Source organism: Frankia sp. CcI49 (assembly GCF_001983215.1).
In the GTDB taxonomy this organism is placed as follows: domain Bacteria; phylum Actinomycetota; class Actinomycetes; order Frankiales; family Frankiaceae; genus Parafrankia; species Parafrankia irregularis.
Genome location: NZ_MOWP01000025.1, coordinates 57672 through 115342, shown reverse-complemented (window position 1 = coordinate 115342; position 57671 = coordinate 57672). Strand labels below are relative to the sequence as shown.

Genomic DNA, 57671 nt, shown 5'->3' with positions numbered 1-57671 from the left:
GACTTTCGGGGTCCATGGCGCCGATGCTGCCACTGTTGCCGAGATCGGTGAGTGATCATTCGAGCCGATGCGGTCGGGGGGCCGTGGGCACGAGTCAGCGAGGGACGAGACTCAGCGGTAGAGAGTCCATACCGCGTGATCGGCGCCCGAGCGCAGGCTGTCGAGCCGGACCGCGAACTGGGCCGCGGCGCTCGGGCGGCTGGCGAGCATCGGGACCACGCTCGTGACGAGCTTCAGCTCCCGCACCGCCCGCAGCGCCGGGAATCCGTCCCAGGCGGTCACGTCGAAGCCGTAGGCGCGGGCGAGCTCCGCCGAGGCGGCGGGCGGGCGCCCGAACCGCAACGGGCCCAACGCCACCGGCACCAGATCCCACTCGGCCGGCCCGTGGCAGGTCGCGTCGAAGTCGCAGATCACGATTTCGCCGGAGGCCGAGTGGATCAGATTGCCCAGGTGCGCGTCCCCGTGGATGACGGACCGCGGTAACTCGTACCTGACGGCGCCGAGCGCCTCCTCCACCCGGCTGACGAGGCCTTCGAGGAACGTCCGGTCCCGGGGCGCGAGGCCCTCCGCGTCGTCCAGGCGCCGGCGGACGTCGTCCAGCGGATCCCAGGCCGGCAGCGGCGGCTCGGGTGGTTCCAGCGCGTGCAGGCGGCGCAGGATCGTGGCCAGCGCGTGGGCGGAGCGCACCGCACCCTGATCGGCGTCGACCCGATCGGCGTCGACCCGATCGGCGCCACGCGGACCGGCATCGACCGGATTGGCGTCGCCCGCGCCGGCGTCGCACCAGATCGTGGCCACGTAGTCGTCCACCCGGACCGGTGCGGGCACGCCGGGCAGCAGCCGCACGACGGGCATCCCGTGGTCGGCCAGCCAGCGTGCGACCTGGACGACCTTCTCGACCCGGTGGTGCATCGCGCTGGAGGTGGCGATCCGCACGATCGCCCCGGCGTGCGGCAGCCGGTAGACCGCGTTGACGGTCAGCTTGATCGGTTCGGCGTCACGGTCATCGATCCCGACACTGGCGCAGACGCGGTGCAGCGCCTGCCGGGAGCGCGCCGCGGTGAAGCGACCATCGGACCGCTCCGGACGCTGCATCGGTGCCGCGGGCGTGGTGGGGTCAGATGTCCGCGATGGGTCAGACGTCCGGTGTGGGGGCTGCCGGGACCACACCGGGCTCCGGCCGTTGCCTGGCCGCCGAGCGCTGCCAGTCCCGGATCAGGGCGGCCAGCTCCCGTACCTGGCGCACCTCGCCGTGTGGGGCGGTGGCCGCCAGCAGCTGATCCGCCCGGCTGGAGACCGAGGCGACCGTGCGACCCCAGGAGATCCGGATCGCCTCGGTCGCGAGCTCGCAGACGCCGTCGAGCTCGAGCCTGCCCTGGCGGGCCAGCGCCAGCGCCAGGTCGAACCGGATGACCGAGCGGAAGCCGGGGGCGTCCATGCTGTCCAGGCTGGGCAGCGCGATATCGGCGTGTTCCTGGGCCGCGCGCGGCCGCCCCAGCAGGCAGAGCGCCGTCGTGGCGTTGTAGGAGACCTCCACCGGGTGGAAGGTGTCGAAGCTGGGCCCTGGGCGGCCCCAGCGCTCCGCCGGGATCGTGTCCGCGAGGTCGTAGGCCTGCTCCAGACTGGCCGCGGCGCCGCGCAGGTCGCCCATGGCCGCGAGCGCACGCGCCTCCTGGCAGACCAGGCGGGCCCGCACCGGCCCGGGCCCGACGTGGCGCAGGCCGTCCCGGGCCAGGCGCAGCGCCTCGTTCGGGCGCCCCCCGTAGAACTCGTTCACGGCACCGACCTCACGGGAGGAGCCGCACAGCGGGCCGTCGCCCGCCTCGACACCGGCCAGGTAGCCCTCGCTGGCGAGGGCGCGGGCGGAGGCGACATCGCCCTGTTTGAAGGCGGCGTCGGCGCCCAGCACCGCGACCCGGCCGGCGAGCACGAGCAGCTGGTGGGAGTCCTCCGTCGCCATCGAGCGCCGGCCGAGGCGTTCCAGGCCGCGCCGCAGCCGGGCTGTCCGGGCCCGAACGTGGGCGGGCGGTACGACCTCGTGGGTGTCCATGAGCTCGCCCAGGGCGTCGTTCGCGCGCTCGAGGGCAAGCTGTACGGGGCTGGCCGCGAGCACGTCCGCCACCTCCATGATCGGGCTCTGGGTCAGCAGCGCGCTCACGATGGCCGCGCCCGCGCCCAGGTGAAGCTGTCTGCGGTCCGGGTTGGTGCCGTCACCCGCCGGGGGGCCGGCGGCGAGATCCTCGGGGGCCTGGCGGCCGGGGGGCTGGGCCGGGTAGTCCTCGGGCCTGTCGTCGGGGGGAGTTCGGGCCGGGGGAATGAAGATCTCGTCGTGTGCCGGCGCTGCCGGCGGCGGGGGTCCGTCCGACTGCGGCATGACCTTGTCCTTCCTGTGTGCCACGAGGCGCCTTCGTGACCTTGCTCCGTCAAGCTAGGTGACAGAAACGGCTGCCCGCCGGCTCACCGATGGACGGCCACCGGGTAGACCACGTTGATCGCCTGCTCGCGTCGCCGCGCTGTTGCCGGCGGCCGCTCCCCGTGCCGTTGCTGACGCCCGTGCGGACGCCATCGCCGGACGGCGGGTGCGAGTGTCGCGTGCACGGCTCGATGCTACGGGTCGCAGGTGTCCGACAGTGACGGGCTTGTGTCACAGCAATGTGGCCTGTCGGGGGTTGTGTCAATGGTGTTGGAGTGGAGTTTTTGGGTGATCTCCTGGTGATCCCCTGCCCGCTCCGAGCCGTTCGCCCTCTGCGGCATATGTAACGTTTGACCAGGTCGTTGGTCTCTATATCGCCAGTCTGCGGGTGGTAAAACTCCCGATTCGAGGGTGGATGGGTTGGATGGATGTGGGTCGTCCAGGGATGCCGCTGCGGCGGGCCCGGCCCCGGTCTGGCGGCCGGGCGAGGCGAGCTGCACATGTGGCGCCGTTGCCGGCGATCGGGGGAGCCGGGTCGGTAGCCTCAGTCCCGTGGTCGTCGAACTGTCCGCGCGGTGCCACCGGGGGCTCCGTGGTCGCTGATTCGGCGAGTCTCGCTGGCGGCGACGCGCTGGTGGCCCCACGGCGGGCGCTGCCAACGAGTGACATCGAGCTGGCCCGTGAGCTTGAGGGCCTCGCGCATCGGGCGTGGCCGCCGCTGCGGGAACGGAACTTCGCGGGCTGGGTTCTGCGCGAGTCCGCCGGTTCGTCGCGCCGGGGGAACTCGGTGTGGGCCCGCGGCGATGTTCCCGACCTCGCGGATGGTCTTCGTGTGGTCCGATCCTTCTACGAGGCCGCGGGCCTGCCGGCCACGTTCCAGGTAACCCCGGTTGCTCGCCCCGCCGGCCTGCTGGACGCACTCGACGACGCCGGCTACGACGATGCCGGGCCCACCGATGTCTGCGTCGCACCGCTCACCGGCCTGCTTGTGACCAGGCCCGATCCGGCGGGTGCCCGTCTCGAGATCACCTGTGCCGATCGTCCCGACGCGCGATGGATCGGGGTGGCCGGCCAGGTGCTCACGACCTTCGCCGCGCAGCTCACCGGCTCACTCGCCGTTCTGACGGCGATGAGGCTGCCGCAGCGCTACCTCACGCTGCTCCTTGACGGCAACCCGGTCGGCGTCGGGCGCGGCGTGCTCGACCGCGGCTGGCTGGGCATCTACAGCATGGCGACGCTGCCCGTCGCGCGGGGCCTCGGCGTCGCGGGGCGAGTGCTCGCGGAGCTCGCACGCTGGGCTCGCGAGGGTGGGGCCGACCAGGCGTACCTGCAGGTGGAGCGGGACAGCGCTGACGCCCGGGGGCTCTACACCCGGCGCGGCTTCCGCCCGGTCTACGAGTACAGCTACCGGCGGCTGCCCGTACCGGCCGCGGCCGGGCACGGCGTCGGATCAGCCGTCGGCTCCGGCACGGGGTCAGGTGCTGGATCGGCTGCTGGCTCGGGTGGCGAAGCATGAGCGAGCCACTCACGGAACTGTTCGCCGCCGGCGGGCCGACCCGGGTGATGGGCATCGTCAACGTCACCCCCGACTCCTTCTCGGACGGTGGGGCCTATCCGGACCCCACCGACGCGGTGCGTGCCGGCCAGCTCATGGTCGAGCAGGGCGCCGATCTCGTGGACGTCGGCGGCGAGTCGACCCGCCCGGGTGCGCCCCGGGTGGTCGCCAGTGAGGAGCTGCGGCGGGTGCTTCCAGTGGTCGCCACGCTGGCCGCCGCCGGTGTTCCGGTGAGCATCGACACGAGCCGGGCGTCGGTGGCCGCCGCCGCCGTGGACTCCGGCGCGGTGCTGGTGAACGACGTCTCCTGCGGGATGAACGCCGAGCTGTTGCGCATCGTCGCGGACCGGGGCGTGCACTACGTCCTCATGCACTCGCGCGGGTCCAGCGCGCAGATGGGCGAGCTCGCCGTCTACGACGATGTCGTCACCGACGTGGTGAGCGAGCTCGCCGCCCGGCTGGAGGTCGTGCTGGCCGCCGGCATCGCCGAGGACAGGGTGATCATCGATCCCGGCATCGGGTTCGCCAAGACCGCGGCCCACAACTGGGCACTGCTGGCGGATCTCGGACCGCTGGCCGCCCTCGGCCGGCCCCTGCTGGTCGGCACCTCCCGCAAGACCTTCCTCGGCGCGGTGCTGCACGAGCCGGGCAAACCGGTGCGCCCGCCGGTGGAACGTGACGACGCCACCCAGGCCACGACCGTTCTGCTGGCCGCCGCGGGGGTCTGGGCGGTGCGGGTGCACGCGGTCCGGCCCGCGGTGGACGGCATTCGGGTGGAACGGGCATGGCGTAGCGCCGCCGCCGCCGCGGCGACGGCGGCAGCGAGTGTCGGCCGACCGGCGGCGCCGTTCCATTGAGCCTTTTCCGTCTTCAACGAGGACTGTGGGGGTCACGATGACGGGTCAGCCAGCCGGCGGGCCGCCGGGACGCGACCGCTCCGGCGGCGGCGTCCACCACGACCGGATCACGCTGGCCGGTCTGCGGGTGCACGGCCGCCACGGGGTGCTCCCCGCGGAACGCGAGCTCGGGCAGTTCTTCGTCATCGACGCCACCCTCTGGCTGGACACCGGGCCGGCGGCGGCGACCGACGACCTCTCGCTGACCGTGCACTACGGCGAGCTGGCCGAGGCGCTGGCCGGAATCGTCGCGGGAGAGCCGGTCGACCTGCTGGAGACCCTGGCGCACCGGCTGGTCCAGGCCTGCCTGGCCCAGCCGCTGGTCAGCGCGGCCGAGGTCACCGTGCACAAGCCCGCGGCACCGATCTCGGTTCCCTTCGCGGACGTCGCCGTGACCGTCGCGCGCTCCCGGCACGACCAGGAGCTGCACGGCCAGGAGTCGCAGGACCGGGAGCTGCGCGACCGAGAGCTGCACGCCCAGGAGGGCAGGCACATCCAGGAGCACACACACGGGCACGCGGTGGTGGCGATCGGTTCCAACATCGGTGACCGGCTCGGCTTCCTGCGCGGCGCGGTGCGGGAGCTCGACGCCAGGCTCGGTGTGCTCGCGGTGTCGCCCGTGTACGAGACCGACCCGGTCGGCGGCCCCGAGCAGGACGACTACCTCAACGCGGTCGTGCTGGTCGCGGCCGCCCCGCCCGGGGAGCTGCTCGCTGCGGCGCGGGCCGCCGAACAGGCCGCCGCCCGGGAACGCACCGTCCGCTGGGGGCCGCGGACCCTCGACGTGGACATCATCGCCTGCGGCGACCTCCGCAGCGACGACCCCGACATCCTGCTGCCGCACCCGCGTGCGCAGGACCGCCTGTTCGTCTGCGTTCCCTGGCTGGACGTCGACCCTGGCGCCACCCTGGTCGGGCACGGCCGGGTGGCCGATCTCGTGGCGGCGCTGAGCGCGGTTCCCGGCGCCGTCGCGCCCCGACGGACATCCCACGGCCTGCTCACACCCCACGACCTGCCGGGACCGGAGCGGTGAGGCCGACCCGGGTGTGGGACCTCCTCTCAGTCGCGGTCGTCGTCGGCGCGGCGGTCTACCTGCTGTTGTGGTGGCGCTACCAGTCGCTGCCGCAGATCCCGCCGACGACGTCGCTGTCCGTCCTGCTGGTCGGGCTGATCGAGCTGCAGACCGCGTCGCTGACGAAACGGCGCCTCGCCGGGCGCCCGGGGACCCGCCCGATCCTGCCGCTGACCGTCGCCCGGCTCGCCGCCCTGGCCAAGGCGACCTCGGTCGTCGCCGCGGCGCTGATCGGAGGCTGGACGGCCCTGCTCGCCTACACCGCCCCGCGCACGGGTGACTTCGGAACGGCCGGCGGGGACGCTCTCGCCGCGGGTCTCGGCCTGGCGGCCACGGCCGTTCTCCTGGCTGGTGGGCTCGTCCTCGAACGTGCCTGCCGGATCCGCGACCGCTGACGGCAGGCTACCCTTTGGTCGGGTGTGCCCTCGTTGGTCATGATGCCTCGTTGACCGTGACGTCTCGTCGGTCATGGTGCGTCGTTGGTCATGGTGTGTAGCCGGAGATGCGGCTGCAGGAGGGCGGCGCCCCTGACCGGAAGGGGACGGGCGTGGTCTCTCAAGGCCAGGACACGTTCTCCGGGCGCGGCGGCACCGCCGGCGGTCCTGGCGACGGGGCCGGCCAGCCGGTGGATGTGGGGCGCCCGCGCCAGGCCGGATCGCGCCTGGTCAGCTTCGGCAACCTCCGGACCGCTCCGGTCAGGGAGCCCCCGGGCGGTGCGCGCCCGGGGCGGGCGGGCTTCGATCCGGCCGAGCTGGTCACCGAACCGGCGCCGGGCGCCTACCACCCAGGCCAGGACGAGGACGAGCCCACCGTGCGGCCGGGTTCCGCCGCACGGCCTGGTCCTACCCCGCGTCCGGGTCCTGCTCCGAGACCCGGTCCTACCCCGCGGCCCGGTCCTACCCCGCGGCCCGGTCCTGCTCCGAGTCCCGGCTCCACTGCGCGGCCGGGTCCTGCCGGGCGGCCCGGTCCCACTCCGCGGCCCGGTCCCACTCCGCGGCCCGGTCCCACTCCGCGGCCCGGCCCCGCCGGGCCATCCCAGGGGCCACCCCGAGCGGCCGGGCTGGAAAGTGTCAGCACCACCGGCTACCACGATCGTGTGGCCGATGAGCCGCCTCCGGGATGGCCGTACCCGGGCCAGCCGGAACGGCCCCGGTCCCGCCGACCCGTCGTGGACCAGCCACGCCCCATGGACCAGCCACGCCCCATGGGCCGTGATCGCTCCATGGACCGTGATCGTCCCGTGGACCGGCCTCGTCCCGCGGCTCGGGCCCGACCCCGGCGGGCGCTGACCGTTTTCAAGGCCGTGCTGGTCTGCGTGGTGCTCGTGGTCGGTGTCTCGATCGGCCGGGCGCTGGCTCAGCCCGGGGACCAGGGTGTTCCCTCCAAGCTGGCCGACTGGGCTCGGGACAACCATCTCTCCGTCGTGGTGGACAAGGTCAAAGAGCTTCGTTGACCAGCTGGGACCCTCCAGTAGCGCCTGCGGTTACCGTCATCAGGGTGTCCCCGTCGACAGGCCGGGTTTCGGGCCCGCCCGGAGCGCTGGCCGCCTGGCTTCGCGAACTGCCGGACGAGGCCCTGGTCTGGCTGTTCAGGCTTCGGCCGGATCTTGCCACGCCCCCGCCGCCCGACTTCGACATTCTGGCTGCCCGGCTGGAGATCCGTGGCAGCGTGAGCCGTGCGCTGGAACGGATGGACACGTTCACGCTCGAGGTCGTCGAGGCGCTGACGGTGCTGCCCAGCCCGGTGTCCTTCCGTGCTCTGACCGAGTTCTGCGGCGGCCTCGACCTGCGGGAGACGATCGACAGTCTGCGGGAACGCGCTGTCGTGTGGGGCCCGGACGAGGCGATCCGGCTGGTCGGGGTGGCCGTGGACCTGCTCGGCGGGCGGCCGCTCGGGCTGGGCCACCCGGCGCGCAGGTGCCTGGCCGCCTACCGGCTGCCGCAGCTCGCGCGGCTCGCCGGCGCGGTCGGCCTGCCCGAGGCGGTCTCGGCCGGGGCGAACGGCCGGAACCTGGGGCAGTCCGTGGAACAGAGCCGGCGAGACGCCCTGATCGAAATGATCTCCGCGGTCCTGGCTGATCCCGCTCGGGTGTCCGCGCTGCTAGACCAGTGCTCCCCGCGGGCCCGCCACGTCGCCGAACGGCTGGCGGGCGGCCCTGCGCTCGGCGCCACGAACGATGCCGAGCGGCTGCTCGACGTCGGCGCCGCCCGCACCCCGGTCGAGGAGCTGCTGGCCCGCGGGCTGATCGTCGGTGTCGAGCCCGGCACCGTCGAGCTTCCCAGGGAGGTCGGCCTGCTGCTGCGCGGGGACCGGCCGGCGGGGGAGCTGCATCCGGCGCCGCCCGAGGTGGGCGGCCGGGCCGTGAGCGCGGACTCCGTCGACCCGTCCGCGGCGCTGGCCGCCGACGCCCTGGTGCGTGCTGTGACGACCCTGCTGACGGCCTGGGGAAGCACACCGGTGACGCCGCTGCGCTCGGGTGGTCTCAGTGTCCGTGACCTGCGCAACAGCGCGAGGCTGATGGATCTCCCGGAGCCGCACGCGGCGGTCGTCATCGAGACGGCGGCCGCCGCCGGCCTGGTGGACGCCACGCCCGGAACCGACGTCCAGTTCGTACCGACGAACACCTACGACCGGTGGTGCACCGAGCCGGTCGCGATGCGCTGGGCCATCCTGGCCGACGGCTGGCTGCGTTCGCCGTCGGCGTCCTGGCTGGTGGGCGGGCGTGACGACCGTGGTCGCCAGTACGCGGCGATGTCGTTCGACACCCGCCGCCCCGGTGTCGCCGAGCTGCGCGCCGAGGTGCTGCGCGCCGTTCTCGCGGCACCGGACGGGATCGCGCCGACCCCCGAGGCGGTCCGCGCTCGGCTCGGCTGGCATTCGCCCCGCCGGACCGGCGCGCTGTTCGACGGCGTGGTGGACGGGACACTCGTCGAGGCGGAGCTGTTCGGGTTCACCGGGCGCGGTGCGCCGAGCACGCTCGGGCGGCTGGTCGCGACCCGTGACGCATCCCAGGACGACCTCAGCCACCTGCTCGCGGACGCGATGGCCCCGTTGCTGCCGGAGCCGGTGGAGGAGCTGCTCATCCAGGCGGATCTGACCGCCGTCGCGCCCGGCCCGCTGGTCCCCCGGGTGGCGGCCGAGCTGGCCCGGATGGCCGACATCGAGTCGGCGGGCGCGGCGACCGTCTACCGCTTCACCGAGAGCTCGCTGCGCCGGGCGCTGGACGCCGGAAGCTCCGCCGAGGACCTGCATTTCCTGCTCGGCCAGCTCGCCCGCGGTGGCGTCCCGCAGACGCTGACCTACCTCATCGACGACACGGCCCGCCGGCATGGGCGGCTGCGTTCCGGGCCGGCGGCGTCCTACCTGCGCTGCGACGATACGGCGCTGCTCACCGAGGTGGTCGCGTCGCGCCACACCCAGGCACTGGCGATGCGCCGGGTGGCACCGACGATCGTCATCTCCGCCCTGCCGGTGGCCGAGCTGCTGGACGGGCTGCGCGCGGCCGGTTTCGCCCCGGTCGCCGAGGGGCCGGACGGGCGGATCGTGCTGCCCCGCCCCGAAATCCACCGGACGCCGGCCCGCATCCGGGTCGCCACCGCCGGGCCGACCGGGAACCGGGGCAACCAGCTGCGGGACGTCGTCCGGCTGGTGCGGCGCGGTGACGAGAGCGCGCGGGCCGCTCAGGCGGCGCGGGAGCTGGCCGGTGAGGAGCTCGCGTCGGTCCGCTCCGCTCCGCTCATCCTGGTGACACTGCAGGGTGCGGTGCGCGATGGCCGGCGTGTCCTGCTCGGGTACGTCGACCAGCAGGGAACACCCAGCGACCGGATCGTCCGTCCGTCGTCGCTGGACGGCGGCTGGCTGACCGCCTGGGACGAACGCAGCGCGGCCCCCCGCCGCTTCGCACTGCATCGGATCACCCGGGTCGCGGACCTCGACGGCTCGTTCGAAGGACCGCCGAGGCCACCGGCGCCGGAGACCGGCGACTGGGTGGTTCCGCCGATTGCCGATGCTGATGCCGACGCCGACCCAGCCGACGACGAGCCGGCCTGACCTTCCCGACGGGACTGGACCGGACCGGACCGGACTGGACTGGATCGGATCGGCGCCGGCGCCGGCGGGCGGACGGGCGGGGAGTGGGTGTTGGTTGCCGCTGGTTGTACCGTCGAGTGCGGTGGATGTGACAACAGCGGAAGGCGGTGGCGGGCTTTGCCGGATGGGCCCCTGATCGTCCAGTCGGACAAGACCCTGCTCCTGGAGGTCGATCACCCGCTCGCCGGGCGGGCCCGTGCGTCGATCGCGCCCTTCGCCGAGCTGGAGCGTTCCCCCGAGCACGTGCACACCTACCGGGTCACGCCGCTCGCGCTGTGGAACGCCCGCGCGGCCGGCCATGACGCGGAGCAGGTGGTGGACGCCCTCGTCCGCTACTCGCGCTATGCCGTCCCCAACGCGGTTCTCGTCGACATCGCCGACACGATGGACCGCTACGGCCGGCTCCGGCTGGAGAAGGACCCGGTGCACGGCCTGGTGCTGCGGGCGTTGGACCGCGCGGTCCTGACCGAGGTCACCAGGGCGAAGCGGGTCGCGCCCATGCTCGGCGCGCGCATCGACGACGACACGGTTGCGGTCCATCCGTCCGAGCGCGGCCGGCTCAAGCAGGCCCTGCTGAAGGTCGGCTGGCCCGCCGAGGACCTCGCCGGGTATGTCGACGGCGAGAAGCACCCCATCGAGCTGCGCCAGGACGGCTGGGAGCTGCGCGAATACCAGAAGGGCGCGGTCGCCGGCTTCTGGGAGGGCGGCTCGGGCGTCGTGGTGCTGCCCAGCGGCGCGGGCAAGACGGTAGTCGGCGCCGCCGCGATGGCCCAGGTCGGCGCGACCACGCTGATCCTGGTCACCAACACCGTCGCGGGCCGCCAGTGGCGTAACGAGCTGCTGCGGCGGACGTCCCTGACCGAGGACGAGATCGGCGAGTACTCCGGCGAGCGCAAGGAGATCCGGCCGGTCACCATCGCCACCTACCAGGTGATGACGGCCCGGCGGAAGGGCGAGTACCTGCACCTGGAGCTGTTCGGGGCGCGCGACTGGGGTCTCATCGTGTACGACGAGGTCCATCTGCTGCCGGCGCCGGTGTTCCGGATGACGGCCGACATCCAGTCGCGCCGCCGGCTTGGGCTCACCGCGACCCTCATCCGTGAGGACGGCCGGGAGGGCGACGTGTTCTCCCTGATCGGGCCGAAGCGCTACGACGCGCCGTGGCGCGAGATCGAGGCCCAGGGCTGGATCGCGCCCGCGGAGTGCACGGAGGTCCGGGTCACGCTCACCGACGACGAGCGGATGACCTACGCGGTCGCCGAGCCGGAGGAGCGGTACCGGATGTGCTCCACCGCGCACAGCAAGAGCGCGGTGGTGCGCCGGCTCGCCGAACGGCACGCGGATGACCGGGTCCTGATCATCGGCGCCTACCTGGACCAGCTCGACGAGCTCGGGCGCCTGCTCGACGCGCCGGTCATCCAGGGCTCGACCCGCAACAAGGAGCGGGAGCGGCTCTTCGACGCGTTCCGCAGCGGCGAGATCACGACCCTTGTGGTCTCCAAGGTGGCCAACGTGTCGATCGACCTTCCCGAGGCCGGGGTGGCGATCCAGGTCAGCGGCACCTTCGGCTCCCGGCAGGAGGAGGCCCAGCGGCTCGGCCGGGTGCTCCGCCCGAAGTCGGACGGCCGGTCGGCGCACTTCTACACCGTGGTCTCGCGGGACACCCTCGACCAGGAGTACGCGGCGCACCGCCAGCGCTTCCTGGCCGAGCAGGGCTACGCCTACACGATCGTCGACGCGGACGACATCGGCTGAGGGCCGGGACCCCTCGGCGCCGCCCGCCGGCTCAGCTCTCCGGCGGGCTCAGCTCTCCGGCGGGCTCAGCTGACCGCCGGCTCAGTCTTCCGGCGGGTCGATGAGCGCTGCCGGTGTGACCGTGACCGGGAACGGCCGGGTGGCGACCAGCCTGTCGTCACCGCGCACGACACCGGCCGGGACGTAGTCGGCCCCGACCAGCTCGAAGGCCTCGATGGTCGCCGAGTCGGGGTCGACCAGCCAGCACACCGGGATCCGGAACTCGCGGTAGAGGTCGAGCTTCAGGGTTCGGTCGTAGCGGCGGGTGCTCGCGTCGGCGATCTCGACCACCGCGAAAGGTGTCTCGGCGATCCGCCGCCGCGCCGGGTCGCCGACCGCGACGACGGCGATGTCCGGCACCAGCAGGCACCGCGGGGACAGCTCCACCTGGACGCTGGTGAACACCTGCGCGCCGGAGGTCGCCGTGTCGGTGAGCAGGGTCCTGAGCCGGTCCGTCACCCGTGCGCGCAGCGGCGTCGGCCACGGCCGGGCGACCAGGAGCCCGTCCAGGATCTCGACTCGCGCGGCATCGTGGACGATCTTGTCGAGGTCGGCGACGGTGACCGGCGGCGACGGCAGCACGAGACCTGGGCGATGGGCTCGTAGCGGAGCGGGAGCTTGTACCACGCTTTTCATCGTGCCTGTTGCTCCGTCCACTGTCGAAGTCTTACGGTCGCGACCCGCGGACGCCGATCTTACTACCGTTCGGTAACTTGATGGCAGGCCGTTCAGAGGAATGCGAAAGGGGCGGCCCGGCCGAAGCCGGAACCGCCCCTTCTGCTCGTCAGAGCGCGGGAACTGGACTCAGAAGTCCATCTCGCCGCCGCCGCCCGGCATGGCCGGGGCCTTGTCCTTCTCCGGCTTGTCGGCGATGACGGCCTCGGTGGTGAGGAAGAGGCCGGCGATCGACGCGGCGTTCTGCAGCGCCGAGCGGGTGACCTTCGCCGGGTCGATGATGCCGGTGGCGACCATGTCGACGTAGTCGCCGGTGGCCGCGTTCAGGCCGTGGCCGGTCGGGAGGTTGCGCACCTTCTCGACCACGACGCCGCCCTCGAGACCGCTGTTGAACGCGATCTGCTTGATGGGCGCCTCGAGCGCGAGCCGGACGATGTTCGCCCCGGTCGCCTCGTCACCGGTGAGCTCGAGCTTCTCGAAGGCGCTGGTGGACGCCTGCAGGAGAGCGACGCCACCGCCGGCGACGATGCCCTCCTCGACCGCGGCCTTCGCGTTCGAGACGGCGTCCTCGATGCGGTGCTTCTTCTCCTTGAGCTCGACCTCGGTGGCCGCGCCGACCTTGATGACCGCGACACCGCCGGCGAGCTTCGCCAGCCGCTCCTGCAGCTTCTCGCGGTCGTAGTCCGAGTCGGACTTCTCGATCTCGTTGCGGATCTGGTTGACCCGGCCCGCGATCTGGTCCGCGTCGCCAGCACCCTCGACGATGGTGGTCTCGTCCTTGGTGATGACGACCTTGCGGGCGCGGCCCAGCAGGTCGACGGTGGTGCCCTCGAGCTTGAGGCCGACGTCCTCGGAGATGACCTGGCCGCCGGTCAGCACGGCGATGTCGGTCAGCATGGCCTTGCGGCGGTCACCGAAGCCGGGGGCCTTCACCGCGGTGCTCTTGAAGGTGCCGCGGATCTTGTTGACGACCAGGGTGGCCAGGGCCTCGCCCTCGACGTCCTCGGAGATGATCGCCAGCGGCTTGCCGGCCTGCATGAYCTTCTCCAGGATCGGGAGGAGGTCCTTGACCGCCGAGATCTTGCTGTTGGCGATGAGGATGTACGGGTCGTCGAGGACAGCTTCCATGCGGTCGGTGTCCGTGACGAAGTACGGCGAGATGTAGCCCTTGTCGAAGCGCATACCCTCGGTGAGCTCGAGCTCCAGGCCGAAGGTGTTGCTCTCCTCGACGGTGATGACGCCTTCCTTGCCGACCTTGTCCATCGCCTCGGCGATCATGCTGCCGATGGCCGGGTCACCGGCGGAGATGGAGGCGGTGGAGGCGATCTGCTCCTTGGTCTCAACGTCCTTGGCGACGCTGATGAGCTCCTCGGAGACGCGCTCGACGGCGGCCTCGATGCCCTTCTTCAGGCCCATCGGGTTCGCGCCGGCGGCGACGTTGCGCAGGCCCTCGCGGACGAGTGCCTGGGCCAGGATCGTCGCGGTGGTGGTGCCGTCACCCGCGACGTCGTTGGTCTTCTTCGCTACTTCCTTGACGAGTTCCGCGCCGATCTTCTCGTACGGGTCCTCGAGCTCGATCTCCTTGGCGATGCTGACGCCGTCGTTGGTGATCGTGGGGACGCCCCACTTCTTCTCCAGGACAACGTTGCGACCCTTGGGGCCGAGCGTGACCTTGACAGCGTCGGCCAGCTGGTTCATGCCGCGCTCCAGGCCGCGCCGTGCCTCCTCGTCGAAGGCAATGATCTTCGGCATGGTGTCTGGGTCCTCCCAGGGGGATGGCAGTTCGATGGCCTGGCCACAACGACGCCCGCGACGGACGGCCCGACCCGGCTCCCCGCCTGAACGGGAGGACGACCAGGAAGCCTCGTCGTTTCAGCCTTTGGCACTCCCGTGGGGAGAGTGCCAGGTCCTGTTTAGCACTCGCCATGGGAGAGTGCAAGCGCGTGCCGCTCCGCGTGACGGTGTGGCGCGGGCACGCCGGCGGGGCCCGGCCAGCCCGCTTCCGGGCTCTGTGTCCGGCTCGGCGCGGGGCCGCCGCCGGCTCCGCTCTGACCGTCGGCGGGCTCCGCTCGGACTGGCCGTGCGGTCAGCCCAGCAGCCCTGATCTACGGCCGACATCCACTGCCGCTGTCCGATTCCGTACGCCCAGCTTGTTACGGATGCTCCGCAGGTAGGCCTTGACGGTTTCCGGGCTGACGACCAGCCGGGTGGCGATCTCGGCATTGGAAAGGCCCTGCGCCACCAGGTCGAGCACTTCGACCTCCCGTCGGGTGAGGCTGAACGCGGTCTGGTCCGCCGTCACCGTTTCGAACAGGCTGTCTTCGAGCAGCTGCTGAATGATGGCAATCCGCTCCCGGGCCAGCGGCGTGCTGGCCTGCTTGGCGAGTTCGTCCAGGTGGACGCCGATCTCCCACAGAGCCTGGATCTCCATCTTCAGGCGGAGCAGCCCACCGAGCCGGTCTGTCTGCGTGAACTGGGCGATCAGAGCCGCCAGGCGGCTTATGAACGACAGCGCTGTTCTGGTGGTCGCGGCCCCGATCTGACCGGATCGTCGGGCCAGGTAGAACACGAACAGCACACGGCCGTCGAACCGCAGGGGAACGGCCAGCACCGAGCGCATGCCTCCGCAGGCCGTGAGGTCCACGTCATCGGCGAGAGCCGGCATCACCCATCTGCCGCCTTCGACCAGGGTGTACCGGCCAAGCGCCACGGCCCGCCCACTGACCCCCTCGTTCGGCGGGATCGTGGCAGCAGGGAGCCTGCAGCTTCTTGCGCCGTTGACGCAGCGGATGCTGATGTTCCGGGTATGCGGCTCGACGTGTCCGCCTGCCACCAGGTCCACGCCGGTCCGGGCCCGCAGCCTGGTGACGACCTGGGTCAGGAACTGGTCGCGCCGGGCACTCTGGGTGTCTCGACCATCGTCGCCGGTTCTCTCGTTGCCTGTCCTGACGGTCACCTTGTACCTGCTCCTCGGTCGATCGGACGGCTGGTCGATCGGGTGGCGCAGGGCCCCAACAACCGGGACAAGTGACCGTGCGGAGCCGCCGGATTCGCTCACGCCGTGTTCCGGACGGTGTTCGGAACCGAGATTGATCAACATCTAGAAACGGTCAAAGCATAACAATCCGCTTCTGGCGTCGCTAAAACCGTGACCTGATCTGTGCTGTGTCGTACCGGTCTGCGGGGCGGAGCGGTTCGCCGCTCGTCAACCCATGAACCTTTTTGTTGGGAAGCAAGACGAACGAGGCCAGAACCTACGTGTTTTAGGGCTTCTCCAGGTACCCCAAAAAGGGGGTATTAAAACGGGCTCAACTTCCCGAGACTACGAATCCTCCTGCGCGAGCATCTGAATCACTCTGGATGGATGGATGTGCCTGCGCGGATGCGTTGGTTGTGGAGGGAACGAACTCCGGCGGAGGTCGGGTAATCCCTCCGATGAAATGTCAGAGATATCAGTCGACTGATATCAGAAGTGTACTGAACGGATAGTCGGTGGAAGGGGTGTGTATGGCGGTGGGCGCACCGCGGTGGCCCGGCGCGGATGAGCACGGTTCCCGGCTGGAAACCCGGTCTGACGAGCCGCGGACACAGCGCGGTGGCTTGTTCGCCCTGCTGGCAGGTGCCGCCACTACCCGTCCCTGGCGAGTGCTCACGATCGCCGGCCTGCTGCTGGTACTGGCGGCGCCATGGGCCGCGGGCATCTTCGGGCACCTGGCCGTGGGCGGGTTCTACGCGCCCGAAGACCCCGCGGCCCGGGCCGAGGCGCTGCTTGACTCCGAGTTTCCCGGCGCCCCGCCGAACGTGGCTGTCCTCCTCACCGCGGCCGGAGGCATCGACGGTCCCACCCCGGCCCGGCTGGGCCAGGACCTCACCACCCAGCTCTCCGGGGAAGCCGGTGTCACCGCGGTCGTCTCCTACTGGGGCCAGGCCGGTCGCAGCGAGCTGTTCCGGTCACGGGACGGTCGGTCCGCCCTGATCCTGTTCCGGCTCACCGGCACCGAGGACGAGGTCCAGAAAAGGCTCGACCAGCTGTACGAGAAGTACGCGCACCGAGGCCCCGGCGTACAGGTGACCTTCGGTGGCGCACCCGCGACGATGCGCGACGTCACCGAACGCGGCCGGGAGGATCTCGAACGGGCGGAGCTCGTCACCGCGCCACTCGTCTTCGCCGTCCTCCTCTACGCCTTCGGCGGTGTGACCGCGGCACTGCTGCCGGTGCTGGTGGGCGGCAGCGCGGTCATCGCCAGCATCGCGCTGTTGCGTGTACTGGCCGAGATGACACCGATCTCGGTGTTCTCGCTCAACCTCACCACCGCGCTCGGCTTCGCTCTCGCCGTCGACTACAGCCTGTTCATCCTGCGCCGGTTCTGGGAGGAGCAGCGCAACGGGCGCTCTCGGGCCGACTCCCTGCGGGTCAGCCTGCAGACCGCCGGACGCACCGTCCTGTTCTCCGGGGTGACCGTCGCGCTGTCCCTGACGGGAGCACTGCTGTTCCCGCTGCCGTACCTGCGTTCCTACGCGTTCGCGGGCGTCGCCGTGGTGATCACCTCGGAGGTCGCCGCGCTGCTCCTCCTTCCCGCCGCGATCATGGTCCTGGGGGATCGGATCGACGCCCGCCGACAGCGGTGGGCCGGGGTGGAACATCCGGCCCACCGCTCGGGCAGCACGGCGGGCACCCTCGGCAGGCGGGATCGCCGGGGGCGGGCCGGTCGCCGGGCGCGGCGCGAGCCCGGGGCTGTCTGGGCCGGTATCGCGCGGATGGTGATGGCACGTCCCCTGCTGTTCGGCGGCGCGGCCGTCGCGGTGATGCTGATCCTGGCGGCACCGCTGCGGGATCTGACAGTGGCGCTCGCGGATGACACCGTCCTGCCGGCGACGTCCGAGTCGCACATCGTCAACGACGCCATGCGAGATGACTTCGCCATCTGTCTGCCGTGCCAGATCCCGCTCGTCGTGCCCGGGGTGGACGCCCGCGATCCGATTGCCGCGGCCCAGCTCAGTGGCTATGCCGTCGCGGTGTCGGCGGTGCCGGGAGTGGCCCGGGTCGACACGGCGGCCGGAAGCTTCGCCGGCGGGCATCAGGTGATGCCGGCACCGGCGGACGGTGGTTCGTTCATCGGGGTGCACGGCGGGGCGTGGCTTTCTCTGTGGCCCGATCACCCGGACGCCGTCTCCGCCGAGACGAGGGAGATGATCGGGCGGATACGCGCGGTGCCATCCCCTTTTCCGGTCTACGCCGGTGGAATCGCTCCCCACCTGCTGGAAACGCGGGACAAGGTGGTTCGCAGCCTGCCCCGTGCCGTCGGCATGGTGGTGCTGGTGACCTTCGTCCTGTTGTTCCTTTTTACCGGCAGTGTCGTTCTGCCGATCAAGGCACTGGTCCTCAACGCGCTCAATCTGGCGGCCGTGCTCGGTGTTCTCGTCCTGGTCTTCCAGGAGGGGCACGTCGGGGTGCTGACCGAAGGCCTGCAGATCTCGGGAACGACGGAGCTGACCAGCCCGGTGCTGATGTTCTGCATCGCGTTCGGGCTGAGCATGGACTACGAGATCTTCCTGCTCTCCCGGATCCGGGAGGAGTATCTGCGCACCGGGAACAACGCCCGGTCGGTCGCACGTGGTCTGGGCTCCACCGGCCCGTTGATCACGTGTGCGGCACTCGCCCTGATCGTCGTCATGATCGGCGTGGCGACCTCGGAGATCAGCATCATCAGGATGGTCGGGGTGGGTCTCGCGGTCGCCGTCATTCTCGATGTGACCGTCGTGCGCGCGATCCTGGTCCCGGCGTTCATGGCACTGGCGGGCGACTACAACTGGTGGGCCCCGCGGCCGATGCGCCTGCTCCACGAGCGGTACGGACTCCATGAAGGACACCCCGAGGAAACGGGGGAGCGGGCGGAATCAGAATTTTTGCCGCGCCCGGCTCGATGGAATTATCCGGTACGGGCTGGGAGCGGTTTTCGTGCGTTCCACGGCTGGGATCGGTACCCGTCGGTGGAAATCTCCGAAGTGTACCGAGAACCGAGTTCAAGTCGCCCCGAAGAGAGTTCGGCGAAGGTGTCTGAATTGTTTTCCGAGGAGGAGTCGTGGGCATTGTCCGGGCGCTGACGGTGGGGGAGGGTATAGCCCTCTTCCTGGGTACCCTTGATCATTCCGGGAATGTGGGTACCCGGCGGGTCTACGCGCTGACGTTACGGCAGCTACGCGACTATCTCGGCGCCGGGGCGCCGCTTGCGGTGCTTGACGAGCCGGGTGCGGCGAGTGCGCTGGCGGTCTGGTTCACGGGCCGGTGGGGGCAGCGCGCACCGGCGACGTTCAACCGCAACCTCGACACGCTGCGCTCGGCGGCCGGTTACTGGCGTGACCAGGGCTGGATCGTCACCGAGCCGACTGCCGAGGTGCGCCGCCGCGGTCGAGCCCCCGCACAGACCCGGACGCTGTCCCGCGCAGCGGTCGCGGAACTCGTCACCCGAGAGAACGTCGACCTGCGCGAACGGGTGCTGTGGTGGATGTTGTACGAGACCGCCGCCAGGGCTTCGGAGGTCCTGGCCCTCGACGTCGAGGATCTGGATCTGCGGCACCGGTGCGCGCCGGTGCATCGCCGACGCAACGCCGTGGCCGTGATCATCTGGCGGGCCGGGACCGCCCGGCTGCTGCCACAGCTGCTGATGGGCCGCGAGGCGGGGCCGGTGTTCCGCACCGACCGTGGCACCCGGCTGGCCTACCGGCGCGCCGCCGACATCTTCAACACCGCGACCGACGGAGCGACGCTGCACCAGCTTCGCCACTCGGCGCTCACCCACGCCGCCGAGGACGGGGCGAACACCTCGACACTGCTGGCCTACTCGGGGCTCACTTCGGTCGCCTCGCTTGCCCGGTACACGCGCCTGTCAGCCAGGGCGCTGGCGCAATGGCAGCTGGGCGACGAAGCCGGGCCTCAACCCGGCGGCGCCTYCCGCGGCGGCCCGGGGCGGTCCCGCGGTGACGCGCCCCGGCGTGAGGCGCCCCGGCGTGAGACGAGCACCGCCCGGGGGAATCGCTGACTGGGAAGGCACCCGAAAACGCGCTGTCCGCCTCCGAGGTGCGGCTTCGAAGGCGGACAGAGGCGGCGTGGTCTACGCGGCCGGGGTGTCGGTACCGCGCAGGATGTACAGGTCGTCACCGAAGACCGCGGTGATCTGGATCTCGCCACCGAGCGCGTCGACGTACCGGGCGATGACGTCGATGGTCGACACCTCGCCGGACTCGATCTGCGAGACCCGGCTTTTGCTGATGCCCATGCGTTCGGCGACCTCGGTCTGGGTGATACCAAGGTGCCTGCGACGCTCCGCGAGGCGATACCCGTCGATGTAGGCCTGATTGCGTCGACGGGCCTCGGCCAGTGCCTCCGCGCCGCCGGCATTGGAGATCAGCTCAGCGCGGACGTCGCTCCACTTGGGAAACTTTGTCATGACCGGCCCTCCTCGGCTTCCCGTTCCTTCGCGTACTCGACGTACAGCTCTTCCGCCAGCGGAATCGCCCTGCGGTACCAGCCAGACCAGTCGCCCGACTTGTCCCCGCCGACCAGCAGGATCGCCGAGCGCCAAGGGTCGAATACGAAGATGATCCTGATCTCGGACGTGCCGGCGGAAGGCGGTCTGAGCTCCTTCAGATTGTGGATCTCGGAGCCGGCCAGGCGGTCGACAAGCGGGCGGCCAAGGCTCGGCCCCGCGTCAGCAAGCCGGTCGATCGCGTCGGCGACGAGGGCCCTGGACCTCGGATCAAGCCCGTCGATCCAGCTCAGGCACTCACGCGTGACGCGGATCTCCCACTCACCCACATCCGGAGTTTAGTAAATCCTTGACCGTGTGCCCGCCTGGCCGCCGTGGTCCAAGCCGTGGTATCAGCGTGCGGTGGATCAGTCGTCGCCGAGGCCGGCGGCCTCGAAGGCGGACAGCGACGGCCGGATCGTCGCGGTCGGGCCACCGGTGGGCACCAGCGGGTCGAGCGTCTTGAGGCCGTCACCGGTGTTGTAGATGACGGTCTCGACGTCCGGGTCGAGGCGGCCTTCGTCCAGCAGGCGGCGCAGGCAGGCGACGGTGACGCCGCCGGCGGTCTCGCCGAAGATGCCCTCGGTGCGGGCGAGCAGGCGGATGCCGTCGACGATCTGCTCGTCGGTGACGTCCGTGATCGCGCCGCCGGTGCGGCGGGCGACGTCGAGGGCGTACGGGCCGTCCGCCGGGTTGCCGATCGACAGTGACTTGGCGATGGTGGACGGCTTCACCGGGGACACCGTGTCGACGCCGCGGGCGAACGCGGAGGCGACCGGGTTGCAACCGGCGGCCTGGGCGCCGAAGACCTTGTACGGGGTGGGCTCGACCAGGCCGAGCTTGCCCAGCTCACCGAAGGCCTTGTCGACCTTGGTGAGCAGCGACCCGGACGCGATCGGGACGACGACCTGGCCGGGGAGCCGCCAGCCGAGCTGCTCGGCGACCTCGTACCCGAGCGTCTTCGAGCCCTCGGCGTAGAACGGCCGCACGTTGACGTTGACGAACGCCCACTCGTACTCGCCGGCGAGCTCGCTGCACAGCCGGTTCACGTCGTCGTAGTTGCCCTGGATGGCGACGAGCGTGCCGCCGTAGACCGCGGTCGACACGGTCTTGCCGGCTTCCAGGTCGTGCGGGACGAGCACGATCGAGCGCAGCCCGGCGGACGCCGCGTGGGCGGCCACCGACTGGGCGAGGTTGCCGGTGGACGCGCAGGCCACGGTGGTGAAACCGAGGTCACGGGCGGCGGTGAGGGCCACCGAGACGACCCGGTCCTTGAACGAGTGCGTCGGGTTGGCGCTGTCGTCCTTCACCCACAGGGTGCGCATGCCCAGCTCGGCGGCCAGCCGCGGCGCGGGGCGCAGCGGCGTCCAGCCGGCACCCAGCGAGACCCGCCGCTCGGCGACGTGCCCGGAGGGCAGCAGCCCCACGTAGCGCCACAGGTTCTGCGGGCCGGCCTCGATCGACTCGCGGGTGACCCGGCGCAGCCGGTCCTCGTCGTAGGCGATTTCGAGTGGCGCAAAACACTCCACACAGACGTGCGTCGGCGACAGCGGATAGGTGGCTCCGCAGTGGCGACAGGACAGCGAAACAGCGGGGTTCGCGGTATCCGGGCTCGGGAGAGTGGCGCGCTCGGGCGCGAGAGTCATGCGTGAACTCCTCATCTTTCCCGGGCGCCGGCTGCGTCCCGGGTCGGAATTAGCACCTGCCGCGCAGGGTCGCGTCGGTGGTTGCCGGGGCTTCGCTGGGCCGTTCCCTCTGCCCCTCTGGATGAGCCAGATGAAGTTGTCTGTCCGTACTGTAGTCCGCGTGTGGGCGGGTGTGCACCGTAGTTTGTGGGGTCGGACGGGCGTCACGAACTGAGGGAGACGTAAGCGTGCCTGTACGGATCGTCTATACCGATCTTGACGGAACGATGGTCGGCCCGCGTGGATGCTTCTTCCGCTCCGAGGGCGGGGCCAGCACCCTGGAACCGGCCCGCGCGCTGGTGGATCTGCATGAGGCCGGTGTCGCGCTGGTCCTGGTCTCGGGGCGGACGCGGCCGCAGCTCGTGGAGGCCGCCGGGATCTTCGGCGCGGACGGGTTCATCGGGGAGCTGGGCGCCATCGTCGGGTGGACCAGCGGAACCTGGCTCGACAGCGAGATCCTGCGCGGGGCCATGCCGGATTCCTACGCGCAGGTGCCGGAGAGCCTGCTCGACGAGCTGATCCGGCTTCACCCCGGTCGCCTCGAGCTGCATTCGCCCTGGCACGCGGGCCGAGAGATCGACGTCATGCTGCGCGGCAAGATCAACGTCGCCGAGGTGGACGAATGGCTCGCCGAAACCGGTTTCGGCTGGCTGAGCATGCGTGACAACGGGCTGGTCTCGCCGGCGAACATGCCCGACCTCGGTGAGATACCTCACGTATATCACCTGGTGCCGGACGGTGTCAGCAAGGGCGAGGCGGTGGCCTACGACCTCAAGCGGCGCGGGATCGACCCGGCCGACGCCATCGCCATCGGCGACTCGGCCAGTGATCTGGAGATGGCTCGTTCGGTGGGCCGGATGCATCTGGTGGCCAACGCGGTGCGCCATCCCGACATCGCCGAACTGCTCACCAAGCACGACAACGTGGTGGTCGAGTCGGACGCGGTCGGGCTGGGCTGGGCAAGCGCCGTCCGCAGCGCCATCGACAGCCGGTAACAACTGGTAATAGTCGGTAACGACTGGTGATGAACCCGACACCCCCGTGCGGGGGTGTCGGGGCAGCCCGATAGCCCCGCCGTGCGGGGATGACACCCCGACAGGGCGCTCGATGTCCTACGCTCCGCTGTGTGCGTCACATGCCGGGCATCGGGGAGCTCGCGGCGCAGGCCGGTGCCGGCTCGTTCCAGGCCGACCTGCTGGTCGCGTCGAACCGGGGTCCGGTCTCCTTCGCGGTCGGGGATGACGGCCTGCTGATCCCTCGGCGCGGTGGCGGCGGGCTGGTCAGCGGCCTCGCCCAGGTCGTGCAGGACGCACCCGAGGACGGCGGCGAGCTGCTGTGGGTCTGTACCGCGCTCAGCGAGGCCGACCGCCGGGCGGCCCGCTCGGCGCCGGGCGGCCGCATCGACCAGGCCGGCTACGACACCGGCGGTGCCTCGGTCCGCATGCTCGACCTGGACCGGGTGCTGTTCGACCGCGCCTACAACGCGGTCGCCAACCGGACGCTCTGGTTCGTCCTGCACCTGTTGCACTCGCCGTCGACGGAACCGAGCTTCGGTGCGTCGTTCCGGCAGGACTGGGCAGCCTACGAGGACTACAACGCCGCCTTCGCCGAGGCGCTCGCCGAGCAGGCCGCGCCGGGGGCGTGCGTCCTCGTCCAGGACTATCACCTGACGCTGGTGCCGGCGCTGCTGCGCGCGATCCGGCCGGATGTGCGCATCGCCCACTTCAGCCACACACCCTGGTCGCCGCCGCAGTACTTCCGGATGCTGCCCGACTCGGTGGCGGCGGCCATCCTGCGGGGCATGCTCGGGGCCGACCGGCTCGGTTTCCTCGCCCCCGCCTGGGCGGAGGCCTTCCGGGAGTGCTGCGCGGAGATCCTGGGCGCGACAGTCGAGGGCGATGCGGTCACGGCCGGCGGGCGCACGGTCCGGACGAGTCTCTACCCGCTCGGTGTGGACGCCGCCGAGCTGCGGGACCGCGCCACCCGGCCGGATGTGCAGGAGCGGGTGGCCGAGCTGCGTGAGCTGGCCGGTGGCTGCCGGCTGGTGGTGCGGGTCGACCGCACCGAGCTGTCGAAGAACATCGTCCGCGGGCTGGACGCCTATCGCGAGCTGCTGCGCACACATCCGGAATGGCACGGGCGGGTGATGCATCTGGTCTGCGCGTACCCGTCGCGGCACGATCTGCCCGAGTACCGCGAGTACACCGCGGCCGTGCAGCGCATCGCGGCGGAGATCGAGGCCGAGTTCGGCACCGAGAGCTGGCTGCCCGTGCACCTGGAGATCAGCGACGACTTCCCGCGCTCGCTGGCCGCGATGAGCCTGGCGGACGTCCTGGTGGTCAACCCCATCCGGGACGGGATGAACCTCGTCGCGAAAGAGGGGATGGTGGTCTCGACGGAGAACGCCGTTCTCATCCTCTCCCGGGAGGCCGGCGCCTGTTCGCAGATGTCCGCCGACGCCCTGGTGGTGAACCCGTTCGACGTCACCGCCACCGCGGAGGCGATGCACACCGCGCTGACCATGGACCCGGCGCAACGGTGCGCCCGGACCGGGCGGCTCGCCGCGATCGCCGCGCAGCTGCCGCCGCGCGCGTGGTTCCGTGCGCAGCTCGACGAGATCGCCGACCAGCGCGGCTAGCTCCTCGACTCCGCCGCCGGGCCCGGTAGGTGAGGGTGCCGGGCCCGGTAGGTGAGGGCAGCAGGCAGGTCAGGGCCAGGATCAGGGCATCAGCCGGTCGGCCAGGACCTCCAGCAGCGTGACCATGCCGGCCGGGCCGTCGACGACCAGATCCGCCCGCAGGCGCAGTGCGTCCGGCACCTCGGGGCTGTCACTGCACACGGTGACGCCACCCACGCCGCTGGCCCGCAGCTCGTCGACCGCCTCGAACGCGGGCAGGTCGCCCAGGTCGTCACCGGCGACCAGCACCGACCGGGCCCCGCGCTCGGCAACCAGTGCCCGCAGCGCCCGGCCCTTGTCATGACCGGGTGGGCGCAGCTCCAGCACCCGCTTACCGGGCGCGGCCTCCAGACCGTGGTCCTGGGCCAGCCGGCTCAGGGCCGGCGTCAGCGCGGCGAGCGTGGCGTCCGGGTCGGCGGTCCGCCGGACGTGCACGACCAGGGCGTGCTGCTTGTCCTCGACGGACGTCCCGGCCGGGGCATCCTGGAGTGCCTCGGTGAGGGCACCGCGCAGGGTGCCCACCCCGGGCAGCGGCTCCGGGCTGGTGGTCTGCCCGGTCTCGGCGTCCCAGCGCTGCAGCCCGTACTGGCCGAGGACGAGCAGCCGGCCGAGGTCGGCGAACCGCGCCGCCTCGGTGAGCTGCAGGACGGCGTCCACCGGCCGGCCGGTGATGATCGCCACGGTGCCGACCCGGCGGGCGATCCGGCTCAGCGCCGCCATGGCGCCCGGGGCGGGCACGGCGTCCCCGGGCCGGGACACGATCGGTGACAGGGTGCCGTCGTAGTCGAGCGCGACCAGGGCGTTCTCCGGCGCGGTCAACAGGGCGGCCAGACCGGCGCCGCCGGCCGGGGTGCGCGGGGTCGGCGGGGATTCCACGGTGGCGGGCGCGGCCCGGCCGGTGGGCGGCGAGGTCGAGGATTCGGTCACGATCGCTCCCGGTCGCATGCGGTGGGTGGTGGCGGGCCGGCTGCCGTCAGGGCTGGTCGCCGGCAGGAAAGTCCCTGGTGATGACCAGGATGAGGGTGTCCGTCTCGATGATTCGCGTCTCGGCGCGGGGGACCATGCGATCAATCCCGGGGACGGTCTCCAGCAGGGTGCGAGCGGCCTCGGCGTCCTCGGGGTCGTAGAAGACGGTCGTGACCGGGACGTTGTACTGGCCCACGTAGTTGCCGGTCCGTTCGACCTTGAAGCCGGCGGCCTCCACCTTGTCGGCCGCGCGGTCGGCGAGTTTGGCGATCCGGGAGTTGTTCAGCACGATGACGGGCGCGAACGCGTGCGGCCCCGCCGGATCGGACCCGGGTTTCGGTGTCGCCGCGGCAGTGGTCGGTGCCGGTGGCCGGGTCGTGGCCTCATCGGTGGGCTCCGCCGGCCTGGTGGACGGGGCGGGAGCGGTGGAGGCGGCGGACTCGGCCGGCTCGGGCGGGCTCGTCCGCTCGGCGGACTCGGTCCGGATGGGGCTCGCCCCCGCGGCGGTGACGTCGTCATCGCTGTCGGACTGGGGGTTGAACAGGTTCACCAGCAGGATGCCGGCGAGCACGGCCAGCACGGACACGGCGATGGCGGCTGCCATGCGCAGGCGGTCACTACCGCGGGTTCGGTAGGGGCGGGAGCCACTGGGCACGGGGCTCTCCTCAGGCGTCGTCGGGACCGTCGCCGCCGGGCGCGCCGGCGTCGTCCAGGGCGCCGGCGCGGGCGCGCCGGCGTTCGTCAAGCAGCCGCTGCAGCCGGTTGACGAGCATCGGCTCGGCGGCCAGCGCGGCTGGTGACTTGATCAGTACATGCAGCTTCTGGTAATAGCGGGTCGACGACAGACCGAACTCGGCCTGGATGGCGGCATCCTTGGGGCCGGTGTGCACCGGCCACTTCTTCTCGAACGCCAGCATCCGGGCATCCCGCTCGCTCAGGCTGCCGCCGCCCATCGCCGGGCCGGAATCGGCAGCGTCCGATCCGGGGGCGGGGGGCACGGCGAACCTCCTTGCGGGGCGGCAGCCTCGCTGGGGAGGCAGGGACGCCGCCCACTATTTCATCCCGTGGGTCCCACATCCCGGTTCGTTCCTCCGGACACACCGGGCGCGTCGGCCCTCAGTGGCCCATAGCGTCGACGGCCCCCAGCGTCGACGGCCTGTGGCGTCGACGGCATCGGCCCAGTGCCGCTGGCCCATACCGCGCAGGCGGGGCGACTCATACCGTTGAGCGGTGCTACCGCATGAGGAGACGGCAGGCCCCGAAGAGGGGGCCGGGGGTGAGTCCCGCCGGTTCGCCCGCACGCCGGAGGACTTCGAGTGCCTGGTGTGCGGGGCGGCGGTCCGGGGTGACGGCTACACGAACCACTGTCCGGCCTGCCTGTGGTCGCGGCATGTGGACGTCCACCCCGGCGACCGCGCGGCGGCGTGCCGGGGGCTGATGCGCCCGGTCGCGGTGGAGATGCGGGCCAGGGACAGCATCCTGACCCATCACTGTGTGGACTGCGGCCATCGGCGCCGCAACCGGACCGCGCCGGCGGACGCCGAGGCCGCCCTGTTCGCGCTGGCCAGGATGGTCGCGGAGGAGGTCGGTCGACACGGGCCGGAGCCCGCCGGCCCGCAGCGCGGGGGCCAGCAGGTCAGGGGTACAGGCCCCGGGTCCGGTGCGCCTCGGCGACGCGGGCGACGCCGATGATGTGGGCCGCGGTGCGCAGACTCACCCGCCGCTCGCGGGCCAGCGCGGAGACCTCCCGGTAGGCGCGCAGCATCAGCTCGCGCAGGCGGTCGTTCACCTGGTCCTCCGACCAGAAGTACGCCTGGATGTCCTGCACCCATTCGAAGTAGGAGACGGCGACGCCGCCGCCGTTGGCGAGGATGTCCGGCACGATCACCGTGCCGTTCCCGGTGAGGATCCGGTCGGCCTCCGCCGTCACCGGTCCGTTCGCGCCCTCGACGATCAGTGGCGCCTTGACCCGGTCGGCGTTCCCGACGTTGATCACACCTTCGAGCGCCGCGGGGACCAGCATGTCGACGTCGAGCTCGAGCAGCTCGTCGTTGGTGATCGTGTCGGTGCCGGGGTAGCCGACGACCGTGTCGCCGCCGCGGGCCACGTGCCGGATCAGCGCGGTCGGGTTGAGCCCGGCGCTGTTGTGGACGCCGCCCTTGACGTCGGACACCGCGACCAGGCGGCAGCCGGCGTCGTGCAGGTACTGGGCGGCGAGCGCACCGACCTTGCCGAAGCCCTGCACGGCGACCGTGGTCTCCCTGGGCTCCTTGTCGAGCTCTCGCAGCGCGGCGAACGCCGCCAGCTGGACGCCACGGCTGGTGGCCCCGGCCCGCCCGGCGGACCCGCCGATCGACAGCGGCTTGCCGGTGACCACGCCCGCGGCGGTGTGGCCGGTGTGCGTGGAGTAGGTATCCATGATCCAGGCCATGGTCTGCTCGTCGGTGCCGACGTCCGGGGCCGGGATGTCCTTGTCCGGCCCGATCAGCGGCACCAGCTCGGCCGCGTACCGCCGGGTCATCCGCTCACGTTCCTGCCGTGAGAGCAGGCCCGGCTCGACGGCGATCCCGCCCTTCGCCCCGCCGTAGGGGATCCCCATCAGCGCGCATTTCCAGGTCATCCACATGGCGAGGGCCTTGACCTCGTCAAGATCGCAGGATGGGTGGTAGCGCAGGCCGCCCTTGGCGGGCCCGCGCGCCAGGTTGTGCTGGACCCGGTAGCCGGACAGGACGAGCAGCTGCCCGTCGTCGCGCAGCAGCGGCACCGAGACGGAGATCGATCGGCGCGGGGTGCGCAGCAGGTCGTGCATGCCGTCGTCCAGGCCCAGGTGGCGGACGGCGTCGGCAAGCTGCACGCACGCCGTGTCCCAGGCGGAGCCGGTCCCGAGGATCACAGAGCACCTCCGTGACTTCTGCTGTCGGGCAGCGTCCAGGGCGGGTGACGCTTGGCCATCGGGACGCCGAGCCGGTGATGTAACGCTAGGTAGCGAAGCGTACTCGCATGGCGATGACTTTCTCACGCCGGTACCTGCCGTGCCGGCGCGGCAGGTACTTTTCGGCAGATGCGACGTGCCTGGGTGAGTCCGTTCGGCCGGTCGCTGTTCGGCCGCCCGCTGCTCGTCCGCTGGGTACTGAGCCGTGCGGTGCTCCTCGTGCTGGCGCTGGCCGGGCAGGTGTTCGGCGCGCAGCAGAGCGTTCTCGGCGATGTGGATCTCTACCGGGACTGGGGGCACACGCTCGTCGCGCAGGGGCAGGTTCCCGGTGACGAGAAGTGGCAGTACCCGCCGGGCGCCGCGATGGTGCTGGCACTGCCGGCCGTGCCGAGGGAACTGCTGGGTGTCCCGTACGAGGTCTCGTTCTACCTGCTGATCCTCGGGCTCGACGCGGTCGTGACCTGGGCGCTGGCCCGGCGTTCGCGCCGCGCGGCGGACTGGTGGCTACTGGGCACCCTCGCGCTGGGCCCGGTCACCGTGGCCCGTTTCGACCTGGTGCCCGCCGCCGGTGCGCTCGCGGCCGTGCTCGCGCTGGGCCGCGGTGGCAGTGGCTCTGGTCCCAGCTCGGGCCCCGGCCCCGGCGGCGACCGCGACCGGTTCGGTCGCTTCGGTGGATGGGTGGCCTTCGGCGCCGCGGTGAAGGTGTGGCCGGGGCTGCTGCTCGTCGCCCTCGGCCGTCGGCACGCGGCCCCGGCGCGGTGCGGGTGGATCGCGGCCGGTGCCGCGGCCGTGGTCGCCGGGCTGTCCGCGGTGCTCCTGACCGCCGGCTGGTGGCACGGCGCGCTCGGCTTCCTGGACGCACAGCGGGCCCGGGGCCTGCAGGTCGAGGCGGTACCGGCCACACCCTTCGTGGTGGCCGCGATGTTCGGGGCCGGCTCCGGCCCGACGTACTCCTACGGGTCGCTCCAGTTCGACAGCCCGGCCGCCCGGGGTGTCGCCTCCGCGTGTTCTCTCGTCGAGATGGCTCTGATCGGTGTGGCGGCGGTGTGGTGGTGGGGACGCCGGCCGCGGGAGAAAGAGGCGCGACCCGCGGCTGCAACCGCGGCCGGGACCGCGGGCCGCGCCTTGGCGGCGGTACTCATCATCATGATCACGTCACGGGTGCTGAGCCCGCAGTATCTGGTCTGGCTGCTTGCGCTGGCCGCGGCCCAGCTCGCCTGCACCGGCCCGGCGCCGGACGGCCCCGGGCAGCCGGGCGGTTCGGTCAGCCAGCCGGACGGGCACCCTCTCGGCCGACTGCCCGGACGGCGAGGCTGGCGGCAACGGTGGTGGCAATGCTGGCGGCGGGGTGGGCTGTGGGCCGGCCGGCGGGACCTGACGGTGCTGCTCGTGGCCGCCTGCGTGCTGACGCAGATCGTCTACCCCTGGCGGTACAACGATGTCGTGCAGGGCCGGGTCGTCGGTGGGCTGCTGCTGATCGCGCGGAACCTGCTGCTTGTAGTAGCCGCGTGGTATGCGCTGCGGGCTACCGCCGGCGGGCCGCGCGCCGCTGGACCCGCGGTGCCGCCGCCGCCAGCGCGAGCAGAACCAGTGCCGCCGCGGCTACCGCGCCAGGTGCCCCGGCTCGGCCGAGCAGCCGCCAGGTTGCGGCGAGCGGGGACAACGTCGCGGCACACAGCCACACCGACGTGACCACGACCAGTGCGAGCACCGCCCTGGTCCGTCGGTCGAGCGCGGCGAGCGCGACGAGCGCTGCCAGGAACGGCACGCTGAGCGCGAGATACCACGGGTAGAGCACCGGGGAACCGAGAGCCACGGCCATCCCGCCGTAGCCCACGACGGCCAGATCATCCCGGTGTCCGCTTGCGGGCGGCCTTGACCAGGCCCGCAACAGGAGCCAGCCGACGATGAGACCAGCCGTGAGCAGGGTCAGGGCGCGGGTGGCCCGCAGCAGGCTGTCGTCCGTGACATCCAGCCCGACCAGGTGGCCCAGCGCACCGGCCGCGGTCGCGAGGATCGACGCCGGAGCCACACCCGTCTCGAGCTTGCCGGACGTCGCCAGCGCGCCGAGCCAGGTCGGCCCGAAGCCGCCCGCGGCACTGGCGGCGACCACCGCGATCGTCCCGGCGGCGACGTCCGCTCCCAGGGATCGTCGCCATCCGTCCCGGGCGTGGGCGACCACGAGCCAGGCGACCCCGAGGAAGGCGGTGGCCTTGACGCTCCCGGCGAGGCAGGCCAGGGCCACGGCCGCCGCGCCGAGCAACAGGTCATGGTGCCTGGGGGAGGGCCGCTCGCGGATGCGCATCCGGTCGACGACCAGTGCGGCCGCGAGCAGTGCCGCGGCGAGCGCGTCCAGGTGCGCTCCACCGATCAGATGGATGATCACGAACGGATTGGCCGCGAGCAGGACGAGCACGATCGAGGCGTAGGAGTCCGCGGGGCCGGGTTCCGTGCCCGTGCCGGCGGGTGAGCTCGCCGCGGTGAGCGAACCCGTCCCGGCGGTGAGTGGGCCCGGCCTGCGCCACAGGCGCAGCATCAGCAGGACGAGGGCAACAGTGGAGACCACGGCGATGATCCGCAGCACGACCGTCACGTTGGCTGGGCCGGACCCGAGAGCGTTCCCGACCGCCGCCGCGAACCGTTCCACACCCACGGCGAGCCCGCCGTAGGGAGCATGTGTCTCGCGCCACCGGGGGTCGACGGCGGCGACGAACGCCGCGCCCGCCGTTCCGGCCGCCTCCGGTGAGAGCAGATCGCCGATCCCGTGGGTCGCCGGATCCAGCCCGTACCGGGCGAGCTCGCCCTGGGCCGCGTAGGCGTAGACGTCCCGGCTGAACAACGGAGGGCCAACCGCGAACGGGGTTGCCCACGCGAGGGCGGCGACGGCGGCCGTCCGGGCCGGGAGCGCGTGACGCAGCGCGTGCCGCAGCAGGATGACCCAGGTCAGGCAGAGGGCGATCACGGCCAGCACCGCTGTGGCCGCAAGCACGCCCCTGACCGTGTCCGAGGGGGGCGCGGATGGGAGAATTCCCCACCAGGACGACGGGTCGCTGGCCTGTGGGTCCCTGGGGCCGAGCCGGGCCTCGCCGACCATGGCGATGATCGCGGCGATCGTGCCCGCCACGATCAGTCGCCGCCCTGGCGGCGTGCCTGCTCTGCGGCCGGCCGGGGCACCCGCAGTGTCGGCAGCGGTGGCGTCGGCTGCGCTGGCTGCGTCGGCGGTGCGGGTGGCGCTGGCTGCGTCGGCGGTGCCTGTGCCGGTGGCGCTGGCTGTGGTGCCGGTGGTGTCGGTGGCGCTGGCGGTGTCAGCGGCGAAGATGTCGACGCTGTGTCCGTGCGTGTTGATCAGGGTGCCGGTGGGGCCGGCCGTGTGAGCCTGGGAGGTGGCGGGTGGGCCTGCTGGCGACGCCTGATCCGCCGCTCGGGACCACCACCGGCGAAATCCCGGAATCGCCCGAGCTGGCGCGCCACAGTGGGACCGGTCGTCGCCACGACTCACTCCCGCAGACCTCCTGCCTCGCCGTGGGCCCTCGTCGCCGTAGCCGGCTGGCCGAGGCGGCAGCGGCGCTGGGCACCGCGGTGGTGCGCAGGCCCTGGCTGCTGACCGCCGTGCTCTGTCTGATCTCGGTGTGCTTCGACGTGACCGGCCCGGACACTCCMGCTCAGGAGTATCGGGTCTGGCTGTTCGAGCACGGCGGAGCGCTTCTGTGGGACGACGGTTGGTACGGCGGCCATCCCATACTCGGTTACAGTGTGCTCTTTCCCCCGCTGGGTGCCCTGCTTGGGGTCCAGACCATCGGGGTGCTGGCGTGTGTCGCCTCGACCGCGATCGTGACGAGGCTGCTGCGTGGGCCGGGGGGCCGCCGCGGGCATGATCTGGCGCTGGTGTGGTTCGCGGTCGCGACCGTGGCCAACCTGGTCGTCGGCCGGATGCCGTTCGCGCTCGGCATGGCCTTCGGTGCCCTCGCGCTGGTCGGCGCGAGGGAGCGCAGGGTCTGGCTGGTGTGGCTCGGCGCGGTGTTGTCGTCGCTGGCGTCGCCGCTTGCCGCCGGCTTCGTGCTGATGGTCGGCCTGGCTCTGCTCGGGTCGCTGCCGCGCCGGGTGCTCGCCGGGTTCCTGGGCGCGACCGCGGGGATCATCGTCGCGCTGGCCTTCCCCGACGAGGGCTACCAGCCGTTCCCGGCTGTCACGTTCATCTCCTTGCTGGCCCTGATCGGGTGCGGGCTGCTGCTGGTGCCGAAGGAGCGGCGGGCGGTCCGCAACGGTCTGCTGCTGTGGGCGGCGGCGGCGATCTTCTTCTTCTTCGTGCCCACCCAGATCGGCGGCAACATTGCCCGCCCGGCGACGATGCTCGCCGGGCCGGCCGCCGCGGTGTTCCTGGCCGGCCGCCCGCGGGCGCTGGCCGTGGTGGCGATTCCGCTGATCGGCTGGCAGATCGGCCCGGTCCACGGAGCCCTGGTCACACATGGTGATCCGTCCGCGTCGCCTGGCTACTACACCGAGATGCTGGACTACCTGGACAACGACAGCCCCGTGCCGGTCGGCCGGGTCGAGATTCCCTTCACCCGGTCGCACTGGGAGGCACGTTATGTGCCCCCGCGGATCCCGATGAGCCGGGGCTGGCTGCGCCAGGCCGACAGCAAGTACAACGCGCTGTTCTACGACGGGACGCTGACGGCCGAGACGTATCACGACTGGCTGCTCGCCCGGGGCGTCACCTATGTCGCGCTGCCGAACGTCGATCTCGACCCGTCCGCGGTGGCCGAGGCCGAGCTGCTCCGTTCCGGGCTGCCGTACCTGGAGCTCGCGTGGCAGAACGCGGACTGGAAGATCTGGCTGGTCCGGGACTCCGCGGGTCTGGTCCACGGGCCGGCCACCCTCACCGAGCTGGGCGTCAGCTCGATCGCGGTGTCGTTCGCGAACCCGGGCTTCGCCACGGTCCTGGTGCACTACACCCCGTACTGGCAGCTCACCGAAGGTGACGCCTGCGTGTTCCGCGCGGCGGGGGGCTGGACCGGCATCCTCACCCAGTCCAGTGGGGCCGTCCGTCTGTCGGCGCGCCTGTCGGTGGACGGTCTGACGCGTGCCAGCGCCCTGGACTGCCCGGCCGACGAACGCCTGCACTGAACCAGCTTCCGGGCCAGACGTTCGGGTCGGGTCAGACGTTCGGGTCAGGCGGGCGGGTCCGGCGGTCGGGGCATCATCCGCACGATGCCGAGATCCGCCGCGGCGAGCACCACCGGCATGTTGAGCACGACGGCTCGGCTGCGGTCCTGGTCTTCCGCGGAGAGGCTCTCCCACTCGATGAGTGACGGGTGGGAGCCGTCCTGTTCGGTGGGCCCGAACCGCATCCCGCGGCTCTCCCGTTCGCGCCGCCACCTCAGGTGCTCCTCGGGAGCCAGCTGTTCCACCTCCTCCTCGGTGAAGACGAACTCCGGATCATGCTCCCCCAGGGGCACCAGCATCCAGTTCCGCCGGCGCAGGACCTCGCTGTAGCCGATCGCCTGTGCCCGGTTCGAGGCCTGGAGATCAGGTGCCAGCTCCGCCCACGGGCGCAGACCGCGCCGTGAGCCGATCTGCGCGCCCGCGGCGAGCTCCTTCGTGAGGTACTTCTCATGGATGATCTGAGCGAAGTTCTCGATGAGATCGTTGGCTCCGGGGTCGAGCGGCAGTGCCTCGTCGTTCACGGCGAAGAACCGCAGCCCACCGCCGACGTTGTCGAGCAGCCCACCATCTCCGGCCGGGTCAGTCTCGTCGGTGGGTGGCTCACGCGGGCCGAACACGTCCTCGAAGCTGCGTTGGCGCCCCGTCCGCACGACGATCCTGGTGCGGTTGACGCCGAGGCTGCCGGCACCGACCGCGCGGACCACCTCGAGACCGCGCAGCAGGGCTTCCTCCTCCTCCCGATGGCAGACGTACACGAACTCGGGTGGTGTCGGTGGCTCGCCCGGCGCGCGGCTGATCAGGACGAGTTCGGGTGGGACGTCACCGGAGGCGCTGTCGTGACACAGCAGCGTGACCCGGCCGARCGCGGGCTCACGTGAGCGCATCGCGGCAGCCTTGACGGACGCGTCCGGTGCGCACAGCACGATGCACAGCAACGGGCCGCCGGCCGGGCTGTTGTCCCGCCACCGCCGCGCGAGCTCCATGACGACGGCCTGCCCGAGGCCCGAGGTGCCCAGGACGACCAGGTGCGGCGGTTGGTGCGGTGCGGTGTCGTCGTGCCCCGGCCGGGACCAGGCCGGAGCGTTGCTGTTGAGCAGGGAATGCGCGCCGAGGACCTCGACCGCGAAGAAGTCGAGCCGGAAGCCCGGGTCGCCCTCCAGCCCGATCCACCGCGCGCGCAGGTGCGGGAGCAACGACAGGTCTCCGACCTGGGCGAGGCAGCGCAGTGGGTTGTCCGCCCGGGCGTCGGCGAACCGGCGGAACCGGGCGCGGGTGCGCCCGGCCCGCAGGACCGCCCGGGCGGTGAGGGTGACGGCCAGGTTGGAGGCGGTGTCGGCGAGGCAGCTGTAGATGACATCGGCACGCGCGACCCCGGCCCCCTGAAGCACGAGCAGCTCGGCCGGATCCCCGTTGATGCGGAGCAGGTTCGGGGGGCGCTCGGCGTCCGGGTACTCGCGTTCGGCGTCCTCTGCGACGAGCACCACCCGCCTGGACCCCACCAGCTTGTCCACCAGCGCCGACGCCGTCGGGCCGCTGCCGCAGACGACGACGTGCCGGCGGGCGTGCCGGGCCCGGAACTGCTCGAACCGGTGCGCGAAAAGGGTGCTGGCCGCATCGGCGACGCCCACCGCGGTGGCCAGCGGCGCCAGGAAGCGGGCAACCTCCAGCGCGGGAGGGAACTGCCCGCCGCCCTCGAACATCGTCCCGTCCGCGAGGAACAGGGTTGACGCGAAGAAGACCACGTTGGTCCACGTGAAACTTTCCGGCGTGGCCGCGAAGTGCTGGTAGGTGCCGATGAGGCTCAGCGCCAGCGCGATGAGCCCCAGCACCACGAACATGCTGAGCAGATGGCGGCGCAGCCACCGCAGCACCCGGCCGATCCGGCTCACGGGCCCGAACAGGAACGCGGGGTCGAGCCTCATACCCCGCGTCACCCGCGGCGGGTCGTCACCGTGACGACGGCTCCGACACGAGGTCGGCGACGACGATCGTGGTGTCGTCGCGAGCTCCGGCGATCAGCGCGGCCTCGACGAGGGCGTCCGCGGCCTTCTCCGGTGGCTCGGCGCCGAGCTCGGTCATGAGCCCGAGCAGCTGCTCCGGGGTCATCACCTTCGTGATGCCGTCGCTGGCGAGAATCACCCGGTCGCCCGCGCGCACCGGCTCGTGCAGAAGATCCGCCTCGATCTGGTCGGCGAGGCCGATCGCGTTGAGCAGCGGGCCGTTCTTGATCGCGTGCGGCGTCGTGATCTGGTGTGGGCGCCCCTTCTGTGGCTGCAGCCAGACCGAGCTGTCACCGACGTGGGCGATGAACAGGGTCTCGCCGGTCGACTGCTGCCGCCCGAGGATGACGACGTCGAGCGTGCAGGCCATGCCCCGCCAGGCCGGCTCCTCCCGCGGCTTCTCCCGGACGACCTGGTTGGCCCGCGCGATGGCCTGACGCAGGCCGTCGACCGGGTCCCGGGCGTACTGGGGGCGGAAGCCCGCGACGGTGGTGACCGCGAGCGTGGACGCGATCTGGCCCGCGGCCTCGCCGCCGACGCCGTCCGCCACCGCCAGCAGGCCGTCCGAGACGACCCAGGCGTCCTCGTTCGGGCCGCCACGTTTGCCGCGCCTGGAACGCCCGGCCGCGGCGAGGCGCAGCGCCGGCGTCGTGGTCTGGGCCGGTTCGGCCGCGACGATGCCAGCCTCGCCTGATTCGGGCGAGGTTCCCTCCGCCTGCGCCTGGGCCTGCAGCGGAGGCAGCAGGGGTGGGGCCGGCGGTACCGGTGCGTGGCTCGAGCCCCAGCTCGGCGCATGCTCCGGGCTTACGGGGACCCGCCTGGTCTGGGCGGCCGCGGGATCGGGGTAGGACGCCGGCCCGGGGTACCCCGGGCCTGAGCTCCCCGGATGCCCCGCATCGGAGTACCCCGCATCGGAGTACCCCGCGTGCGTGGGTGGCTCGGGGATCGGGAAGCCTCCGGTGGCCGGCCCCCGGCCCTCCTGCGCCGTCGACAGCCGGTAGGCGGAGTCGTCGACGTCGCTGTGGTGCGGGCGACCGCTGGGAGGCGGGGTCCACCCGGTGGCGTCCGGGTCCCGGCTGTCGTTCATGTAGGTGTCCCTGCTGCCTGAGTCGAATCCGCCCGTGGCGTGCGGTGGGTACACGCCACCGATATTGTGACCCGCGTCCTGGCGGTCATCCGCCGTGGTCGTGGCCGTGTCGGTTTCATCGCCCAGGTCGGGCTCGTTCAGGCTGCTGACCCGGGTGGCGTCCGTGTCGACCCACTCGTTCCATCCGGTAGCGTCATCCCACGCCGAGCGGGTGGCCTCGCCCGAGTCAGCCGCGTCCTCGCCGCCGGTCGTCTCGGCCGCGTTGTAGCTCGGTGTGGCCGGCCCGCCCGCGACCGGCCCGCCCGCGACCGGCACGGCTGCGGCGGCCGGAGCGGAGAATCCCGGAACCATGCCGTCCGGGTCATCCGTGGCATCCGGGCCGCTCGGCTCGCCCGGCGGCTCCGGGCTCGGTTGCTCCCGCAACGGGATGGCCCCCGGCCGTGACCGGCGTGTCTCCAGCGTCCGCCGGCGCCCGGCGTCGGCCCCGGTGCGCGGGGCCCGGCTGGAGAGCACGACAAAGACAACGGCGCCCACAAGAAGCACCACAATGAGCATGATCGGTACCAGTGAGCTACCCATGGCCTCCGTCCCCGCCACGCCAACCCGATCACGCTATAGGACGTGTCGGTAGCAGTCCCCATACATAACCAAAGGCGTCTACTCGTAGACGATGGGGCCTGTGTCATGACTCCGACAAAAGTCCGTTCAGGCCCGCTCGGCACCGTTCGCGCGAGCAGGTGGACGTGATAGCGGGGTCTGGCCGGGGTGATTCGGGTGTCGGGTAGCTGTCCGGGGCGCCCGAAGGTCATACGGTCATGCGGTCAGACGACAGGGGCGCCGGGACGGACGTCGGGGGCGGGTTCCAGTGCGGCCAGCCGGCGCTCCAGCAGCCGCACGAGCTCGCCGCGGTCCAGCTCCGCCGGGTCGAACAGGTGCTGCAGCGCCAGCCCGTCGCAGAACGCCAGCAGGGCGCGCGCCTCGTCGCCCGGCCGCAGATCGGCGCGGATCTCACCGGCGTGCTGGCCGGCCGTGATCACCTCGGCGAGGATGGTCCGCAGCTCGTGATAGGCGTCCCTGGGGAACGCGCGCAGCATCTCGCTCGCCAGCACCCGACTGACGAAGCCGTACCAGACCAGCAGCTCGTCACGGCGGGCCTCGTCGAGCGGAAGCAGCCCGGTCAGTGCAGCCCGCAGGACGGTGCGTGGCCGGGCGTCGGCGGCGATGTCCGCGAACCGGCGCCGGTAGGCGTCGGAACTGGCCTGGAAGGCCACGGCGAGGATCTCGTCCTTGGAGCCGAAGTAGTGGGCGAGCACACCCGTCGACCAGCCTGACTCGGCGGCTACCCGGCGCACCGTGACCGCGTCGATCCCCTCACGGGCCACAAGACGGAGCACGGCGGCGCCGATCTCGGCCCGCCGCTGCTCGTGATCTATGGCCCGAGGCACAGTCCGAGTCTACCCAGGGATTTATTTCGGACGTCCGTGTTACAACGGAGGGAGGGTTCTCGCCGAGGAGGTGTGGTGCACATGCTTGTCGCGGTACTGGTCGGCTGCGAGATCGGATTCTGGCTTCTGCTGGCGAGCGGTCTGTTGGCCAGGTACGTCCTGCGCCGGCAACGGCTGTCGGCCGCACTGCTCCTCAGCGTGCCGCTGGTGGACGTCGTGCTGCTCGGTGCGACCGTCACGGACCTGCGGGGCGGGGCCGACGCCACGTTCGTCCACGGGCTCTCAGCGGGTTATCTCGGCTTCTCGGTCGCCTTCGGGCACAGCATGGTCCGCTGGGCGGACAGGCGGGTGGCGCACCGCCTCGGAGCGGGCCCGCCGGTACCGAAGCCCGCTCCACGCGGCACCCGGGAACGGCTCCGGTACGAGTGGCGTGAGTTCGGCAAGGCCGCCGTGGCCTGGGCCGTGGCCTGCGGGCTGCTCGCGTTGATGATGGTGCTGGTGGGCGGCGCCGGTGCCGGCAGCGGTGACACCGCCGAGCTTGGGGCCTGGATCGTCCGGCTCACCGTCGTCCTGGTGGTCTGGTTCGTCGGCTGGCCGGGATGGGAGTCGGTGCGGATGGCCGTCCGCCGGACCTGAGCGCGGCGCCTCGGCCTCCTGCCCCCGACCTCGCTTTTCTCCCCGCTCCCGCCTCTGTCCTGCCTTTTTCCGGAATCTGAAGGGGTGAAAGGTGAAGAGATGAGGATTTTGGCTACAACGGCCAAAATCCTCGGATTTTCGAGCTCGGGCTTCGAGCGGTCGCTGCTGCCGGACAAGATCTGAGGATTGTGGTCGCGGGGACGACGAAAATCATCAGGGCTCGGGCTCGGGCTCGGGCTGCCGCTGCTGTCGGCCAAGGCTGTGGTGGCGTGGCGTGGCGTGGCGTGGCGGGTACGGGTGGCGCCGTCCGGCCCTAGACGCCGTCCAGCGCGGGCGACCACGGTCCGTCGGCATCGCCGCGGGGGCGGACCAGGGTGAACGTGTCGAAGGGGACGGGCTCGGCCGTGGACGAGTCGTAGACCGTCACCACGATCCGGGTTGTCCCGCCCGGAGTGCCCGGATCAACCTCGAAGCCGGCGAAGGCGTAGGGGTGGTCCGGGAAGCGTGCGGCGAGCCACGGTGCGGACTCCATCTCCCGGATCGCCGGGTGATGCCGTTGGCCGGGTGCGGGGTCGCGCACGCCGACGACCACCTGGCAGGCCGGTGGATCGAACAGCTCGTGGGCGGACGGCGTCGACGAGCCGCCCGTACCGACGAGCAGGTGCACGGCCCCGGCCGAGGTGTCGATCGTGAGGGCGCCGTTCTCGGTGGTGGTGGCAGCCGGTACGGGGCGGGGTGTCCGGGTCGGTGTCCCCTCGATGACGCCTCGCAGCGGGTGGGTGCGTTCGTAGTGATGCTCGTGCCCGGACAGCACCAGATCGACGCCGTACTGGTCGAACAGGGGCAGCCACTCCTCACGCAGCCCCAGGTCGGCGCCGTTGTGGTGGGCGGCGGTGGAGATCGCCGGCTGGTGCGCGACGGCGACGATCCAGTCGACGTCCCGGTCGGCCCGGGCCTGTTTCAGCTCCCGCTCCAGCCACGCGGTCTGCCGGCCGGAGCTGTACCCGTGCAGGTAGACCCGGCCGGCGTCCTGGTAGCAGACGTCGTCGCCGCTGAGCACGACGAATCGGACGCCGCCGACGGTGAACGCGTACCAGAGGCCGTCGAGGTAGGGCTCGTCGTCGTTGCTCGGTAGCTGGAAGTACGTCTGGTAGGCGGCCAGGCCGAGCGCACCGTTGCCGCGCTCGATCTCGTGGTTGCCGGCGCTCGGCATCCAGGGGCGGCGGTGGGCGGAGGCGCTGATCATCTCGAACCAGCCCGACCAGGCGACCGGTGGGACGGCGTTGACGTTCGCGTAGGCCAGGTCGCCGTTGACCAGGGTGAACAGTGGCGCCACGCGCTCGATCCCGGCCACCAGCGTCGCCGAGGCCGCGGTACCGAACGGGTCCTCGGGGTGATCCGTGCCGTGGTCTCCGAAACAGGTGAAGGAGAACGCCGTCCGGCCGCTGGGGGCGGTACGAAAGGTGGAACCGCCCAGCTCGAGCAGCCGACCGGAGCCGCGGTGCCGGAACGGGGCGTTGCCCGGTACCCGCATCGAGATCTCGTAGCGGTACTCGGTGTCGGGTTCCAGGCCTTCGAGCAGCGCGTGATGGGCGAAGATCTCCTGGCGGGTCACCGCGTCGGTGTACGAGCGGGTGACAGCGTCGACCTTGATGCCGGTGCCGGCGGCAGTGTCGGTCGCAGTGGCGGTGGCGGCGTCCGTCGCGGTGGCGGTGTCGTCGATGGGCGCCGGCCGCAGGCGGACCTCGGGTCGCAGCACGGGCGACCTGGTGATCCAGGAGACGATCATCGAGCTGGCCGGATCGGGACCGAAGGTGAGGTGTACGCCGTGCCTGGCCAGCCCGTCGGACTGTCGGCGCGGCGCTGCGGACTGGTCTTCGTCCTGGTGGCGGCGAGGCATGACTTCCGATGCGGGTCGATGGCGAGCCGGTGCGGTGTGCGGTGAACATGCCGAAGGGCGGTTACGCGTGACGCGCAACCGCCCTTCGAACAGGTCTGGCGGTGGTGTGCGCCGGTCGGTGTGACCGACAGCCGGAACCGTCGGTCACACTACCGACACAGTGCTACTCGCTGGACTTGGCCAGGTCGATCGGCGGGGCGTCCGGCACCGAGTTCGGCTTCGTCTCGCCGCGGAAGACGAACTTCGCCTCCTCGCCTTCGCCCTCGACGTCGCCGACGACGATCTCGCCGGGACGCAGCGTCCCGTAGAGGATCTTCTCGGACAGGACGTCCTCGATCTCCCGCTGGATCGTCCGGCGCAGCGGACGGGCGCCCAGCACCGGGTCGTAACCGCGCTTGGCGAGCAGGGCCTTGGCGGCGGGAGTGAGCTCCAGCGCCATGTCCTTGTTCTTCAGCTGCGAGTCGACGCGGGCCAGCATGAGGTCGACGATCTGGATGATCTCAACCTCGGAGAGCTGGTGGAAGACGATGATGTCGTCGATCCGGTTCAGGAACTCAGGCCGGAAGTGCTGCTTGAGCTCGTCCTGGACCTTCGCCTTCATCCGCTCGTAGTCGATCGCACCCTGACCGGTCGCGAAGCCGATGCCGGGGCCCTTGGAGATGTCCCGAGTGCCCAGGTTCGACGTCATGATCAGGACGGTGTTCTTGAAGTCGACCAGCCGGCCCTGGGAGTCGGTCAGGCGACCGTCCTCCAGGATCTGCAGGAGCGTGTTGAAGACGTCCGGGTGGGCCTTCTCGACCTCGTCGAACAGGACCACGGAGAAGGGCTTGCGCCGGACCCGCTCGGTGAGCTGGCCACCCTCCTCGTACCCGACGTAGCCGGGCGGGGAGCCCACCAGCCGCGAGACGGTGTGCTTCTCCATGTACTCGGACATGTCGAGCTGGATCAGCGCGTCCTCGTCGCCGAAGAGGAACTCCGCCAGCGTCTTCGACAGCTCGGTCTTACCGACACCGGACGGGCCGGCGAAGATGAACGAGCCACCGGGGCGCTTCGGGTCCTTCAGCCCGGCGCGGGTACGCCGGATCGCCTGCGAGACGGCCTTGATCGCCTGCTCCTGGCCGATGACGCGCTTGTGCAGCTCGTCTTCCATGCGCAGGAGGCGGGCGGTCTCCTCCTCGGTGAGCTTGAAGACGGGGATGCCGGTCCAGATCGCGAGGACCTCCGCGATCTCCTCGTCGCCGACCTCGGCGACGACGTCCATGTCCCCGGCCTTCCACTCCTTCTCCCGCTTGGCCTTCTCGGCCAGCAGGGTCTTCTCCTTGTCGCGCAGCGACGCGGCCTTCTCGAAGTCCTGCGCGTCGATCGCGGACTCCTTGTCCCGGCGGACGTTCGCGATGCGCTCGTCGAACTCGCGCAGGTCCGGCGGAGCGGTCATCCGGCGGATGCGCATCCGGGACCCGGCCTCGTCGATCAGGTCGATCGCCTTGTCCGGCAGGAACCGGTCGGAGATGTAGCGGTCGGCCAGGGAGGCCGCGGCCACGAGGGCGGCGTCGGTGATCGAGACGCGGTGGTGCGCCTCGTACCGGTCGCGCAGGCCCTTGAGGATCTCGATGGTGTGCGCCACCGACGGCTCCGCGACCTGGATGGGCTGGAAGCGCCGCTCCAGGGCGGCGTCCTTCTCCAGGTGCTTGCGGTACTCGTCCAGGGTGGTCGCGCCGATCGTCTGCAGCTCGCCGCGCGCCAGCATCGGCTTGAGGATGGAGGCGGCGTCGATCGCGCCCTCGGCGGCACCCGCGCCGACGAGCGTGTGGAGCTCGTCGATGAACAGGATGATGTCGCCGCGGGTGCGGATCTCCTTGAGGACCTTCTTCAGCCGCTCCTCGAAGTCACCGCGGTAGCGGGACCCGGCGACGAGAGCGCCGAGGTCGAGGGTGTAGAGCTGCTTGTCCTTCAGGGTCTCGGGCACCTCGCCCTTGACGATCGCCTGCGCGAGCCCCTCGACGACGGCGGTCTTGCCGACGCCGGGCTCGCCGATGAGGACCGGGTTGTTCTTCGTCCGGCGCGACAGCACCTGCATGACGCGCTCGATCTCCTTCTCGCGCCCGATGACCGGGTCGAGCTTGGACTCACGAGCGGCCGCGGTGAGGTTGCGGCCGAACTGGTCGAGGACCAGCGAGGTCGACGGCGTGCCCTCGGCCGGGGCGCCGGCGGTGGCCGGGTCGCCCTTGCCCTGGTAGCCGGACAGGAGCTGGATGACCTGCTGGCGGACCCGGTTGAGGTCCGCGCCGAGCTTGACCAGCACCTGGGCGGCGACGCCCTCGCCCTCACGGATGAGGCCGAGCAGGATGTGCTCGGTGCCGATGTAGTTGTGGCCGAGTTGCAGAGCTTCACGCAGGGACAGCTCAAGGACCTTCTTGGCCCGGGGCGTGAACGGGATGTGCCCGCTCGGCGCCTGCTGACCCTGACCGATGATCTCTTCGACCTGCGACCGCACACCCTCGAGCGAGATCCCGAGCGACTCGAGGGCCTTAGCAGCGACGCCCTCGCCCTCGTGGATCAGGCCGAGCAGGATGTGCTCGGTCCCGATGTAGTTGTGGTTGAGCATCCTGGCTTCTTCCTGAGCCAGGACGACGACCCGACGTGCCCGGTCGGTGAACCTCTCGAACATGTGCGCTCCTTCGAGCTGCGACCGACCACACGACAGCCGGTATCCGCATGCTAGCTCCGCCGAGGCATGTCCTCACGCATCGAACAGAAACCTACCCGCCGGAACCGCCCTCTTCGTCGGGGACGGCGCTGCGGCCGGATCGCCGGCCTACCAGCGGAGACGTTCAAGGCAACCGTGGCCGACCAGGCATGATTCCGTCACGTGGTTCCGCCAAGAGCGGAACGACATGTCGACCCCGACAACCTCGGTGTGTGGCTCGACGGGGCGGGCGATGATGATCAGATTCGCGCTCGGAGCCGCGATGCTCCGTGCTGGCGGTGGGAGCGGTTCGGACCGCGACCAACCGTCACCGGCCCAAGCCGGCACTACCGACGGTAACGTATACGCCTGGGTCGAGGGTGTGATACGGATCACATTTGGCCGAATGTGGTCGCCAGGTTCCCTTCCGGCGTTGATTCTCGTGACATCTTCTGTGACATCGCCGACCGTTGCCCACGCCGGTCGTGCACGCCCCGTAGGCAGGCGGGGGGCTTGGGGTCCTCGTCGACGTCCTGTCACGGCTGGCCTCAGCTCATCGCCGTCACCTCATAACTGGGTTTGCTGCTGCTCACTGTTCCCCTGCCCTGCGGCGGGCGTCTCAGACGGCCAGACCGCCGGGTCCCTGGGCGTCGATCCACTCCCGTAGCCGGTGCTCACGCTCGTCCGTGGCCACGAACGGGCAGGCGGTGCAGAACTCCTCGGTCAGCCGATGCGCCAGGCAGCATGATCCGCGGCGCATACCCGTGTAGGTCCGGCCGTGGTGGACGAACTGCTGCCACGTCGGCCGGGCCCGCAGGGTCGGCGCCGCGTCGGCGAAGAAGGCGTCCGCCTCCAGGCGCCCGATATGCGGATCGCCACTCACCCGTTCGGTGAGCAGAAACGCCCGCCCGCACTGGGACGCCACCGCTCCCCACAGGGCCGCGTGCCCGAGCCGCGCCCGTGACCGGAGGCTGTTGATCACCGGTTCCAGGTGGCCGATGATCTGGCCGACGAGCTGCGCCCGCAGGGCGTCGACGTCGGCCGCGACCCTCGTCACCTCGATCGGGTCGGTGCCGCCGAGCTCGACGCTCACCTCCGCGTCGAGCAGGTCGAGGTGATCGGCAAGCGCCGGATCGGAGCGCAGCAGTGCCAGCCGCGGGCGGTGGAACGCCGTGCTGTCGAACCATCCGCCCTCGTGGCAGTGCACCGAGATCCCGGCGGGGTCAAGGTCCGGCACCCGCCGGGTCAGGACGAACATCGCGATGGCCGGGCCGACGATGGTGGCGGCGTACCACGCGGTGAAGTAGCTGACGGCGACCTCCGCCGTGGCCTGGTTGTGATCGCGGACGACGGCGAGGGCCTCGTCGAGCGTCGCGGGATCGAGCAGCTGGTCGGCCCGGATCCAGCCGTCCGGCGACGGTGGCGGACCGGCGATCGCCCGGCGGTGGTCCAGCGCCGCCCGCACCGTGCGCAGGGTGGTTTCGAGGCCGGGCAGGCTGGTGGCACGGACCGCCAGGTCGACCGGCAGGCCGGAGGTACCCGTGGGCAGGTGCTGCGGGTGACGGGGCGGCGCGTGAGACATGGTGTTAGGTAAGCCTAACTTCAACTCGACAGTCAACTCGGAGTCGCCCACCTGTCGCGGTCGCTCCAGGCGCCCTGGTCGCCGGCGGCCCGCTGACCTGTGGATTCGCCGGTCGCGGGCCCATCTGTTGAAAATGGTCACAACCTGCCCAGGGGGTCCGGCTCGTGGCCCTGGCCCCCCGGTGGAGTCGGTTGCCCGACGCCTGGCGACAGGCGGTCGATGCGGGCGCCGACTCCGGGAACCGAGTGTCCCGGCGTCGACTCCTCATCCTGAGATCAAGAAGTGAGGCTAACCTTATCTTGGGACGGCCCGTGGTGCCGCGCAGCCGATCCGTGACACTCGCGGGAGCGAAACTTCTTCCGGTGAGGGAGTCGTCGCGGTCCAGGTTGTGGAGTTCTGGCTGGCGTCGGCGGGACCTGCTGTCGCGCGGGCGTCGCGGTCCGGCCCACTCCGGTATCCGAGGTATCCGACGCGGCGGAGAAGTGGGGGATTCCGGTCGCTCTCGGAGCGTCGCGGGTAGCAGGCCGGCGACAGTCAAGATCGATCGTCGACCCGCTCGGGGGTGACCAGGATCCTCGGATCTTCGGACTTTCCGGTGGGGATCCTGGGTTCAGTGGCGCTGGTGGTGCGAATCGCGCCCGCGCGCCCCTGAGCTGGGGATTTTGGCGGGAGGCGGACACTACCCGCTGTTGCCTGGCGACCGTGAGAAGTCGGAGGGGTTTGCGGGTGGGAAGATCATGGGATTTTGGTCGTTCTGGCGACCAAGATCCCATGATCTTGTTCGGTAGCAACACCAGCCGTGGTGGCGGCGCGGTCCGAGGCCGCGGCTCCAGGAGCGGAGGAACCGCGTCGCCCCGTGAGCACGCCTCGGGATCGCGCCGATCGAGATCAACAAGTTAGGGGCGGATCGGCCGCGGATCCCGACCCTGTCCCGGTCACGCACAGTCCAGACTAGGAGCCATGACGTCACCGCAGCGTGTGCTCTACCACGTCGTCTGCGCGGCACCGCCCGCGCTCGCCGCCGCCGACTTCGTGGCGCAGGCCCAGCAGGGCGGCTGGGACGTGTGCGTCGTGACGACGTCGCGTGCCGCGGTATGGCTCGACCTGCCGGCGCTGGCCGCGGTCAGCGGGCATCCCGTCCGGACCGACTACAAGCTCCCGGGGCAGCCGGACGTGCTTCCACCACCGACCGCCTTCGCCGTCGTCCCGGCGACCTTCAACACGATCAACAAGTGGGCGGCGGGTATCGCGGACACGCTCGTCCTGGGTCTGCTGACCGAAGCTCTGGGGCTCGGCCTGCCAGCCGTCGTCGCGCCGTGCCTCACCGCCGCGCAGGCGGCCCACCCCGCCTATGCGACGTCCTGCCAGACGCTGCGTTCCGCCGGTGTGCGGATGCTGGACCGCTGGACGCCGCAGGACGCTGACCGGGTCTCGGGCGGCTGGGATGGCGCGGACAGCCAGCGGGCGCTGCAGGAGCTCGAACGACACCCGCACCTGGTGCGTTGACGTCGCCACTGGTCTGTCAGCTGCTGCCCGGCCAGCGGCTGGGCAGTCAGCGGCGGTCCGGCCAGCAGTTGGGCAGTCAGCGGTGGTCCGATCAAGCCGCGGTCCGATCGGCCGACTGATCGGTCAGCGTTTGTCGACCAGGGCGTCGTGGATCGTCCGGGCCATCGCTTCCTGGCCCGCCTGGGTGGGGTGAGCGCTCAGGTCTCGGTCCGCGCTGAGAAGGCCCACCCGGTTGACCCACGAATCCTTGGTGCACATCTCGTGGTCGCGCAGGGATCTGCTGGTGGCGACGAACTCGACGCCGGCATCCTTGGCAGCCCGACGAATCGTCCGATTGAGGGTGTTGTTCAGGCTGACAAGCTGCCTGCGCTCGCTGCTGTCGAGCCAACGGCAGGTGTTGTTTCGCTGGGATCGAGGGAAGATGTCGGGATATCCGACGACGACGATCCGCGAGTTCGGCGCCGCTGCCTTCACTTCCTTGTAGGTGGTGACGAGAATTCCCGGGAGCTCGTCCTGCAGGTAGTCCCGCCGCCGCCGGTCGTTACCGTCCCAGAAGCACTTCCAGAGCACACAGCTCATGATGACCCGGCCGAATCCGGCGTCATTGCCGCCGATCGTGATCGTCACCACGTCCGGGGCCTTCGGCAGCGCCCGCAACTGGTCGAGCTGCGAGGGGTTGCCCCGTTGGGACGTGGTGAGTTCCTTCGTCGTCGCACCACCGCAGGCGGCATGCAGCACGGTGGTGATCGGCGGATCGAGGGTGGCGAGCAGCCGCGGCCACGCGCCGGTGCTACGGCGGCAGCTGCCCGCGTCGGCCAGGAACGGCGGCGAGCCCTCGCCGGAGGAGTAGGAATCGCCGAGCGCGGCGATCGTGAGCCCGCCCGTCGCGGTGGGCTGCGCGCCGGCCGTCGCAGCCGGCGCCGCCGTGAGGAAAATCAGTGTGCTTGACGCGAGGAATGCGGCCCAGGTGAACGGCGAACGCCGGAGGAACGGGCCGGTCGGGAGAGATCGGGACGACCCGGACGCACGTTGCCTGCGTGGACCAGGGATTCGTGAGACCGCCCACGTTCTGTGCCGCATGGAGAGAGGCTAACCCGCGTCCGTGACCGGCGGAGGAATTCCGACCCGCTGGGCGCCCGACACGCCGGAGAACCGACCGACACTGCCCTCGGCGATGCATAAGCACGCCGCGGTGAAAGCGTGAACCGCTCGGATCTCCGGTCACCGGACCGCGCGGTGAGACGGTACGGCGTCAGCGTGTCTCCGCATTCTTCTCGAAGACAAGCCTTAGGCCGATCAGGGTCAGATGCGGCTCATGGTTGTCGAGAGTTTCGCTCTCCTTGAGCACCAGCGAGGCGAGCCCACCGGTGGCGATCGCGGTGGCCGGGGCGCCCAGCTCGGCGCGGATGCGCCGGACCAGCGCGTCGACCTGCCCGGCCGCCCCGTAGATCATGCCCGACTGGAGTGCCTCGACCGTGCTCTTACCGATCACCGAGCGGGGCGTCGTGAGCTCGACCTTGCGGAGCTGGGCGGCCCGCGAGGCGAGTGAGTCCAGGGCGATCTCGATGCCGGGCGCGAGCGCGCCACCCAGGAACTCGCCGCGTTCCGAGACGACGTCGAGGTTGGTGGACGTCCCGAAGTCGACCACGATCGCCGGTCCGCCGTAGAGGTGGTGCGCGGCCAGTGTGTTCATGATCCGGTCGGCCCCCGCCTCCTTCGGGTTGTCGATGAGGATCGGCACCCCGGTGCGGGTGCCCGGCTCGACCACGACGGTCGGGATGCCCCGGTAGGTGCGGCTCACCATCCGGCGGATCTCGCGTAGCGCCGCCGGGACGGTCGAGCACACGGAGACACCGTCGATCTGGTGGCTGCCGAGCAGACCGGTATAGAGGAGCCCCATCTCGTCCGCGGTGGCGTGGGGATCGGTGCGGATCCGCCACGAGTTGGCGAGCTGGGCGCCGTCGAACACGCCCAGGACGGTGTTGGTGTTACCAACGTCGATCGTCAGCAGCATCAGCCGGCCACCGCAAGGTCGAAGCCAAGGTCGAGAGCGGGCGCCGAGTGGGTGAGACCACCGACGGCCAGGTAGTTGACGCCGGTCGAGGCGACCGCGGCGGCGACGTCCAGGGTCAGCCCGCCACTCGCCTCCAGCAGGACGCCCGCGGGCCGGGCGATGGCCACCGACGCACGAAGATCGTCCAGTGACATGTTGTCGCAGAGGATCAGGTCGGCCCCGGCGCCCACCGCCTCGGCCACCTGCTCCACGGTGTCGCACTCCACCTCGACGGCCAGGTGCGGGAAGCGGGCGCGCACGGCCGCGAAGGCCGCCGCCACCCCGCCCGCCGCGATCACATGGTTGTCCTTGACCAGCGCGGCGTCGGTCAGCGACATCCGGTGGTTGCTGCCGCCGCCGCAGCGCACCGCGTACTTCTCCAACGCCCGCAGGCCCGGGAGCGTCTTGCGGGTGTCCCGCACGACCGCGCCCGTGCCGGCGACCGCGTCCACCCATCGCCGGGTCGCCGTGGCCACGCCGGAGAGATGGCAGAGCAGGTTCAGCGCCGTTCGCTCGGCGGTGAGCAGACCACGCACCGGCCCACTGACCCGCAGCACCGCCGTGCCCGGGGCCACCCGGTCACCGTCGGCGATCACCGGTGTCACGGTGACGGCGGGACCGAGAAGGAACTCGAACACCGCGGCGGCGACCGGCACCCCCGCGACCACACCGTGGGCGCGGGACACTACCGAGCCATGGCTCGTCAGCGCCGCGTCCACGGTCGCGGCCGAGGTGGCGTCCTCGCCGTCGGGCCCCGGAAGGTCCTCGTTCAGCGCTCGACGGATCACGTCGAAGACCACCGACTCGGCCAGCCCGGTGGATCTCAGAGCAGCCAGGACCGGCACCGAGATCTGGGCGGGCATCGTCTCGGCTGTCGCCTCGGCCGTCGTCTCGGCTGTGTTCCTGGCCGTCGTCGACGGCTCCGCCGGCCCGACGCGGGTGGGGCTCATGCCGACCGGAGCCGGGACGAAGCGGAAGCAGCGGCGGAGTCCGATGTCGGTCGGTCCTGCCGGGCCCACGGTGAGACAGACGTGGCCGAGCCGGCTTCGGCCGGCCGCGGCGGTGCCTCGTACGTCAAGATCAGCTCCCCTTCCGGGTCCAGCCTGGTCAGCACGTGTCCGCTCCAGTGCTCGTCATCGCGGTCGGCGAAATCCTCCCGCCAGTGGCAGCCCCGGGTCTCGGTGCGCATCTGGGCCGCGGCGACCAGCGCGGTCGCCACCATCCGCAGGTTGGTCATCTCCCAGGCCGCCGGGCCGGCGGTGACCGTGGCCCCGCTGACCCGAAGATCGCCGAGGCCGGCCAGCATCTTTCCGGTCGCCCGCAGGCTCTCGGCGCTGCGCAACACGCCCGCGCCATCCGACATGGCCCGGGTCAGGTCGCCGCGTTCGGTCGGGTCCGTCAGACCGCGGCCACGAGCGCCCGCCGGGACACCGATCACCGCGGCGGCACCGTCGAGCGGTGAAGCGGCCGGATCCTGGGATCCGTCCCAGCTCGATGTGTCCTGTTCGGAGATGTGCTGGGCGATGCGCGCCGCGAAGACCAGGCCCTCCAGCAGGCTGTTCGACGCCAGCCGGTTGGCGCCGTGCACCCCGGTGCAGGCGACCTCCCCGCAGGCGTACAGCCCGGGAACGCTGGTCCGCCCCCACAGGTCGGTGCGGACCCCGCCGCTGGCGAAATGCGCCGTCGGAGCGACCGGAATCGGTGCGGTCACCGGGTCGACCCCGGCCTCCCGGCAGCGCGCGGTGATCGTCGGGAACCGGCGCAGCAGGGTCTGGGCGCCTAGGTGGCGGGCGTCCAGGTAGAGGTGGTCCACCCCCTGCTCCGCCATCACCCGCGACATCTGCTTCGCGACGACGTCCCGGGGCGCGAGGTCGGCCAGCGGATGGACGTCGCGCATCACCCGCCGGCCGGCGGCGTCCACCAGCAGCGCGCCCTCGCCGCGCAGCGCCTCGCTGACCAGCGGCTGCTGACCGGCCTCGGGGGAGGGCAGCCACAGCGCGGTCGGATGGAACTGGACGAACTCCAGGTCCGTCACGACCGCGCCGGCCCGCAGGGCGAGCGCGACGCCGTCACCGGTCGAGACCGCCGGGTTGGTCGTCGACGCGAAGATCTGCCCCATTCCGCCGGTGGCCAGCACGATCGCCCGGGCTGTCACGGCGCCGACGCCATCCTGGCTGCCCGCCCCGAGGACGTGCAGAGTCGCACCGACCGCCCGGCCCGCCTGATCCATCAGCAGGTCCAGGACGAGGGCGTTCTCCAGCACCTCGACGGCCGGGTCGGCGCGCACCGCGGCGATCAGTGCCCGCTCGACCTCCAGCCCGGTGGCGTCGCCGCCGGCATGTGCGATCCGGTCGCGCAGGTGCCCGCCTTCGCGGGTGAGCGAGAAGTCGCCGCCGGCGTCCCGGTCGAACCGGGCACCGAGGGCCGCGAGCTCGCGTACCCGGGCCGGGCCTTCGGAGACCAGGACCTCGACCGCCGCCGGGTCGCACAGGCCGACGCCGGCGACGAGGGTGTCGCGCAGGTGCTCGGCAGGGGAGTCCTCGGCGCTCAGGGCCGCGGCGATCCCGCCCTGTGCCCAGCGGGTCGAACCGGCGTCCAGCAGGGCCTTGGTGACGAGGAGGACCCGGCGGTCCGGGCTGGCTGCCCGGGTGCGCAGGACCGTGGTGAGACCCGCGATCCCGGATCCGATGACCACGACGTCCGCGTCCCGGCTCCAGCCCGGACGCGGTGCGCCGAGTCGGTGTGGGAGAACTGGCACCGGGCTACGCCCTCCCCTGCCCGGCGCCCACGATGTCACCGGAGCCCAGGACGGCGCCGGAGCCCAGGACGCCACCGGCGGCCAGAACGTCGCCGGCGGCCAGGACATCGCCGCGCAGGCTGGACGGGTCGCCGGGGAGGGCCTCCGCCGGGTCGCCGCCGCGGCCGATGATGCGGTTCTGCGCGTCGAGGAAGAGGACCTTGGGGGTGTGTCGCCGCGCCTCGGCGTCGTCCATGATCCCGTAGGAGATGATGATGACGAGATCGCCGGGATGCACCAGGCGGGCCGCTGCCCCGTTGATCCCGATCACACCGCTGCCCGCCGGGCCGGTGATCGCGTAGGTCTCCAGGCGTGCGCCGTTGTTGATGTCGACGATCGTCACCTGCTCGCCGGGAAGCAGGTCGGCGGCTTCCATCAGGTCGGCGTCGATCGTGACGGAGCCGACGTAGTGCAGGTCGGCCTGCGTCACCGTCGCCCGGTGGATCTTGGAGGTGAGCATGGTTCGAAACACCGGTCAGACCCCCTGGTAACCGTTGCCGTCGGGTGCGTGGGCCGCGGCCGGCTGCCGGCCGGCGGACTGTCGCGCGGATTGTGCGGATTGTGCCGCCGGGTCGGCCAGCACGAGGTCGATGTTGTCGATGAGCCGGGTGGTCCCGACCCGGGCCGCGACCAGCAGCAGTGCAGGTCCGGTGGAGACCGGCCCGAGGTCGGACCGGCTGGCAAGGGTCAGGTAGTCGACGTCCACACCGGGCTCGCAGGCGAGCTCCGCCCAGGCCGCGGTGAGCACGGCATCGGCGCCTTCGGTGGCCCGGGCGGCGCCGGCCGCCAGTGCTCGGGAGAGAGCCAGCGCGCTGCGCCGCTGGTCGGCGTCGAGGTAGGCGTTGCGGCTCGAAAGAGCGAGCCCGTCGGTGTCACGCACCGTCGGCACGCCGACGATCTCCAGCGGAAACGCCAGGTCGTCGACCATGCGGCGGATGCAGACCAGCTGCTGGGCGTCCTTGCGGCCGAAGAACGCCACATCCGGCCGGACAAGGTGGAACATGGTCCCCACCAGGGTAAGCATCCCGTCGAAGTGGCCCGGCCGGGACGCTCCCTCCAGGACGTCGCCCAGTGGCCCGGCACTCAGGGTGACCAGCGGAGCCGGGTCGTGCACCACGCTCGGCGCGTAGACGATGTCGGCCCCCTCGCTGGCGCAGACGTCCAGGTCGGCGGCGAAGGTGCGGGGGTAGCGGTCGAGGTCCTCGCCGGACCCGAACTGCAACGGATTGACGAAGATCGTGACCACGACCTGGTCGGTGCGCCGCCGGGCCTCCCTGATCAGGGCGGCGTGACCGCGGTGCAGCGCACCCATGGTCATGACGACACCGCGGAAACCTTGGGCGGGTGCCGCCTCCCGCGCCTCCCCCGACTGGGGAGTGGAGGCTGCGGGGGCCTGGYCCGCCGGGGCCGGGTCCGTGGGGGTGTGGTCGGGGGGTGTCTGGTCCGCGGATGCCACGGCGGTCTGCTCCCTGCGGACGACCGGCCGGGCCAGTGCCGCGGCGAGCTCGGCGCGGGTGCGGACGACGATGGGCCGGGCGGTGCCACGTGATGCGGCCGGTGCCGGGCTCGCGGTGCCGGCTGGTGCCGGGCGCGGGGTGATGGGCATCTGAGCAGGCATGAGTACAGGCATTCGGATTCGTTCCAGTCCTCGGGTGGGGTACCGGACGTCGCGGACACTGTAGCTCGCCCGCAACGTCCCCTGAACCCCTCTGTGACCTGGCTGTCTTTCCGTATCGCCCGATTAGGGGGCAGTAACGGACAGCTGCCGCCCGGGGAGATCTCGGGCGGCGGCTCGGTGTCCATGATCGGCGAGTGGGCGGGTGTGGCCGAGATCGCGGCGGGCAGGCGACCCCCGGGCCGTCCGACTGCCTCCAGGCAAAATCCGAGGATCCTGGTCGTGGGAACGACGAAAACCCTCAGATCTTGCGGACTCGAAAAGTCCCTGAAGCTCGTCCGCTGTGTCCGTCCTGCCCGCCGGCCGGCCCTGCTGCCCTGCTGCGCTGCCCGGCTGGATGGGCCTGCCTGGCCTGAAGGGCCTACTCGCCGGTCACGGCGCCTCGCGCCGGAGAGACGAGGGTGGCGTCCGGGCTCGTCGACGGCCTCGGCACGGACACCCCGGCCGCGGTGACCGCCGGGCGGCGCCAGGCACGTTCGCCGATCAGGGTGAGGACAGCGGGCATCAGGATCACCCGGATCACCGTCGCGTCGAGCAGGATCGCGGCGCCCAGACCGACCCCGAGCTGCTTCATGCTCACCTGTGAAAGCGTCGCGAACACGCTGAACACGGCGACCATGATCACGGCGGCGCTGGTGACCACACCGGCACTGCTCCGGACGCCGGCCAGCACCGCCTCGCGCATCGGAAGCCCGGCGCTGTATGCCTCCCGGACCCGGCTGAGCACGAAGACCTGGTAGTCCATCGACAGCCCGAACAGGATCACGAACAGCATCAGGGGCAGCCAGTTCGTGATGGTGCCGGTGGAGGTGTAGCCGAGCAGGTCATCCGCCCAGTGGTGCTGGAACACGACCACGAGCAGGCCATATGCCGAGGCGACCGAGAGCAGGTTCAGCGCCACGGCCGCCGCGGCCACGAGCGCGCTGCGGAAGGCCGCCAGCAGCAGCAGAAACGCCAGGACGAGGACGAAGCCGATCACCAGCGGGGTCCGCCCGTTGAGCTGCCGGTTGAAGTCGACCGAACCCGCGGTCCGGCCGGTGACGTCGGCGGATGTCCCGTGGACGGCGCCGACGGTCGCCGGGATCACCGTGTCACGCAGCCTGGCCAGCGCCCGCTGGGACACGTCGTCGGTACCGCTTCCGGCGATCGGGATGGCGATCTTCGCCACCCGGCCGTCGCCACTGATCTCGGTCGTGATCGGCTCGTACATCACCCCGGTGGCGACGGCCTCGCGCCTGAGCCCGGTGATGGCCGCGGCCACCTCGGCCGAGCGCACGTCGTCGGCGGAGACGACCACCACCGCGGCACTCTGCTCGCCGGGGAAGGCCGCCTCGACCCGGTCGTAGGACTGGATGATCGGCAGGTCGTCGGGGAGGTCGTCGATGCCGGGCTCGCTGGTCCGCAGCCCGAACGCCGGCAGGGCGAGCAGGACCAGCAGCCCACCGGTGACGACGGCGACCGGGCCGGGATGGCGCAGCAGGCGCCCCATGATCCCGAGTCGCGCGGGGCCGGTCCCGGTGTTGTTGTTGGCGGCGGAGTGAGCCGGGGTGCGGTCGGTGACCCGGCGGCGCCCCGGCAGCCGCAGCAGCTCGACTCGGTCACCCAGCCAGGACAGCACCGCGGGCAGGACGGTCAGCGAGCCGAGGACCGCGATCAGGACCACGATCACCGTGCCGCCGGCGACCCCGCTGAAGACGTCCAGGCCTGTGATCAGCAGGCCCGCCATGGACACGGCGACGGTCAGCCCGGAGACCAGGACCGCGTGCCCCGATGTGTCCGCGGCGATCTCCAGCGCCTGCCGCGGGCTGTGCCCGGCGGCCCGCTCGGCCCGCTCGCGCCGGATGTAGAACAGCGCGTAGTCGACCCCCACGGCCAGGCCGATGAGCAGCATGACCGACGTCGCGGTCTCGTCTGTCGGCAGCAGCCTGCTGCTGAACGCGACCACGCCCAGCGCCGCGGCAAAGGCGGTCAGCGCGAGCACGACCGGGATCAGCGCGGCGACCACGGCACCGAAGACCGCGAGCAGAATGCCCAGAGTCAACGGAATCGCGAGCAGCTCGGCCCGCTTGAAGTCCTTGCCGACGGTGTCTCCGAGTGCCTTTTCGGCACTGGCCTCGCCGACCTCCTCGACACGCAGGCCTGGATGCTCCCGGGCAGCGGCGTCAACCGCGGCGAGCACCGGCTCGATCCGGTCGGTGGCGGTGTCGGCGTCGGCGAGGATCTCGAACGTCACCAGAACCGAGCGCCGATCGGGGGAGACGAGGCCGAGGTCGGCCTCGGTGTCGGCCTGTGGCAGCGTGACCGGCGCCCGCAGGTTCGTCACCGCGCCGGTGGCGAGGACCCGCTCGGCGACGTCCCCGATCGCCCCGCGGAGCTGCTGGTCGGCGAGGAGCGTCTGGGGGCTGCTCGCCGCGTCCGGCCGTTGGATCAGCACGTTCTCGCTGGCGGGAGTCGTGAAGCCGTGGTCGGCGAGGGTGCGCCGGGCGCGCGCGTCCTCGCCGACGCCGTAGTCGCTGTCGGTCAGCGTGTGAGTGCCGACCAGGGAGCCCAGCACCGTCAGAAGGACAACGCCGAGGAACCATCCCCCGATGGCCAGCCGCCGGTGCCGCACGCTCCACCTGGCCGCCCGGGCGGCCAGGTGGGTGGCAGGCGTGGAACGGGTCGAATGGTGCGACGTCGATGTGATCGGAGGTCTCGTGCGCATGCGAGAACGATCTCGCTGCGCGAGCCTTCGGTCACTGCGGCGGACCGCCGAATCCGGGGTGCGGAGCGCTGGCGGGGACAGGGTAGGGCTGTCCCCCGGTCGGTGCCTCGGCAGCGCTCCCGCTCCCGGTCAGCGCTCCCGGTCAGCGCTCCCGGTCAGCGCTCCCGCTGCCGGTCGGCGCTCCCGCTCAGCCCTCGCGGTCGGCGCTTCGCCGGCTCAGGCGGTGGACAGGTAGTCCTGGAAGGAGATTCCCGTCAGTCGCTCGTACGCCTCGACGTAGCGCGCCCGGGTCGACTCGACGATGTCGGCCGGGAGCTCCGGCGCCGGCGGGTTACGGTCCCACCCGGTGTCGACCAGGTAGTTGCGGATGAACTGCTTGTCGTAGGACGGCTGCGCCCCGCCAGGCGTCCAGGCGTCGGCGGGCCAGAACCGGGACGAGTCGGGGGTGAGCACCTCGTCGGCGAGCCGCAGCACGCCGTCGGTGTCGTGGCCGAACTCGAACTTGGTGTCGGCGAGCAGGATCCCGCGCTCGGCGGCGAGGTCACTGGCCCGGCCGAAGATCTGGAGGGTGAGATGCTCCAGCTCGGCGGCCAGCTCCTTGCCGACCCGGCCGGCGGCGTCGTCTCGGCTGATGTTCTCGTCGTGCTCGCCGATGGGCGCCTTCGTCGACGGGGTGTAGATCGTCGTGGGCAGCTTGCTGCCGTCCTCCAGCCCGGGCGGGAGCGGGTGACCGCTGACCGCGCCGGTGCGGCGATAGTCCTTCAGCCCGCTGCCGGTCAGGTAGCCGCGGGCGACGCATTCGATCTGGACCATGTCCAGCCGCCGGCACAGCATCGAACGGCCGCGGAGCTGCTCGGAGTATGGAGCGAGCTCCGCGGGGTACTCGTCCACGCTGGAGCTGATCACATGACTGGGCACCAGGTCACGCAGCTGGTCGAACCACCACAGCGAAAGCCCGGTGAGAACCGCCCCCTTGTCGGGGATCTCGGTGGGCAGCACGACGTCGAAAGCCGAGATGCGATCGCTCGCGACGAGCAGTACCGCGTCGTCCCCGACGGCGAACAGCTCGCGTACCTTTCCTGAGCCCAGGTGCGTGAGCCCGGCGAACTCCTCATGTGTCAGCGGCATGGTCTGACCGTACCGTCCGGCCGCGGGCCGGGCGGCCGTGCTGGTGGCTCAGACCAGCGCGGCGAGCCGGTCGAAGACGGGGCCGAGCCGTTCGACGTAGCGTTCCGGCCGGCTGACCTGGTCGAGGCGGGCCTCGTCGAGGGGCAGCCCGCGGTCGGCCGCGTGCTTGCGCAGCGTCTCGCGGAACGGCACGCCCGTCTGCCAGGTCTCCATGGCGGCGGCCTGGGTGATGGCGTAGGAGTCCTCGCGTGACAGCCCTGTCTCGACGAGTTCCAGCAGCACCGCCGAGGTGTAGACGAGGCCGCCGGTGGCGTCGAGGTTCGCCCGCATCCGGGCCCGGTCGACGACGAGGCCGTCGACGAGCCGGGTGGTCAGGTGCAGCAGGTAGTCCACGCCGCAGGCGGCGTCTGGCAGGGCGATGCGCTCGGTCGACGAGTGTGAGATGTCCCGCTCATGCCACAGCGGGACACCCTCCAGCACGGGCACGTACTGGGCCCGCACGATCCGGGCGAGCCCGGCGATGCGCTCGGACATGATCGGGTTCTTCTTGTGCGGCATCGCGGACGAGCCCTTCTGGCCCGACCCGAACGGCTCCGACAGCTCACGGACCTCCGTGCGCTGGCCGTGCCGCACCTCCAGCGCGACCGCCTCGCACACCGTCGCGAGGCCGGCGAGCGCGGCCACCCAGGACGCGATCCCGTCCCGCAGGACGACCTGCGTCGCGACCGGCGCCGGGGTCAGCCCCAGCTTGTCCGCGACGTAGCTCTCCACATCGGTGTCGATGTTGGAGTAGGTGCCGACCGCGCCGGAGATCTTCGCGACGCCGACGTCCGCCCGCGCCGCGCGCAGCCGGTCACGGCACCGCGCCATACCGAACGCCAGGTCGGCGACCCGGTGCCCGAACACGGTGGGCTCGCCGTGGATGCCGTGGGTACGCCCGACCCGCAGCGTCTCCCGGTGCGCCAGACCAAGGTCGCGCAGGGCGGCGACGAGCCGGTCGGCCCGCGCCAGCAGCAGGTCGGTGGC

General features: G+C 71.5%; 45 protein-coding genes, 1 pseudogene and 1 riboswitch (2 of these 47 cut by a window edge). Of the genes and pseudogenes, 16 read left to right on the top strand and 30 right to left on the bottom strand.

Features of this window, described 5'->3' with window-relative positions; all coding sequences use genetic code 11:
• From larB to CcI49_RS21750, 3 genes are all read right to left on the bottom strand, one after another.
• A protein-coding gene (gene larB, locus CcI49_RS21760) for a nickel pincer cofactor biosynthesis protein LarB (RefSeq protein ID WP_076828929.1) crosses the window boundary here: on the bottom strand, positions 1 to 16 show its beginning. 836 nt of this gene lie to the left of the window's left edge; only the first 16 of its 852 coding nucleotides appear in the window; the start codon lies at positions 14 to 16; the stop codon falls past the left edge of the window.
• A gap of 95 nt (positions 17 to 111) precedes the next feature.
• On the bottom strand, positions 112 to 1095 hold the full coding sequence (locus CcI49_RS21755) for an aminoglycoside phosphotransferase family protein (RefSeq protein WP_054568922.1): 984 nt from the start codon (positions 1093 to 1095) through the stop codon (positions 112 to 114).
• A gap of 40 nt (positions 1096 to 1135) precedes the next feature.
• Positions 1136 to 2374: a hypothetical protein gene (locus CcI49_RS21750; protein ID WP_054568923.1), complete on the bottom strand. Its 1239-nt coding sequence runs from the start codon at positions 2372 to 2374 to the stop codon at positions 1136 to 1138.
• A gap of 631 nt (positions 2375 to 3005) precedes the next feature.
• On the opposite strand from CcI49_RS21750, the gene CcI49_RS21745 reads away from it, so the two are divergent.
• The 4 genes from CcI49_RS21745 to CcI49_RS21730 are packed head-to-tail and all read left to right on the top strand — an operon-like array spanning position 3006 to position 6331.
• Positions 3006 to 3929, top strand: coding sequence for a GNAT family N-acetyltransferase (locus tag CcI49_RS21745; RefSeq protein WP_076828928.1), 924 nt, complete (start codon positions 3006 to 3008; stop codon positions 3927 to 3929).
• Positions 3926 to 4825 (top strand): dihydropteroate synthase, encoded by a 900-nt coding sequence (gene folP / locus CcI49_RS21740; RefSeq protein WP_076828927.1) that lies wholly within the window; start codon positions 3926 to 3928, stop codon positions 4823 to 4825. Before CcI49_RS21745 ends, folP begins: the two co-directional genes overlap by 4 nt.
• 37 nt (positions 4826 to 4862) lie before the next feature.
• Positions 4863 to 5897, top strand: a complete 1035-nt coding sequence (folK, locus tag CcI49_RS21735; protein WP_076828989.1) for a 2-amino-4-hydroxy-6-hydroxymethyldihydropteridine diphosphokinase — start codon at positions 4863 to 4865, stop codon at positions 5895 to 5897.
• Positions 5894 to 6331, top strand: a complete 438-nt coding sequence (locus CcI49_RS21730; RefSeq protein WP_035953157.1) for a DUF3180 domain-containing protein — start codon at positions 5894 to 5896, stop codon at positions 6329 to 6331. Before folK ends, CcI49_RS21730 begins: the two co-directional genes overlap by 4 nt.
• A 501-nt stretch (positions 6332 to 6832) precedes the next feature.
• Here the strand turns inward: CcI49_RS21730 and CcI49_RS42130 are convergent.
• Positions 6833 to 6970 carry a hypothetical protein gene (locus tag CcI49_RS42130; RefSeq protein ID WP_158230794.1) on the bottom strand — a complete coding sequence of 46 codons (138 nt, stop codon included), beginning with the start codon at positions 6968 to 6970 and terminating at the stop codon, positions 6833 to 6835.
• Positions 6971 to 7158: 188 nt separating this feature from the next.
• On the opposite strand from CcI49_RS42130, the gene CcI49_RS21720 reads away from it, so the two are divergent.
• The 3 genes from CcI49_RS21720 to CcI49_RS21710 all read left to right on the top strand — a co-directional run bounded on the left by CcI49_RS21720 (position 7159) and on the right by CcI49_RS21710 (position 11780).
• Positions 7159 to 7389 (top strand): hypothetical protein, encoded by a 231-nt coding sequence (locus CcI49_RS21720; RefSeq protein ID WP_076828926.1) that lies wholly within the window; start codon positions 7159 to 7161, stop codon positions 7387 to 7389.
• Between the two features lie 44 nt (positions 7390 to 7433).
• On the top strand, positions 7434 to 9986 hold the full coding sequence (locus CcI49_RS21715; protein ID WP_076828925.1) for a helicase C-terminal domain-containing protein: 2553 nt from the start codon (positions 7434 to 7436) through the stop codon (positions 9984 to 9986).
• A gap of 156 nt (positions 9987 to 10142) precedes the next feature.
• Complete coding sequence (locus tag CcI49_RS21710; RefSeq protein WP_076828923.1) at positions 10143 to 11780, top strand: DNA repair helicase XPB; 1638 nt, start codon at positions 10143 to 10145, stop codon at positions 11778 to 11780.
• Between the two features lie 81 nt (positions 11781 to 11861).
• Here CcI49_RS21710 and CcI49_RS21705 read toward each other — a convergent pair whose 3' ends face one another.
• The 3 genes from CcI49_RS21705 to CcI49_RS21695 form a co-directional block, all read right to left on the bottom strand.
• The gene (locus CcI49_RS21705; protein ID WP_054568930.1) at positions 11862 to 12455 is read right to left on the bottom strand and encodes a Uma2 family endonuclease; all 594 of its coding nucleotides are present in this window, start codon (positions 12453 to 12455) and stop codon (positions 11862 to 11864) included.
• A 168-nt stretch (positions 12456 to 12623) separates the two neighbouring features.
• Positions 12624 to 14246, bottom strand: coding sequence for a chaperonin GroEL (gene groL, locus CcI49_RS21700; protein ID WP_076828920.1), 1623 nt, complete (start codon positions 14244 to 14246; stop codon positions 12624 to 12626).
• Between the two features lie 334 nt (positions 14247 to 14580).
• Positions 14581 to 15450 carry a LuxR C-terminal-related transcriptional regulator gene (locus CcI49_RS21695; RefSeq protein ID WP_235498191.1) on the bottom strand — a complete coding sequence of 290 codons (870 nt, stop codon included), beginning with the start codon at positions 15448 to 15450 and terminating at the stop codon, positions 14581 to 14583.
• Between the two features lie 551 nt (positions 15451 to 16001).
• Here CcI49_RS21695 and CcI49_RS21690 point away from each other — a divergent pair.
• Both CcI49_RS21690 and CcI49_RS21685 read left to right on the top strand, forming a co-directional pair.
• Positions 16002 to 18599 carry an MMPL family transporter gene (locus CcI49_RS21690; protein WP_076828918.1) on the top strand — a complete coding sequence of 866 codons (2598 nt, stop codon included), beginning with the start codon at positions 16002 to 16004 and terminating at the stop codon, positions 18597 to 18599.
• A complete protein-coding gene (locus tag CcI49_RS21685) occupies positions 18578 to 19534 on the top strand; it encodes a site-specific integrase (protein WP_198955589.1) in 957 nt (318 codons plus the stop codon). Before CcI49_RS21690 ends, CcI49_RS21685 begins: the two co-directional genes overlap by 22 nt.
• Before the next feature lie 72 nt (positions 19535 to 19606).
• On the opposite strand, the gene CcI49_RS21680 is transcribed toward CcI49_RS21685, so the two are convergent.
• The 3 genes from CcI49_RS21680 to thrC all read right to left on the bottom strand — a co-directional run bounded on the left by CcI49_RS21680 (position 19607) and on the right by thrC (position 21666).
• A complete protein-coding gene (locus CcI49_RS21680) occupies positions 19607 to 19942 on the bottom strand; it encodes a helix-turn-helix transcriptional regulator (protein ID WP_054568933.1) in 336 nt (111 codons plus the stop codon).
• On the bottom strand, positions 19939 to 20310 hold the full coding sequence (locus CcI49_RS21675; protein WP_076828913.1) for a type II toxin-antitoxin system RelE/ParE family toxin: 372 nt from the start codon (positions 20308 to 20310) through the stop codon (positions 19939 to 19941). Before CcI49_RS21675 ends, CcI49_RS21680 begins: the two co-directional genes overlap by 4 nt.
• Positions 20311 to 20388: 78 nt before the next feature.
• On the bottom strand, positions 20389 to 21666 hold the full coding sequence (gene thrC / locus CcI49_RS21670) for a threonine synthase (protein ID WP_076828911.1): 1278 nt from the start codon (positions 21664 to 21666) through the stop codon (positions 20389 to 20391).
• Positions 21667 to 21674: 8 nt separating this feature from the next.
• Positions 21675 to 21794: riboswitch (SAM riboswitch) on the bottom strand.
• Between the two features lie 99 nt (positions 21795 to 21893).
• Here thrC and CcI49_RS21665 point away from each other — a divergent pair.
• Entirely contained in the window at positions 21894 to 22700 is an 807-nt protein-coding gene (locus CcI49_RS21665; protein WP_076828909.1) for an HAD hydrolase family protein, read from the top strand.
• Between the two features lie 140 nt (positions 22701 to 22840).
• Positions 22841 to 24343 (top strand): trehalose-6-phosphate synthase, encoded by a 1503-nt coding sequence (locus tag CcI49_RS21660; RefSeq protein WP_054568937.1) that lies wholly within the window; start codon positions 22841 to 22843, stop codon positions 24341 to 24343.
• 81 nt (positions 24344 to 24424) lie between these two features.
• Here CcI49_RS21660 and otsB read toward each other — a convergent pair whose 3' ends face one another.
• The 3 genes from otsB to CcI49_RS21645 are packed head-to-tail and all read right to left on the bottom strand — an operon-like array spanning position 24425 to position 26346.
• Positions 24425 to 25309 (bottom strand): trehalose-phosphatase, encoded by an 885-nt coding sequence (otsB, locus tag CcI49_RS21655; protein ID WP_054569164.1) that lies wholly within the window; start codon positions 25307 to 25309, stop codon positions 24425 to 24427.
• 46 nt (positions 25310 to 25355) lie between these two features.
• Positions 25356 to 26003, bottom strand: coding sequence for a LytR C-terminal domain-containing protein (locus CcI49_RS21650; protein ID WP_054568938.1), 648 nt, complete (start codon positions 26001 to 26003; stop codon positions 25356 to 25358).
• Positions 26004 to 26013: 10 nt separating this feature from the next.
• Positions 26014 to 26346, bottom strand: coding sequence for a DUF3263 domain-containing protein (locus CcI49_RS21645; RefSeq protein WP_054568939.1), 333 nt, complete (start codon positions 26344 to 26346; stop codon positions 26014 to 26016).
• Between the two features lie 232 nt (positions 26347 to 26578).
• Between CcI49_RS21645 and CcI49_RS21640 the strand changes: the two genes are divergently transcribed.
• The gene (locus CcI49_RS21640; RefSeq protein ID WP_076828907.1) at positions 26579 to 27040 is read left to right on the top strand and encodes an RNHCP domain-containing protein; all 462 of its coding nucleotides are present in this window, start codon (positions 26579 to 26581) and stop codon (positions 27038 to 27040) included.
• Here CcI49_RS21640 and CcI49_RS21635 read toward each other — a convergent pair.
• The gene (locus CcI49_RS21635) at positions 26985 to 28241 is read right to left on the bottom strand and encodes a Glu/Leu/Phe/Val dehydrogenase (protein ID WP_054568941.1); all 1257 of its coding nucleotides are present in this window, start codon (positions 28239 to 28241) and stop codon (positions 26985 to 26987) included. The genes CcI49_RS21640 and CcI49_RS21635 overlap by 56 nt on opposite strands.
• 168 nt (positions 28242 to 28409) lie before the next feature.
• Here CcI49_RS21635 and CcI49_RS43490 point away from each other — a divergent pair.
• Positions 28410 to 29327, top strand: a pseudogene (locus tag CcI49_RS43490) (glycosyltransferase 87 family protein); the annotation flags it as partial.
• 478 nt (positions 29328 to 29805) lie between these two features.
• Here CcI49_RS43490 and mptB read toward each other — a convergent pair.
• On the bottom strand, positions 29806 to 31374 hold the full coding sequence (mptB, locus tag CcI49_RS42625) for a polyprenol phosphomannose-dependent alpha 1,6 mannosyltransferase MptB (RefSeq protein ID WP_241840182.1): 1569 nt from the start codon (positions 31372 to 31374) through the stop codon (positions 29806 to 29808).
• A gap of 296 nt (positions 31375 to 31670) precedes the next feature.
• Here mptB and CcI49_RS21620 point away from each other — a divergent pair, with 296 nt between their 5' ends.
• Positions 31671 to 33407, top strand: coding sequence for a hypothetical protein (locus tag CcI49_RS21620; RefSeq protein WP_054568942.1), 1737 nt, complete (start codon positions 31671 to 31673; stop codon positions 33405 to 33407).
• A 44-nt stretch (positions 33408 to 33451) separates the two neighbouring features.
• Here CcI49_RS21620 and CcI49_RS21615 read toward each other — a convergent pair whose 3' ends face one another.
• The 3 genes from CcI49_RS21615 to CcI49_RS21605 all read right to left on the bottom strand — a co-directional run bounded on the left by CcI49_RS21615 (position 33452) and on the right by CcI49_RS21605 (position 37978).
• Positions 33452 to 35368 (bottom strand): NAD-binding protein, encoded by a 1917-nt coding sequence (locus CcI49_RS21615; protein WP_076828899.1) that lies wholly within the window; start codon positions 35366 to 35368, stop codon positions 33452 to 33454.
• Positions 35369 to 35393: 25 nt separating this feature from the next.
• Complete coding sequence (locus tag CcI49_RS21610) at positions 35394 to 37112, bottom strand: PP2C family serine/threonine-protein phosphatase (protein WP_076828897.1); 1719 nt, start codon at positions 37110 to 37112, stop codon at positions 35394 to 35396.
• A gap of 242 nt (positions 37113 to 37354) precedes the next feature.
• Positions 37355 to 37978, bottom strand: a complete 624-nt coding sequence (locus CcI49_RS21605) for a TetR/AcrR family transcriptional regulator (RefSeq protein WP_054568945.1) — start codon at positions 37976 to 37978, stop codon at positions 37355 to 37357.
• An 81-nt stretch (positions 37979 to 38059) separates the two neighbouring features.
• Here CcI49_RS21605 and CcI49_RS21600 point away from each other — a divergent pair, with 81 nt between their 5' ends.
• Entirely contained in the window at positions 38060 to 38614 is a 555-nt protein-coding gene (locus CcI49_RS21600) for a hypothetical protein (protein WP_054569166.1), read from the top strand.
• Between the two features lie 313 nt (positions 38615 to 38927).
• On the opposite strand, the gene CcI49_RS21595 is transcribed toward CcI49_RS21600, so the two are convergent.
• From CcI49_RS21595 to CcI49_RS21585, 3 genes are all read right to left on the bottom strand, one after another.
• A complete protein-coding gene (locus tag CcI49_RS21595; protein ID WP_076828895.1) occupies positions 38928 to 40514 on the bottom strand; it encodes a metallophosphoesterase family protein in 1587 nt (528 codons plus the stop codon).
• Positions 40515 to 40677: 163 nt separating this feature from the next.
• Complete coding sequence (locus tag CcI49_RS21590; protein WP_054568946.1) at positions 40678 to 43182, bottom strand: ATP-dependent Clp protease ATP-binding subunit; 2505 nt, start codon at positions 43180 to 43182, stop codon at positions 40678 to 40680.
• 637 nt (positions 43183 to 43819) lie between these two features.
• Positions 43820 to 44782: a ferric iron reductase gene (locus tag CcI49_RS21585; RefSeq protein ID WP_241840179.1), complete on the bottom strand. Its 963-nt coding sequence runs from the start codon at positions 44780 to 44782 to the stop codon at positions 43820 to 43822.
• Between the two features lie 960 nt (positions 44783 to 45742).
• On the opposite strand from CcI49_RS21585, the gene CcI49_RS21580 reads away from it, so the two are divergent.
• Positions 45743 to 46288, top strand: coding sequence for a flavoprotein (locus CcI49_RS21580; RefSeq protein WP_076828891.1), 546 nt, complete (start codon positions 45743 to 45745; stop codon positions 46286 to 46288).
• 123 nt (positions 46289 to 46411) lie between these two features.
• Here the strand turns inward: CcI49_RS21580 and CcI49_RS21575 are convergent, their stop codons facing one another.
• The 9 genes from CcI49_RS21575 to purB form a co-directional block, all read right to left on the bottom strand.
• Positions 46412 to 47368 carry an SGNH/GDSL hydrolase family protein gene (locus CcI49_RS21575; protein WP_054568949.1) on the bottom strand — a complete coding sequence of 319 codons (957 nt, stop codon included), beginning with the start codon at positions 47366 to 47368 and terminating at the stop codon, positions 46412 to 46414.
• A 172-nt stretch (positions 47369 to 47540) separates the two neighbouring features.
• Positions 47541 to 48302 (bottom strand): type III pantothenate kinase, encoded by a 762-nt coding sequence (locus CcI49_RS21570; RefSeq protein ID WP_006542342.1) that lies wholly within the window; start codon positions 48300 to 48302, stop codon positions 47541 to 47543.
• Entirely contained in the window at positions 48302 to 49291 is a 990-nt protein-coding gene (gene nadC / locus CcI49_RS21565; RefSeq protein WP_235498193.1) for a carboxylating nicotinate-nucleotide diphosphorylase, read from the bottom strand. Before nadC ends, CcI49_RS21570 begins: the two co-directional genes overlap by 1 nt.
• Complete coding sequence (locus CcI49_RS21560) at positions 49288 to 51099, bottom strand: L-aspartate oxidase (RefSeq protein ID WP_054568950.1); 1812 nt, start codon at positions 51097 to 51099, stop codon at positions 49288 to 49290. Before CcI49_RS21560 ends, nadC begins: the two co-directional genes overlap by 4 nt.
• Positions 51100 to 51103: 4 nt before the next feature.
• Positions 51104 to 51610 (bottom strand): aspartate 1-decarboxylase, encoded by a 507-nt coding sequence (gene panD / locus CcI49_RS21555; protein ID WP_054568951.1) that lies wholly within the window; start codon positions 51608 to 51610, stop codon positions 51104 to 51106.
• Between the two features lie 3 nt (positions 51611 to 51613).
• Positions 51614 to 52768 carry a pantoate--beta-alanine ligase gene (gene panC, locus CcI49_RS21550; RefSeq protein WP_076828889.1) on the bottom strand — a complete coding sequence of 385 codons (1155 nt, stop codon included), beginning with the start codon at positions 52766 to 52768 and terminating at the stop codon, positions 51614 to 51616.
• 406 nt (positions 52769 to 53174) lie between these two features.
• Complete coding sequence (locus CcI49_RS21545; protein ID WP_116437468.1) at positions 53175 to 55517, bottom strand: MMPL family transporter; 2343 nt, start codon at positions 55515 to 55517, stop codon at positions 53175 to 53177.
• 216 nt (positions 55518 to 55733) lie between these two features.
• Positions 55734 to 56645 (bottom strand): phosphoribosylaminoimidazolesuccinocarboxamide synthase, encoded by a 912-nt coding sequence (locus CcI49_RS21540; protein ID WP_054568954.1) that lies wholly within the window; start codon positions 56643 to 56645, stop codon positions 55734 to 55736.
• 48 nt (positions 56646 to 56693) lie between these two features.
• Positions 56694 to 57671: the 3' portion of an adenylosuccinate lyase gene (gene purB, locus CcI49_RS21535; protein ID WP_006542335.1), read on the bottom strand. 330 nt of this gene lie beyond the right edge of the window; the window shows 978 of its 1308 coding nt (coding positions 331-1308); its start codon lies off the right edge, out of view — the gene reads right to left on this strand; the stop codon is at positions 56694 to 56696.

Excerpts from the sequence above, each read along its gene's own strand:
- CcI49_RS21755 (WP_054568922.1), bottom strand. The coding sequence starts at position 1,095 with ATGCAGCGTCCGGAGCGGTCCGATGGTCGCTTCACCGCGGCGCGCTCC.
- CcI49_RS21590 (WP_054568946.1), bottom strand. The coding sequence starts at position 43,182 with ATGTTCGAGAGGTTCACCGACCGGGCACGTCGGGTCGTCGTCCTGGCT.
- CcI49_RS21680 (WP_054568933.1), bottom strand. The coding sequence starts at position 19,942 with ATGACAAAGTTTCCCAAGTGGAGCGACGTCCGCGCTGAGCTGATCTCC.
- CcI49_RS21575 (WP_054568949.1), bottom strand. The coding sequence starts at position 47,368 with ATGCGGCACAGAACGTGGGCGGTCTCACGAATCCCTGGTCCACGCAGG.
- CcI49_RS42130 (WP_158230794.1), bottom strand. The coding sequence starts at position 6,970 with ATGGCCCGGCGGGGCCGGGCCGCGGAGTGGGACCGGGCCGCGGAGTGG.
- nadC (WP_235498193.1), bottom strand. The coding sequence starts at position 49,291 with ATGAGCCCCACCCGCGTCGGGCCGGCGGAGCCGTCGACGACGGCCAGG.
- thrC (WP_076828911.1), bottom strand. The coding sequence starts at position 21,666 with ATGACTCTCGCGCCCGAGCGCGCCACTCTCCCGAGCCCGGATACCGCG.
- mptB (WP_241840182.1), bottom strand. The coding sequence starts at position 31,374 with ATGGTCGGCGAGGCCCGGCTCGGCCCCAGGGACCCACAGGCCAGCGAC.
- CcI49_RS21595 (WP_076828895.1), bottom strand. The coding sequence starts at position 40,514 with ATGCCTCGCCGCCACCAGGACGAAGACCAGTCCGCAGCGCCGCGCCGA.
- CcI49_RS21690 (WP_076828918.1), top strand. The coding sequence starts at position 16,002 with ATGGCGGTGGGCGCACCGCGGTGGCCCGGCGCGGATGAGCACGGTTCC.
- CcI49_RS21720 (WP_076828926.1), top strand. The coding sequence starts at position 7,159 with ATGGACCGTGATCGTCCCGTGGACCGGCCTCGTCCCGCGGCTCGGGCC.
- CcI49_RS21750 (WP_054568923.1), bottom strand. The coding sequence starts at position 2,374 with ATGCCGCAGTCGGACGGACCCCCGCCGCCGGCAGCGCCGGCACACGAC.
- CcI49_RS21660 (WP_054568937.1), top strand. The coding sequence starts at position 22,841 with ATGCCGGGCATCGGGGAGCTCGCGGCGCAGGCCGGTGCCGGCTCGTTC.
- CcI49_RS21580 (WP_076828891.1), top strand. The coding sequence starts at position 45,743 with ATGACGTCACCGCAGCGTGTGCTCTACCACGTCGTCTGCGCGGCACCG.
- CcI49_RS21570 (WP_006542342.1), bottom strand. The coding sequence starts at position 48,302 with ATGCTGCTGACGATCGACGTTGGTAACACCAACACCGTCCTGGGCGTG.
- CcI49_RS21545 (WP_116437468.1), bottom strand. The coding sequence starts at position 55,517 with ATGCGCACGAGACCTCCGATCACATCGACGTCGCACCATTCGACCCGT.
- CcI49_RS21600 (WP_054569166.1), top strand. The coding sequence starts at position 38,060 with ATGCTTGTCGCGGTACTGGTCGGCTGCGAGATCGGATTCTGGCTTCTG.
- folK (WP_076828989.1), top strand. The coding sequence starts at position 4,863 with ATGACGGGTCAGCCAGCCGGCGGGCCGCCGGGACGCGACCGCTCCGGC.
- CcI49_RS21585 (WP_241840179.1), bottom strand. The coding sequence starts at position 44,782 with ATGTCTCACGCGCCGCCCCGTCACCCGCAGCACCTGCCCACGGGTACC.
- CcI49_RS21610 (WP_076828897.1), bottom strand. The coding sequence starts at position 37,112 with ATGGGTAGCTCACTGGTACCGATCATGCTCATTGTGGTGCTTCTTGTG.
- CcI49_RS21705 (WP_054568930.1), bottom strand. The coding sequence starts at position 12,455 with ATGAAAAGCGTGGTACAAGCTCCCGCTCCGCTACGAGCCCATCGCCCA.
- CcI49_RS21540 (WP_054568954.1), bottom strand. The coding sequence starts at position 56,645 with ATGCCGCTGACACATGAGGAGTTCGCCGGGCTCACGCACCTGGGCTCA.
- folP (WP_076828927.1), top strand. The coding sequence starts at position 3,926 with ATGAGCGAGCCACTCACGGAACTGTTCGCCGCCGGCGGGCCGACCCGG.